This window comes from Marinomonas sp. ABL3_031 (assembly GCF_056161265.1).
The window spans coordinates 115344-173014 of the sequence record NZ_JBSWYU010000009.1 but is presented as its reverse complement, the minus strand read 5'-3'; the positions used below and the strand labels follow the sequence as shown (position 1 = coordinate 173014).

Here is a 57671-nt window from a genome sequence, read left to right as displayed (position 1 = left end):
ACAGGCAAAGAATTGGTTGCCAAAGCTCTGCATAACCTTAGCCAAAGACACAAGCATGCTATCATCAGCGTGAACTGCGCCGCCATTCCAGAAAACCTAATAGAATCAGAACTTTTTGGCCATGAGAAAGGCGCATTTACTGGTGCCACAGCAGCTCACGACGGTCTCATTTTTGCAGCTGACAAGGGCACCTTATTCCTCGACGAAATTGGCGAATTACCCCTTGAAGCCCAAGCTCGACTGCTTAGAGTATTACAAGAAGGCGAGATACGCAGAGTAGGGGCAACACAATCCACTAAAGTGGACATTCGCCTCATTACAGCAACCCACAGAAACCTCTTTGAAATGGTCAAAAACGGACAATTTCGTGAAGACCTATATTACCGACTTTATGTGATGGAATTACTCTTGCCACCTTTACGAGAAAGAGACAATGACATTTCAATTCTAGCCGAAGCCTTATTGGAAAAAACTTGCCAAAAGCACAATCGCCCAGCATTACCTTATAGTCGCAGTTTTGATAAAGCCATTCGCGCGCACAATTGGCCTGGCAATGTTAGAGAGCTGGAAAACGCCATTGAACGAGCCGTTATTTTAAGCCCACTAGACAGAGTAGAAGCCGCTAATTTGAAACTGGCAAGCCAACAAAGCTCAACTGACGCTGACAACAAGAATACAAAGGAGGAAACCTCCGCGTCCTTACCACAAGGCACCACATTAGACGATTACTTCAAACACTTTGTTTTAACGCACCAGCACAAAATGACAGAAACACAGCTTGCACACTCTTTGGGCATCTCACGAAAAAGCTTATGGGAAAGAAGACAAAAACTGGCAATCCCCAAAAAAGTAACAACCGAAAAGTAACAAGTGTTACCTAAATACTCAATAAAACAGATTAAAATTGTAAAAAAAGTGTACAGAAATTTACCAAAAACCATTAAAATCAGCACCTTAGCATTTCTGGCATAACTAATGCCTTATATATGGCACAACGATAATAAGATTGACCAAAAATAAAAATAAGTTAATCGTCGTATGTAATGTTCTTAACAATAAAAATAACAACTAAGAACACCGTGGCCTCTTAAAATAAAAATAAAATCTGAGGCCATGGATGGAAAATCGCTTTGGATAATTGATTTTTTTTGATATATAAGCCTTAGGGCGATGAAAACATTGCAAAAATAAAAATAAGACCAAGTAGAACTGCAAAAGCAGCGCGGACATTGTTTTCGGAACTAGTATCTTCATGTATCCAAAGCGATTATTTTATTTCTAATTGCCTTTCCTTTTCTCAAAACTCCAACAAAATCCTCTAATCAGCATGATAAATCGTGTAACTTTTCACCATCGCGTGTAAAATGCCACAATCGTTAACTTTAAAAATTGTCATCTAATGCTCACAGGACTTAAATCTCTGGTACGTAAAGCTACTTCTGCACTTCTCCCATCACAAGAGCAGACTTATCCAATTATCATACCTCGCGATAAACATAATCTCTCTCGACAAGACTTAAGCGCAAATGCAGTAAAGGTATTGTACCGTCTTAACAAAGCCGGCTATGAAGCCTACCTAGTTGGCGGCTGCATTCGGGATCATTTAATTGGCATTGAACCAAAAGACTTTGACGTGGTAACCAAGGCCACCCCTGAAGAAGTACACGCGCTATTTTCTAACTCACGCCTAATTGGTCGCCGTTTCCGCTTGGTACACGTCACTTTTGGCCGAGAAATCATTGAAGTATCCACCTTCCGTGCTAATACGTCACAAGAAAAAGCACCAGAAATAGAGCAAAAATCCCTAAAAGGCAAAGACTCTGCTCGCTCCAGTCACGGCATCATTCTACGAGACAATGTTTACGGTAACATTGAAGAAGACGCCGAGCGACGTGATTTCACCTTTAATGCGCTCTATTACAATGTAGAAGACTTCAGTATTCACGATTATTGCGGCGGCCTAGCAGACATTAAGAACAAACAAATTCGCATTATCGGTGACCCTCGTCAGCGCTATCAGGAAGACCCTGTGCGAATGCTCAGAGCCATTCGTTTTGCCGGCAAACTGGGCTTTGATATTGAAGCCAACACAGCGGCTCCTATCAAGGAAATGGCCCATCTACTGGATCACATTCCACCAGCTCGTCTATTTGAAGAGGTACTCAAACTATTAGGCAGTGGCAACGGCATCAAGACCTTCGAGCTATTGCGCGAATATGGTTTATTCCGCTACCTATTCCCTGATACGGATGCACTTTTGCAAAGCGGCTGGAAACGTCAGGACATTGATCCTGAAGCCTTTATTTTACGTGGTCTAAAAAACACCGATGAGCGCATCCAAGGCGGCAAAAGTACAGCACCTTATTTTCTTTATGCCATTTTATTGTGGCCGAGCGTGGCTTTGCGTCATGAAGAATTTATGGCTCAAGGCATGCCGGTAACACCAGCACTTCACCAAGCCGCTAATATGGTACTGGACAATCAAGTAGCTTCAACCGCTATTCCGCGTCGTTTCTCTACGCCGATGAGAGAAATTTGGGACATGCAATTACGTTTGCCTAAACGCTATGGTAAACGCGCTTTCCAGCTTTTAGAGCACCCAAGGTTTCGCGCTGGTTTCGACTTTTTGTTAATCCGTGAACACAGCGGCACTGAGCTGAACGGATTAGGAGAGTGGTGGGAAGCCTTCCAATTTGGCAACGAAAGCCAGCAACGTGAGCTAATTAAACAAATTGATAAGCACACCAACAACAAAGAAGCGCCCAAAAAGCGCCGCCCTCGACGCCGCCGCAAAAGCAATGGGCCACAGCTCGAAAACAAACCAGATTAAGCGTAAGGTAATAGCATGACAACCGCCTACATTGGCCTTGGCAGCAATCTAGAAAAACCTCTTGAGCAAATTCGTCGTGCCATTAAGGCACTTTCTAAACACCCCAGTTTGCACAATATAAGTGTGTCGAATATTTATGGCAGTAAACCAGTTGGGCCTCAAGATCAACCAGACTATGTTAATGCTGTTGCACGCTTTGATACTGCACTTTCTAGCATGGCTTTGCTTGATCTTCTACAGAGCATTGAACAGGATCATCAAAGAGTTCGCGAACGCCATTGGGGACCGCGCACCTTAGACCTAGATCTGTTATTGTATGGCAACGAGCAAATTGATTTACCAAGACTAACTGTGCCACACCCTTTTATGCTTGAACGCGGCTTTGTTATCCAGCCGCTTCATGATCTTGCTCCTGATATGCTCTTGGCAAATGGCACAACCGTTACCGAGCAGTTACACCAACTTGATACCAGCGATTTGGTTATTATCACAGAAGAATAAAATATGTACTCAGACAACTCTCAGAAAAAGCTGACAAAGCCAGTTACCCTCTCTACCTTGAAACAAATGAAGGCAGACAAAGAAAAAATTACCTGCTTAACCTCCTATGATGCGTCCTTTACCCATGTTATGAATGTGGCTGGTGTGGAAATCATTTTAGTAGGCGACTCATTAGGCATGGTCATTCAAGGACAAGACAGCACCTTACCCGTGACCATTGAAGACATGTGCTACCACACTGCAGCGGTAAAACGCGGCAACAGCCATGCGTTCATTTTAACGGATATGTCTTTTATGAGTTACAGCACACCAGAGCAAGCATTAGACAATGCCGCCAAACTCATGCAAGCTGGCGCCAATATGGTAAAACTAGAAGGTGGAAGTTGGCTTGCTGATACCATTAAACTACTGAGCCAACGTGGTATTCCTGTTTGCGCGCATTTAGGATTAACTCCCCAATCAGTACATAAGCTAGGCGGCTACAAGGTACAAGGTAAAAGCCATGATGCCGCAGAGCTTTTATTGGAAGAGTCATTACATCTAGTGGAAGCAGGCGCGGATATTTTATTGTACGAATGCATTCCAACTGAACTGGGTAAAATGCTGACTGAGTCCGTCCCCGTGCCAACGATCGGTATTGGTGCCGGTCATCACACTGACGGACAAGTTCTGGTGCTACACGACATGCTAGGCATCAATCTTGGCCACACGCCACGCTTTGTGAAAAACTTTTTAACCGACGGCCGCAATGTCACACAAGCCTTTGAAGCTTATGTCAAAGAAGTAAAAGACACGAGTTTCCCAGGACCAGAGCACGGATTTAAATCATAATGCAGACGTTTCATACCATTGTCGAATTACGCGCAGCACTGAAAACCCTACGCTTACAAGACAAAAGCATCGCTTTTGTGCCCACTATGGGGAATTTACACGACGGCCACATGTCACTCATTCGTCGCGCAGCGCATGAAGGCGATATCGTGGTTTCTTCCGTGTTTGTGAATCCAATGCAATTCTCTGCTAATGAAGATCTTGAGCGTTACCCAAAAACCTTAGAGGAAGACAAAAAAGTACTGGAAGCCAATGGCTGCCATTACTTGTTTGCCCCAGACGCTCTGGAAATGTACCCAGATGGTAAACGTAGCCAGACCCAGATCGAAGTCATGGGTTTATCTGATATTTTATGTGGGGCCTCTCGACCAGGCCACTTTGTCGGCGTAGCCACTGTGGTCACCAAATTATTCAACATAGTGCAGCCAGATTGCGCTATTTTTGGTAATAAAGATTTTCAACAATTGAAAGTCATCGAAGACATGACACGCGACCTTAGCTCAAATGTTCGTATCATAGGTGTCGACACGGCACGAAATGACAATGGTTTGGCAATGAGTTCACGTAATGGCTATTTAACAGAACAAGAACGAGACATTGCACCAACAATGTACAAAACCTTGCTATGGGCAAAAGAACAGCTTATAGCAAACCGCGCGAGTCACGAGGAAATCCGCGAACAAGCTCAACAGAAGCTTGAAGCGGCAGGCTTCCGTCGTGATTATTTTGAAATCCGCGCACAAGATAATTTACAAACACCAACCGAGGAAGAGAAAAGCCTAGTCATTTTGGCTGCGGCACATCTAGGCAGCGCTCGTTTAATTGATAACTTGCGCGTTGAGCTTGGCTAAGTTTTGAATCTAAGCATTCAAGACACCAACACCTAATTCACTTTCACTATACGAGGGAGATTGTAATGCGTTCACCCACTGAATTCTCTGCTTGGAAAAAACTCGCAGAACATCAACAGCAAATGGCATCTGTTGATATGACATCTATGTTTGCTGCTGACCCTAAACGTGCAGAAACATACCAAGCCTCCGCTGCTGGCTGGACATTAGATTACGCAAAGAACCGCGCCAACGATACAACACTTTCGCTACTTACAGAATTAGCACAAGAAGCTGGCATGGAACAAGCCATTGAAAACATGTTCAGTGGCGCGCACATCAACAATACGGAAGATCGTTCGGTTTTACATGTTGCATTACGCGCTAGCCAAGCACAACAAACCTTAATGGTTGATGGTGTGAACGTGTTAGCGGAAGTTCGTTCAACCCTTAAACAAATGGAAAAATTTGTTTGGCAATTACAAAGCGGACAATGGCGTGGCTACTCCAACCATCGCATCACCGATGTCGTTTCCATTGGTATTGGAGGTTCTTATCTAGGCCCCAAAGTGGTTGCTGAAGCTCTCACACCTTACACTCAACAGCAAATCAAGGTTCACTTTGTTGCCAATATTGACGGCTCTGACATCACCGAAAAACTAAAAAAGCTAAACCCTGAAACCACGGTATTTGTTATTTCTTCTAAGTCTTTTGGCACCTTAGAAACCCTCTACAATGCCAACGCAGCTCGGGATTGGTTCTTGCGCAATGGCGGTCCAGAAAACTTGATTCATAAGCATTTTGCGGCGGTCAGCTCGAATGTGAAGAAAGCCGTTGCCTTCGGTATTGCTGAAGCGAACATCTTCCCAATGTGGGACTGGGTTGGTGGACGTTACTCTTTATGGTCAGCAATTGGCTTACCGATTGCCATCGCCGTTGGTATGGAAAACTTCTATGCACTCTTAGACGGTGCACACCAAATGGATGAACACTTCCGTACTGCGCCATTAGAAGAAAACCTACCCGTACTCATGGGCACCTTGGGCGTTTGGTACATTAACTTCCACAACGCACAGACCCATGCTTTGATTCCTTACGATCACTATTTACGCGCTTTACCAGCACACATCCAACAACTGGATATGGAAAGTAACGGTAAAGCCAACCTAGTGAATGGCGACGGTGTAACAACCGATACTGGCCCGATCATTTGGGGTGGTGCCGGCACGAATGGTCAACACGCTTACCATCAACTGCTGCACCAAGGCACTCGTTTTGTCCCTGTCGACTTTATTGCGCCACTAACAACGCACAACCCTGTTGCGGATCATCACGCTCAGCTGTTCGCTAATTGCTTAAGTCAATCACAAGCTTTAATGGTGGGTAAGAACCTAGAACAAGCACAAAAAGAACTACGTGATGCAGGCGCGGACGAAGAGCAAGTCGTCGCCATTGCACCGCACAAAGTGATTCCAGGCAATCGACCGAGTAACACCTTACTAACGGACAAGATGACACCAGCCAGCGTTGGCGCTCTGATTGCTCTGTATGAACACCGTACTTTTGTACAAGGTACCATTTGGGGGATTAACTCCTTCGATCAATGGGGCGTTGAACTGGGTAAAGTTCTGGGTACAGACATCTACAACCGCCTTGTAAGTGACAGTGACAACAGCGAGCTGGACGCTTCCACACAAGCGTTAATTACCGCGTTTAAGAAAGCTCAGTCATAACACAGACACAAGCCTTTCTAAAAACACCAGCCTCGGCTGGTGTTTTTGTTTCCAACGTCCGATTCCATTATTAACAGCACATAACAAATAATTTACACAATCACATAACAAGCGAACCAAATAAAGTGGTTGTTCATAGTCTAAACTTTTATATTGACACTGAAATAGAAGCTCTCTCATAACGAGCCTTATGCTTGCGTAAAATGGCAGCAAAGGAGCTCGAAAATAGTCGCAGCACATTTCTATTCAATCACTTGTGTCATGTTTCAATTGATCATTCTGAGCGAGGCTTGAATGACTTTAATCAAAAAAAATATCTGGGCGGCCTTCTATCTTACTGCCGTCATTTGGCTGATTTTTTTCACTGCGGCCAGTTTCGTTAGTTATCAAACTGTCTATGAAGAGTACACATCCGAACAAAAAAAGTTAATGTCGTTAACGGCCAACTCCATGCAGTCTATTTTACGCCAGTACGAAGTCTTGCTCGATCTGGTGGCCAAAGAGGTTATTTACTATGGAGAATTAGCTGACAAGGACACCATTCAAAAGGTGATGGACTCTGTCGTGGAGGTGGATAATTCCATGTTGGGAGTTGGTTTATTTTTACCTCATGGCGATGTGTATGTTGCTTCCTCCGGCGTGAAACTCCCTGCAAATTTTAATTTACTCGCACAACCAGAAAATCGCGAAAGCTTCCAACAAACACTAGCATCAAACAAGATGGTGATGGGGCGTACTTACCAGAGCGAAGTGCTGAAAACCATCGCCTTCCCTTTACGCAAATCTGTTGTCGACCTTGACGGTAATGTTTTATTCGTACTGTCCACCGTAATCGATATTTCGAAAGGTTTTAAATTTTTCTTCGAGGGCGAAAGCAATCAAAACAACGACGACCTCTATCTTTATCGCGGCAGTGATAATTACTTGCAAATAGTCTTGCCTCATAATCAGTTTGATCCTGAGATTTACAACTATCAAATCCCTCAAGCCAACATTAATCAAGCCTTTCGGGCATTAGAGCAAAATAAAGGTCTAAGCATTGAAGACATTAAAACGAATGAACTGGAAGTGATTACCACCAGTGTGCTACCGGGTCCAACTAGCAAAGCTGTAAGCCGTTATTTAGCTGAATACGATTTGTGGGCCGAACTTAAGTTAGATGACAACTACGTAATGAGTCTCTTCTTCAAAGAGTTACAAGTGCTTATTGGCATTTTTGCCAGTTCATTGCTGCTAATTTATTTGTTATTCAGAGGCATTGCCAGCAATGAAAAACGCATAAAAGATGCCTTAGAACATCAAGCCAATCATGATTATCTAACCAAACTCAACAATCGGTTTTATTTGGATCAACAGCTTATCTCAATGGAAAAAGACAAACTGTATTATCTTATTTTCATTGATTTAGACAATTTCAAAGCCATCAACGATGGTTATGGTCATGAAATCGGTGATAAGGTACTTTGCCTTGTGGCAGAAAGACTGCAATCCTTAGTCAGTCCATTGGATGTTTTGGTACGCTATAGCGGCGACGAATTCATCATCATTATGTTTAGCAAAAATGAAAAAAACATCCATTTCTTCTGTAAAGCCATCCAAGATAATTTGGCTTTACCGACTACGATTGGCGATTTTCGCTTTGTATTAAGTGCCAGCATTGGGGTCGCTGCTTTTCCTGAAGATGGACACAATCTGGATGAGCTGAAACGCTTTGCTGATCTAGCCATGTATGAAGCGAAAAAAACACGCAATACCATCACCTTCTTCCGCGAAGATTTCAAACAAGCTTACCATTATCGCTCGCAACTAGAACAAGAACTCAAAAAAGCCTTATTGCAGAATGAAATGTACATGATGTATCAGCCGCAAATCAGTATTGATGGCAACTCTTTTGGCGTAGAAGCTCTGGTACGTTGGGAAAACAAATTACTAGGATATGTGCCGCCAGATAAATTCATTCCTGTTGCAGAAGCTTGTGGTCTCATGTTGCCAATTGGCGAATTTATCATCGACCAAACCTTTACTGACATGATAGAGATTCAAAAAGAAACAGGCTTATCTGTGAGTGTCTCCATCAATATTTCAGTTCGCCAATTCCAGCATAATGAGTTCTTCGATAGGTTGATAGATTTGATAGAAAAACACTCCTTTATCTATGTCGAGCTTGTTCTGGAAGTCACTGAGAACCTCTTTATTGATGATGTGATTGGCATTAAACAACTCATGACCAAAATACGTAAGAAGGGGATCCGCATTTCTTTAGACGACTTCGGCACTGGCTATTCGTCATTGAGCTTACTAAATCAATTACCCATTGATGAACTCAAAATAGACAAGAGTTTTGTCGATGATATCACCACTAACAGCAATACTCTGGCCATGGTAGAAGGCATCATTGCGATCGCAAGAAGATTGAATATCATCACAGTGGTGGAAGGGGTAGAAACGGACGAACAGAGACAAATTCTGGCCGATTTACATTGTGATATCTTCCAAGGCTATCACTTCTCAAAACCATTAAAAATAAATGATCTTAAGAAGTACATCTCTTCAAATACGAACTTGTTAGGTGTCACCAATTAAAAAGCATAAAAGACACTTTTAGTACAGGCTATGATTCTACAACAGTAGCGCTTTTAATTTTACGGCTCCCCTTTTCCATATAAGCACAAAAAAAACCACCCAGTATTCACTGAGTGGTTTTATTATCCAATACCTTAATACAACTTAAATGTATTCGACTTTTTCGATCTCGTAGACAGCTTCGCCACTTGGAATTTTCACCGACACTTCATCGCCTTCTAGTTTACCAATAATGGCCTTGGCGATCGGAGAAGCATAAGAGATTTTCTTTTCCTTCACATCAGCTTCATCATCACCTACGATCTGATAAGTCACTGTGCCTTCTGTGTCAACATTATATAAAGTCACTGTCGTGCCAAATACAACCTTGCCAGTAGCCGTCATTGACTTCACATCAATTACTTGAGAATCAGCCAGCTTACCTTCAATCTCTTTAATGCGACCTTCAGTGAAGCCCTGCTCTTCACGAGCAGCATGATATTCTGCGTTTTCTTTCAAGTCACCGTGCTCACGAGCTTCTGCAATATCCGCTATCACACGTGGACGCACTACACTTTTCAGATGGTTCAACTCTTCTCTTAAACGAGCTTCCCCTTCAACTGTCATTGGAACTTTATTCATTATTTCCCCAAGTGCAAATCTTGTAATCTTCTGACTTTGGTTTCACCAGTTAAACCAATTGCCAAACTTGTCGCCTCAGCGCCAGCCAATGTTGTAGTGTAACAAACCTTGCGCTGTAATGCTGTACGACGTATCAAAGAAGAATCTGTGATCGCTTGAGTACCAGAAGTGGTGTTAATAATGTAATCGATCTCGCCATTTTTCATCATATCAACGATATGCGGACGACCCTCATTCACCTTATTCACCTTACGTACATCAACACCTTGTTCAGTAAGATATTTTGCCGTACCTTCCGTACCCACTAAATCAAATCCTTGCTCTGCTAAGCGACGAGCCACAGCAACCGCACCTTCTTTGTCCATATCACGAACACTGATAAAAGCGCGTCCAGATGTTGGCAATACTGTACCACCACCTAGTACGGCTTTACCAAAGGCTTCAGGGAAGCTATCACCAACGCCCATGACTTCACCTGTGGATTTCATTTCTGGCCCAAGAATTGGGTCAACACCTTGGAACTTGTTGAATGGGAATACCGCTTCTTTCACACTGTAATAAGCAGGAATAATTTCTTCGGTGAACCCTAGCTCAGCAAGGGTTTTACCTGCCATCACTAAGGCTGCTACCTGTGCCAAAGAACGACCAATACACTTAGATACGAATGGTACAGTACGTGAAGCTCGAGGATTCACCTCAATAACGTAGATTTCACCATCTTGCACAGCCAACTGAGTGTTCATCAAGCCCACTACGCCCAATTCCAGCGCCATCTTCTTAATCATGCTGCGGATTTGATCTTGAATGTCGACAGACAAAGAGTAAGGAGGCAAAGAACACGCCGAGTCACCAGAGTGAACTCCGGCTTGCTCAATGTGTTGCATGATACCGCCAATCACCACTTGCTCACCGTCAGACACACAGTCGATGTCGATCTCGATAGCGGCATTCAGGAAATGATCAAGCAACACTGGGCTGTCATTAGACACTTTAACGGCGGTCGTCATATAACGCGTCAATTCTTTCTCGTTATAAACGATTTCCATAGCACGGCCCCCCAATACATAAGAAGGGCGAACCACTAACGGATAACCGATTTCAGCCGCTTTAACGATGGCTTGTTCGGTTGAACGTACTGTCGCGTTTTTCGGTTGCTTGTAACCAAGACGCTGGATCATGCTTTGGAAACGCTCACGGTCTTCCGCACGGTCAATGGCTTCTGGCGACGTACCAATGATTGGCACACCTTCGTTTTGTAGCGCACGAGCAATTTTTAGAGGTGTTTGACCACCGAATTGCACAATCACGCCTTTTGGCTGCTCGGTACGTACGATTTCTAATACGTCTTCCAAGGTAACTGGCTCAAAGTACAAACGATCAGACGTATCGTAGTCAGTAGATACGGTTTCTGGGTTACAGTTCACCATGATGGTTTCGTAACCGTCATCACGCAAACCTAATGCCGCGTGCACACAGCAATAGTCAAACTCAATACCTTGACCGATACGGTTTGGACCACCGCCTAGGATAATAACCTTGTCTTTATCACTCGGTGCGGCTTCACATTCGTCTTCGTAGGAAGAGTACATGTAAGCGGTATTGGTCGCGAATTCTGCCGCACAGGTATCCACACGCTTGTAAACTGGGTGAACCTGCAATAAGTAACGACGTTCACGAAGAGATTTTTCCGTCACTTGTAACAAAGATGCTAGGCGCGCATCGGAGAAACCTTTACGCTTTAGACGACGCATTACATCATAAGTCATGTGCGCTAGACCTTTATCTGCCAACGCCATCTCTTCTTTGATGATGTCTTCGATCTGCACCAAGAACCAAGGATCAACACCGGTTACCGCGTAAAGCTCATCAACCGTCATACCGGCACGGAAAGCATCACCTATGTACCAAATACGATCGGCACCAGGAGATTGCAGTTCGTGAGACAGTTTCTCTTTGCTGTTTTCTTCCGCCAGATCCAACTGAGGATTGAAACCGTCAGAACCAGTCTCCAAACCACGCAAGGCTTTTTGCATAGACTCTTGGAAGTTACGGCCAATCGCCATGACTTCACCGACAGATTTCATTTGTGTGGTCAAACGGTCATTCGCGGTTGGGAATTTCTCAAAAGTAAAACGAGGAATTTTCGTTACCACGTAGTCAATTGCAGGCTCGAAACTTGCTGGCGTTTGACCGCCAGTGATGTCGTTCTGCAACTCATCTAGGGTGTAACCAATCGCCAATTTAGCGGCAATTTTCGCAATCGGGAAACCGGTCGCTTTCGATGCCAAAGCCGAAGAACGTGATACACGAGGGTTCATCTCGATGACCACCAAACGGCCGGTTTTTGGGTCCATACCGAACTGAACGTTAGAACCACCGGTTTCGACACCGATTTCACGCAATACTGCCAAAGAGGCATTACGCATGATTTGGTATTCTTTGTCTGTGAGAGTTTGCGCCGGTGCAACGGTAATAGAGTCACCCGTATGAACCCCCATGGCATCAAAGTTTTCAATGGCACAAACGATGATACAGTTATCATTTTTGTCTCGTACCACTTCCATTTCGTACTCTTTCCAACCGATCAATGATTCATCGATTAGCAATTCATTGGTAGGAGATAAATCCAAACCACGAGTACAAATTTCTTCAAACTCTTCCATGTTGTAAGCGATACCGCCACCAGTACCCCCCATGGTGAAAGAAGGACGAATAATACAAGGGAAGCCAACTTCAGCTTGAACCTTCAAGGCTTCTTCCATGTTGTGAGCGATACCCGCACGAGGACATTCTAGGCCGATCGACTTCATCGCTTCATCAAAACGATGACGATCTTCTGCCTTATCAATGGCATCTGCAGTCGCACCAATCATCTCAACCTTGTACTTTTCCAGTACACCATGACGCTCTAAATCCAGTGCACAGTTCAGCGCTGTTTGCCCACCCATGGTTGGCAATACTGCGTCTGGACGCTCTTTCTCAATGATTTTTTCAAGGGTTTTCCATTCAATCGGCTCGATGTAAGTCGCATCGGCCATCACAGGATCCGTCATGATGGTGGCTGGGTTAGAGTTTACCAGAATAACGCGGAAGCCTTCTTCTCGCAGGGCTTTACAAGCTTGCGCGCCAGAGTAGTCAAACTCACAAGCTTGACCGATTACAATTGGGCCGGCACCTAAAATTAAGACGCTTTTTATGTCAGTACGTTTTGGCATAATCTTTCGTTCCGCTCCTTTTAGGCTTTTGAGGCTTTGATGTTGTCAATAAATTGGTCGAACAAAGGCGCAACGTCATGTGGCCCTGGGCTCGCTTCTGGGTGACCTTGGAAGCTGAACGCTTGCTTATCGGTTCGACTAATTCCCTGCAAAGAGCCATCAAACAGAGACTTGTGAGTCATTTCCAAGTTGGCTGGCAAGCTGTCTTCGTCTACCGCAAAACCGTGGTTTTGGCTGGTGATCATCACAGTGCCTTGTTTGATGTCTTGAACTGGGTGGTTGGCACCGTGGTGACCAAACTTCATTTTCTTGGTCTTAGCGCCGCTGGCCAACGCCAACAACTGGTGACCAAGACAAATACCGAATACTGGAATCTCGGTTTCTAGAATTGCTTTAATCGCCGCAATCGCGTAGTCACATGGCTCTGGGTCACCAGGGCCGTTTGATAGGAAGACGCCATCTGGGTTCAAAGCCAACACATCACTTGCTGGCGTTTGGGCTGGCACGACGGTTAAGCGGCAACCACGCTCAACAAGCATACGTAGAATGTTTCGTTTCACACCGAAATCATAGGCAACAACATGAAATTCGGCGTTTTCTGGTGTCGTGTGACCTTTCACCAGATCCCAAGTAGACTCAGTCCACTGATAAGAATCTTGCACTGTCACTTCTTTGGCCAAATCCATGCCTTTTAGACCAGGGAACGCACGTGCCGCGGCAATGGCTTCTTCTTCATTGATATTTTCACCGGCCATGATACAACCCGCTTGAGCACCTTTTTCGCGGAGAATACGGGTAAGTTTTCGCGTATCAATATCGGCAATGCCGACCACACCTTTACGCTCTAGGTAAGCGGATAAAGTTTCTTCTTTACGCCAACTGCTGGCCAGTAAAGGAAGGTCTCGAATGATTAAGCCCGAGCACCACACTTGATCGGATTCTTCATCTTCAGAGTTGACACCTGTATTACCGATATGTGGATATGTCAGAGTGACCATTTGTCGAGCGTAGGAAGGATCTGTAAGAATTTCTTGATAACCTGTCATTGAGGTGTTGAATACCACCTCCGCGGTTGAGGAGCCATTCGCTCCGATCGACACGCCTTTGAATATTGTGCCGTCTTCCAGAGCTAGAATCGCTGATGTTGCCAAAGGAACCTCCCATTTAGAGCCTATCAGGTTGCAAAAAAGCGAGATAAGCCGGCGGCCCATCTCGCTTTTTCGTAATTGCGTTTTTGCCGTCTATTCATCTCTTCTGCCAAGATGAATCTCGCGTTCAAAAAATCTGCCTAATTTTACTCTTATCTACTCAGATCGTCCACCTAAGATTGGAATGGAAAAGGCTAAAAATCGCCTATTTTCGTGCTTTTTGATTAACCTTTTGGTCAAGAATATTTTCTTAGCAAAGTAAAGCGTCGGCGACTTTTTGCGCTACCTCATAACCTTTCAAATTGGCTAACAAGGTAAGAGCAAATACCATGGAAACGGCTGGCCCTTTTGCCGTTAACACATTACCATCCATGACCACAGGTTCATTAGCGAGCAATTCCGCTCCCGTTAAACCTAACTCGAACCCAGGATAACAAGTCGCTTGTTTATCCACTACAAAACCATGTGTACCGAATACAACCGCAGGCGAAGCACATATTGCAGCCAACAAAGCATCCTGAATATCGTGCTTTTCCAACATATCAATCAAAATTCGGCAATCGCGTAAATGCTCTGCTCCTGGCATACCTCCTGGTAGGGCGATAGCGTCAAACATGTGTTCAGATTGCTCACTAATCAAGCAATCGGCAATCAAACGACAACCATTGGACAAGGTCACTTGCACATCATCATGCACACTGGCTACCGTCACCGTTACGCCACCACGTCGCAATACATCAATAATGGTGATGGTTTCAATGTCTTCGCTACCATTCGCAACGGGAACCAATACTGTCGCCATGTTTTTTCCTCAAGATTATTTGGCTCTGTTTAAAGTGTATAAACAAGCAGCCTCTCTACCTGCAACCGTCTTGTAATAATTATGACGGCGTCCAACCAGTTCAAAACCCAAGCTCTCATACAAACGAATCGCTTCCATATTGGATTCGCGTACTTCCAATAAGAACTCTTTCACCCCTTTGTTTGTCAATTCTTGCAACCAATTTAATGTCATGGCTTTGGCTAAGCCCTGACGACGCACACGCTGATCTACCAAAATCAATTCTAGTTCTGATTGATCAACCGCACGCGAAGCCGTAAGCCAAGCAGCAATGGTTTGCGGATTTTGTACCTCACATACCACCCAATTTAAACGTACAGCTAAAGCATCTGAAATCAATGTTTTCCCCCACGGATGAGGGTTGGATTGTGTGTCCAAACGCTCTAAACCTAATACATCGGATTCAACAGTGGGACGAATCAAGTAGGTTGAATTCATAAGGGTAACGCCACATTTTATTATTGGATTAACGGGACGAAAAGAAGCTCGTTTGCATCGTCTGCCAAGCTTCCTTCCGCAATTCTGGGATTCGATGTAACTCTGACAAACTGACGATCCGCGCGGTCGGATACGATTTTAAAGGACTGTCGGCTGGTAAATCATCAATTAATTGCGCGATATTAGCGCCCGCCACGACCAACCAAACATCCGATGAAAAGGATTGAGTCCAACGTTTAATAGAGGACTCTAATAACCCCAAAAGCCAATCCGTTCGCATAATAAAATGAGGGTTTTTCAATTCTCCTGGCCAACTTAAATGGTAACTTTGCCAATGATCTGTTGGATCCTTGAGCAAAGCTTGAGCCATTTTTAAAGCCAAATGTTCAATCTCTCCTTGTTGTGTAAATAAAACGGGGACATCTGAAATGATTAATAATTTTTCTGCCAATGCAAAAGCGTAGACATTTAACTGAGTCACTTGAGTAACACCAGTCTCAGGTTGAGGTTCGATATCCACCGCTCGTTCTTCAATGGGCTGCAAATCTTCTACTATGATTTCAGGTGCGGCATTAAGTTGTTGACGCAGATAAGAAACCGACTCCTGCTTTTCTTGCGGCGGCAATTTTACAACAGGCGATTCTACACCTTCGGCAAAACCAGCACTCAGATCAGACATGTTAGCCTGTACAGCTGATGTAGACGGGGAATTAACACTCATCTCACCATGAGCTTGCCAAGGTTGTGCATCAAAATACACCCTTCCCATAATACTTTGCGAACCTGACAACCAAGTCACCACACCCATTTGAGCTAAGCAATGGATTTGAAACGCTTGTTGTGTATTAAGTTCGCGAATACTGTTACTCATAAATTCATGACAGGATAAGGAAGCCGATATTGACGAATAAGTTTACAAGAATATACGCTTTTCCATGCTTAGATGCTAGGGAAGGTGGCAATAATCGAGAGTCGCGTGCTAACTCCCACATGAAGATGGAAAGTAAGAACAACGCAGAAACCATTGCCGTAGCCAATGGCCTTACCAGAGAAATGGATTACCATAGTGACGATTATGGCAAATGTGTATAATCACTCTCTTATTTTAATGAGATGATGCCATCTCAATCACTTCTCTTAATAAGGTATTCATCATGCTTTCATTGCTGTCGCGTATGACTTTGGCTGTCAGCCTACTTGTTGCTAGCTTGACGCAAGCGGCTTCTTTACCCGATTTACAAGGTCGCACCATTCTAGCGGTTACCGAAAATGCCTACACACCATTGAACTTTGTTGACTCTGAAACGGGCAAAGGCATTGGCTGGGAATACGATGCAATGAATGAAATTGGTCAACGCTTGAACGCCAAGATTGAATGGCATCTAAGCAGCTGGGACGCCATGATCCAAGCTGTTAAGCAAGGCCAATATGATATCGGTATGGATGGCATCACCATCAACGCTGAACGGGCCGAGCAAATCGATTTTTCCATTCCTTATATGACATCCCAGCAATTCATGCTAGTGCGCGCTGATGAAGACAGATTCAACGACGCAAAAAGTTTTGCTGCCAACGAGGATTTATTATTTGGTGCTCAAGCCGGTACCACCAACTTTTACGTTGCCGTTTATGACGTATTAGATGGTAACGAAGACAACCCTCGTATTACCTTATTAGAGACTTTCGGCGCATCGGTACAAGCGCTTAAATCAGGTGATGTTGACAGCGTTTTAATGGACGCCACTTCTGCTCGCGGCTACATTGGCGCTAACCCTGGCGCCTTCAAAATCGTTGGTGGCCCATTAGGTACAGAAGATTTTGGTTTTATTTTTACCCCCGGTTCTGATTTGGTAGAACCCGTAAACGCCGCACTACGCAGCATGAAAGCCGACGGCACATTAGATGTGTTAAACAAAAAATGGTTTTTTGATTACAATCAATAAAACGTTCTGCAACCCATTCGTATAAAGCGAAACCGATAACGGCTCAGCAATTATCGGTTTCTTCATTCACCACCCAGGTAGATCGCACAACCCCATTATACTATGCCCTTAAAAAAGACCCTAGATCGCACACCATGGTGGCTCATAGCCACACTCATTATTGGCACCGTGCTCATGTGGAACATGGTGGCAAATCAAAGCTACCAAAAAATTGCTGGGGCATTGAGCAATGGCTTACTGACAACCATAGGTGTGACCTTAGTGGCTTTCCTGTTAGCCAGTTTAATCGGTCTTTTAGTGGCGCTGGCAGGATTTTCTCGATGGCGCTTATTGCGTGAAATAGCACGTTTTTATGTGGAAATTTTTCGTGGCATTCCAGTTTTAGTATTATTGTTTTACATTGCTTTTTTTGGCGCTGGAGAGCTCATAAATTTCTATAACTGGGCGCTACAATGTCCGATTGAAGCCGGCTGGGTCGATAAGGCACGCACCCGTGATTTCAGTATGCTGTGGCGTGCTATTTTAGCTTTATCCATCAGTTACAGTGCTTTTATTGCAGAAGTGTTTCGCGCTGGTATCCAAGAAGTCAGTAAGGGGCAAATTGAAGCTGCGCAATCTCTCGGTTTATCCAGTTGGATGCGATTTCGTCTGATTATTTTGCCGCAAGCCATGCGTAAAATTCTACCACCACTAGGCAATGACTTCGTTGCTATGATTAAGGATTCCGCCTTGGTTTCCGTACTAGGCGTGCAAGATATTACCCAACTTGCCAAAGTCTATAGCTCATCCACATTCCAGTTTTTCGAAACCTATAATGTAGTGGCTTTTTTGTACCTTACTCTGACCCTCAGCTTGTCGTTACTTATTCGAGCTTTTGAAGCACATTTACGGCGCAATGATCATCACTAATAAATTAAGTATAAAAGAGATAAAACATTGAAATTATTATCAAAAATCATTTAGTAAGGTTTGGATAAATCTAACAAAATTTCATTCTAATCCTTCACTTACTTTCTACTTCGCCGTACGTTTGATAACTCTCTTCTTTCACCCGCAATAATCCTATTATTCAACGATCCTAAAATTGCTCCACCGTTCATGATTAGCCTTCTATACAAGATCCAAAATGGAAAATTATTCATAGGAGGCTATCGTGCCTAAAAGAAACATTATGCCGTCTGTTTATGAAGCACTTATAAAAGAGTATCTAAAAAAGGTAATACTCGATCCAAAAATGGATAAAGAAGAAATTAATCTATCGACCATAAAGCCAACCTGCAATCTATATCCAGAGACTCAGAAAGAAAACACATTCTTTTGGCGATGTGATCACCGTCCTCCAGAAGAACTCAAAAAATCAAATTTGTCCGCTAGAGAGACGTCTGGCGTCACATGGCAGATGGGTGGCGAAATAGATAACCTAGATGGTCGCACTTGCGTTTGTCTTTCAAAAACCATTGCAGGTGCCATTTTCTTTCCTTGTGAATTCGAGCACCCAAGCAATACGATTACATATATTTATGCCATTAAACTAGATCGACCTTACTGTGACTTAGATACCATGCAAAGAATAGTTCATCGCATCATCAACCCTAATGATGAAGGTGTAGGCAATAGTTACTATCCTTATGACCCATTAGAAGAAGGGCGGCATGGATGGATTAGCCCAAGGTATTTATATGGAGAAGTCTTTACTGATGAAATTAGCTGGGATGAAGTTGTCGGATGCTGGCGTTTAGAACGTGAACTGCTTATCGAAAATAGCCACAATACAAAGCCTGGGGTCACCCTTGTCGAAAAACAAAAGGCAGGTAAGAAAACCATTAAAGCCTGGTCCGAAGAAGCATCATTTCAACTAGATCGTTGGTTCAAACAACTAGGATTAAATGAATACTATTCTTATGGTGGGGTCATCAAGTTAAAACCATCTACTCCTCGACCTCGTTCTGAAACAGAAGCCGAAGCGTATTATTATGAAAACGCGGCCTTTGCCAAAGATGCCAATCAAGAAACCTGTCAATTAAAACCAAAACTAGAACTAGTAACACGAGCCCCTTTTTCTGATGACTTTGAAGTCAAAAAATAATCAAGCCAATTTACTATATTCTGCTTTAAGGAACATACGGTTAAGTCGGCAACATGAAATATTCTTGCCGACTTAAGTATGCTAGTTCAAACCTTTATATACTCCGTTTATGGGCATTTAATATCTATTTAAGATCATGATTAATGGTTTTTCGGGCGATTTCACGATATAAGCTCAATATGAGACAAATTTCCTTTTGAGCATTAGCTATATCCTGAGCCTCAATAAACGTCATTACATTTTGATAACCATTAAGCAACTTGCCTTTCAAATCACCAATATTAAATACGTGAAGCGGAAAGAATGTTTGAGACAAACCATGCTCAATTGACTCCTCAATAAAGCTATTATGTGAAGCGGTTCCTAGAGCCAATGTAAATTGAGATATGGAAGATTTAAAGCCTGCACTGGTGTCACTATTACACATCACATCCAAAGCGGCTTTCATACGCTTAAATTCAGGTAATGCTAAACGCCCGCAAGCCAGCTTAGCCGCGGTCATTTCATTGGCCTCGCGGAACTCTAAAACTCGCATAAAGTTAGAAGGGTTAAGCATTAAGCGTTTGTAAGCTAGGTCATCCAAAATAATTTGCTCGGCAACAAATGCACCGCCATGGGCGCCGCGACGGGTCGATATGTAGCCTTCTGCTTCTAATACTCGTAGAGCTTCTCTAAGCGTAACACGCGATAGTCCTACTTCTTCAGCCAGTTTTCGTTCTGCTGGTAAACGCTCACCCGGCTCAATAAAGCCCATGTGAATTTGACGTTTAATACGCTCGACAGCTAATCCATAAGCTGCCTGCTGTTGAACAGGTCTTAATCCCCAAAGCATCGTTATATAGCCGTAAAAGTGTTATCGACAAAAATTTCAGCACCATTGATAAAGCTGGAATCTTCAGACGCTAAAAACAACGCAACGTTCGCGACTTCTTCGGGTTCACTTATTCGGCCTTGCATAACATTTAAGTCATTTTCCGAAGCGAACACACCATAGCGTCTTAATTGTTGAATTTCATCTTCGCCGTGGTGCGTTCTAATAAAGCTCGGACAAATGGTGTTCGCACGAATACCTTGATCTCGATATTCCACCGCAATGGCTCGAGTAAGTTGATGCATGGCAGCTTTCGAAGCGCAATAGACAGATTCTAGATGTGTTACCGCTTTTACTCCTGTGGTCGAGGTACTGACGATGACACCATGTCCTTGTTCAAGCATCATTGGTAAAACTTTTCGTGTGACTAGAAAGACACTTTTAGCATTGTTATCAAATTGCTCATCCCACTCCTCAATGGAAATATCTAAAAATGGCTTAACCAACATAATACCTGCGTGGTTGAATAAAATATCTACTCGATCATAACGCTCTTTAATGTGTTCAATAGACACTTGCACCTGATCAAGCTGTGACACATCAGTGGCAATAAATTCTACTGTGTAGCCATTATTTTTGAGTTCCGTTTCTAATGCCCTACCCGCTTCTACATCACGATCCAGAAAAACAACCGATGCTCCAGCCTCACAAAACAAACGGCAACTGGCAGCACCAACACCATTGGCCCCACCAGAAATAAGGGCTATTTTTCCATTAAGTGAATGCTTCTCGCTCATAGAGATTATGATCCTAAAGAACAATTAAAAAATATTAAGGCGTTAAAGTGATCACCAATGTGCCACAAGTCAGATTGAATTACGAGCTAGACATCTAGATAGTAGTTAGACTATCTAGGTGTCAACACCAGCTAGCACGCGGATAAAGTCCTCCAACTCAACTTGCCCAATGGCATGACCATTTTCAGTGACTATAAATGACTTGTTATGCTCATTCAGCACAGATGTAAGGTTGTTTGCCGCATCTTTGCCTGCTTTGAGAGTACTTAAAGTATGATAATTTACAACCATAGGAGCAACACTAGACACAGTAGCATTGGCATCCAGTCGCACCCCCCCAGACACGTTTTCGACAATGGGTTTCATCATATGTTTTAAGCGGGTCACCTTAGACAGAGGGACTTTACTCACAAAACGTTTAACATATTCGTTGGCAGGATGAGCAACCAGTTGTTCCGGCGTGCCAATTTGTACGATTCGACCATTTTCCATAATGGCGATTCGATCAGCGATTTTAATCGCTTCATCCAAATCATGGGTGATAAACACTACCGTCTTTTTAAGTGTTTCCTGAAGGCGTAGTACCTCATCTTGTAGATCATTGCGAATCAACGGATCCAGAGCCGAAAAAGGCTCATCCATTACCCAAACTTTAGGGTCATTCGCCAAAGAACGCGCAATGCCTACTCGTTGTTGCTGCCCACCTGACAATTCATTTGGAAAGTGGTCCTCACGACCTTTTAATCCTACTGTTGCAATCAAGTCTTCGACTTTCTCTTCATATTCGTGCTTTGTAACCCCTTGAATCTCTAAAGGAAAAGAGATGTTCTCACGTACAGTTCGGTTGGGTAATAAAGCAAAATGTTGAAAGACCATGCCAAGTGATTTGCGCCGCAGTCCTTGTAGCATTTTATTCGTTGCTTTGGTCACATCTTGACCCGCGATCACCAATTGACCACGAGTCGGTTCATTGAGTCGGGTCATACTGCGAATCAGCGTCGACTTACCGGAACCTGAGAGCCCCATAATAACGAAGATTTCGCCTTCTATAATGTCGAACGACACATCCTTTACCGCCGCAGTCCAACCACGACCAGCAATTTGCTCATCCGATAAAGCATGACCATTTTCCGCCTCAAACTCGTGCTCCGTGGCACCAAACACTTTCCATAGCCCCCTCACTGATAAGATGGGGGATTGAGATTCAAGTGTAGACTGATTATTCATAATATGTTCCTTTTGCTGAGTTGCCATTAGCCCCCCATTTTGTTCTGTTTATTCTTGGCCCAAGCCTTTAATAGCCCATCTGCAATTAATGCAATCGCCGCAATACCAAAGCCCGTTACTAATCCTGTGCCAACATCTGCTCTGGTGAGCGCAATGTAGACCTCTTGACCTAAATCTCGAGTGCCAACAAGTGCGGCAATGACGAGCATAGAAAGCGCCATCATAATAGTCTGATTTAACCCTAAAATAAGTGTCGGGAACGCCGCTGGAAAACGCACGTGACGAAGCGTCTGCCACCCGTTACAGCCCACCATTGTCGCGGCCTCAATACGGCCCGATGGCACGCTTCTGAAACCATGTATGGTGTAACGAATCGCGGGTGCTATGGCATAAGATGTAATCGCAATCAAAGCGGAGAAATCACCATTTCGAAACAGCATGACAGCAGGTAATAGATAAACAAAAGTGGGCAGTGTTTGCAGTGTGTCGAGCACTAAATTGGCTGGTTTATGCAATAAGGGTGTCGATGCGATCCAAAGCCCAACAGGGAAACCTATGAGAATCGCCAATACCACGGAGCAGGTGGTTAGATAAACTGAAATCATTGCCGCTTGCCAGAAACCCGTGAGCGCAACAAAGGTTGCCAAACACAATACGGTAACCATCAAGCGCCATCCTGCTAGCAGCCAAGCTATCAATGACAAGCCTAGTGTCACCATAGGAATGGGTAATCCCACCAAAAAATCACGGAATGGCGTCATCACATTAAGCAAAGCGAACGTCCGAATTGCTTCCATTTGCTCAAAGAAATGCTGATTAATGAAGGTAATTGCTTGATCCCAAAATGGCGCGGTTGTCAATGTCCATGCTTTCGGCCATTGGTTAAGGGCCGGCAGCATTAGACTTACCAAGGTTGGCAGCAAAATCAGGACAACATAGATACACCATCGAGGTGCCCGAACATTATGATCAAGGCCGGAGGATTGCTTAGTGGCCAATGCCTGAGTGATACGATCCAGCATAACAGCCAACACCACAATACCAAGCCCTGCCTCTAACCCGCCACCAATATCCAATCGACGCAGCGCCCTTAAAACATCGTAACCTAAGCCTCCTGCTCCGATCATAGAGGCAATAATCACCATATTTAATGACATCATCACCACTTGGTTTAAACCTACCGTCAACATAGGCAATGCGGTTGGGATTTCTACTTTCCAGAGTAACTGTCGTTTAGTAGAGCCGGCCATCAAACCATATTCGCGAATTTCATCTGGCACCGATTTCAACGCTAAAATTGTTGCGTGTACCATAGGTGGAAGCGCATAAAGAACCGTTGCCAATAATGCGGCACTCGGTCCATAACCAAACAATAACAAGGTGGGTAATAGGTATGCGAAAATAGGCACCGTCTGCATGACGTTCATGATCGCTTGCACCCACTTTTCAATATTTTCTGAGCGATAGGACACAATACCGATAAACAACCCCAGACCAAGGGCTACCACTACACACATGATGACACTGGCGAGTGTCGTCATGGCATTTGGCCACAGTCCAAAGAAAACCAAATATCCACAACATAACGCGCACATTAACGCGAGTCTTTTATCGCCAATGTGTCGCGCTAACAAGCACAACGCCAACGCAAGACCCAGCCACGATAATGGTGGAACGATTTGAGATTTATTGAACCCAGCACCAGTTACAACACCTTCCGCCAGAAGCATATTAAGAAAAGACATAGGCCAGTTTACCCATTCAGCAATGCCCCGGGTGAAACCTTGTACTGAGAAAGGGCCTATCGCCGCCTCTCGTGCAAACCAATTAACATACTCTCCCAGCCATGCTGATAGAGGTAACTGTAAATCGCTGTTGATGACATGATTTATATTGCCCAAACCCGTCATAGCAAAACTCATGACAACAAAGGTAAGGGTTATAAGCCAAATATACACAGCGGGTATTTGTGGCTGTTTTGATAGTGCTTTAGCCATGAAAGATCCTTAGAGAGAGCTTTATAGAATAAAGAGTGCTCCTACACGCATATTGTCATGTAGGAGCAACCCCATTAAGACTCAGCAGCGCACGAGGCCCAACCACGCCATGTTGCTTCGTTTTCTTTTGCCCATTCCATTGCTACGTCCTCAACACTTTCTCCGTCGACATCCACTTTGTATACCAACTCACTGATGGTTGCGTTATCGATGGTGTAGTTACGCACCATTTCATAAGCGCATGGCCATTTTTTCTCGCCACCAGCCCAACCCATTTTCTTAATCCAGCCTTCAGGTTTACCACAGTCAAAGGTGGACTCTTTGTTCGGTCCCCAAGATGCGTCGGTCGTACAACTCTCTTCATACTTAGGAAACTCAACAAACTCCCCTTCGAAAGCATTTGACACCCAATTTGGCTCGTACACCCAAAGAACAATCGGTGCTTTACGCTCGTATGCGGAACGCAACTCTGCCGTCAGACCTGCATTTGTTCCAGCATGGACCACCTCAAACGGTAAATCTAGAGCTACAATGCGTTCTTCATCATTTCCACCCCAGCTTACAGGGCCACCCAAATAACGTCCTTTGGGTGCCGTATCAGCCGTTGCAAAGACATCCGCACAGCTTTGTAATGCTTTCCAGTCTGGTAATCCAGGGCAACGCTCTTTCATGTACAAGGGGTACCACCAATCTTCCTTAGCAAGCATGCCCGTCTCACCAAGATCCAATACTTTACCTGTAGCGAGTGAGGCTGCTAGCGCTTTTTCCTGAGTGGTTTGCCACGTTTCCATAGCAATATGTAAATCACCATATTCAAAACCTGGGTAACGTGCTGAATCATCCGCAATCACCTTCTCGACGTTATAACCATAAGTCGATAAGACAATATTCATGATTTCAGTGTTAATAAGCATGGACGTCCAGTCAGCTACCATGAGCTTAATTGGCTCTTTTGATTCTGGTTGAAACGCATGTGCTGGTTGCAAAGCGACCAAAGATAATGATCCAACGACTAATGTTGATGCAATTGATTTCATTTGTTTGTCCTTTTGTGTTGTGATTAAGAGATGACTAATTTTTAATTATTTTTTCAGTCATAGATTGAGCTGGTTAGCCTTTCGCATACCAACCATTATCAACGTACAGAGCCGTTCCATTTACGAAACTGGCACTGTCCGATAACAAATACATTGCTGCGGATGCCACTTCATCCGATTCACAAATTCGTACCTGAGCGCCCTTTAATTCTGAGTCGTCCCAGTTTTGCCCAAGGCCATCCAACTCATCGATTTCACGCAACCCATGTGCGGTTTTAACAAAACCCGGACACACGGCGTTACAACGAATTCCTTGCTCTCGGTACTCAATAGCAATCGTACGAGCAAGCTGTAAAACGGCCCCTTTTGACATGCAGTAGATGGATTCCAATGCAAATCCTTTCTCGCCACCAATTGAAGAGGTAATGACTATCGAACCACCCCCATTTTCGACCATGTGTGGCACCACTTTGCGACAGACTAGAAATGCAGATTTGGCATTGATATTCATCAGGCGATCGTAATCTTCCTCTGTCGAATCATGTAGAGGTTTTACAATGATGGTGCCTGCATGATTGAACAAAGCATCAATTTTTCCCCAATTTGAAATCACCTCGTCGATGGCTCTTTCAACTGAGTCAGATAGCGATACGTCGCAGGGAACAAATATTGCCTCACCGCCACCTGCCTTAATCGCTTCCACCACCTTATTGCCGGCTTCTTCCTGTATATCCAACACCGCAACACGGGCGCCTTGCTTAGAAAATTGCACAGCGGCGGCTGCGCCAATACCACTGGCACCACCGGTGATTAACGCTGTTTTGCCCTCCAGACAACCCGCTGTAGATAATTGATTAGGCTTCATTGGCTATTCCTTTTATTGAGAGAATGATCATTGGTCTATTGGTATAGACTTTATACCAATATATCCAAAACAGATTAATGTCAACTTCTTTACACTTTTGAAGTGTGATTAGAAAACAACGTAAATCAGAGCAAAGTTGCCAGAATTGCTCTTACTATCCTTAGCTAATAAAGAAAGCATGGCAATTCTCGTTTTATGTATGATCGCAACCTAGGTATTCAGCTTGAATGTTATTAAGCTGTTTACAAGTTGACCAAGACAGTGCAAAAATGCACTAAAACTGTTCTCATCTAGTCTTCTTTCTCTGATAAGACTGCAAGCTATCAAAAGCTAATCCCCTCATTTCATTTTGCACTAAAGCCAATTACTGGTTACCAAACTGGCCATGAGGCAAACATTATTTTTCTAACTAAGTCGCTGTTTAAAAAGTAATAAATTAGATTTATCTCTGTTTTTATATAAATTTGTTGGGCCCTCTTTCCTTTATCTAAGAGGCGCAAAATCAAGCCTGTTTAAAAATTGGCCTATTTATTGCTGACCAAAAAGACAAGTTCATCACCTGTTTAGCAAGCAGGGGTTTATAGGAGATACGCATGCAAAACTTGCGCATTAACGAACAGCGCTTATGGGACACCTTAATGACCATGGGGGAAATAGGCGCCACGGCAAAAGGCGGTTGCAATCGTTTAGCGGCAAGTGATTTAGACAAACAAGCGAGAGATTTATTTGTCGCTTGGTGCAAAGCATGCGACTGCAGCGTTGACATTGACAAAATTGGTAACATATTCGCTCGCCGAGCAGGACAAAATAACGACCTACCCGCCGTTGGTACAGGCAGTCATTTAGATACACAACCAACCGGCGGTAAATTCGATGGTGTGTTTGGCGTGCTAGCAGGGGTAGAAGTATTGCGCACCCTGCATGAAAACCAAATACAAACGCCAACCGCGATGGAGTTCTCGGTCTGGACCAATGAAGAAGGTTCACGTTTTCAGCCTGCTATGCAAGGCTCAGGAACCTATGTTGGCCGTTTTGACTTAGCGACCGAACTGAATAAAACCGACACCAATGGCATTCGTCTTGGTGATGAGCTAGAACGCATAGGCTATTTAGGCGACATGGAATTAGGCAGTCGTCATATGGGGGCTTTCTTTGAAGCCCACATTGAGCAAGGCCCTATTCTTGAAGATGAACAAAAAGCCATTGGCATTGTTCGTCTAGGGCAAGGTATACGCTGGTACAACATAGCAGTGATTGGCCGTCCATCCCATTCTGGCACGACACCCATGCACCTTCGCCAAGACGCCATGCTAGCCGCCGCCAGTATAGTAAAAGAAATTAATGACCTAACCCAACGCCATGACAATGCGTTAGGCACGGTCGGTTATATGGATGTGTGGCCTAATTCACGTAACACCATTCCTGGCAAAGTGAATTTCAGTGCTGACTTACGTAACCCTGATGCCAAGGTACTTAAAATCATGCACCAAGAGCTAGAATCGATTTGCCAAAGGATTGCAAAAGAGCAAGGCATCAAGGTCGTTTGCGACCACATTTGGTATTTTGAACCAGTGGAATTCAGTGCGTCAGATGACGTCAAAGCCGCCACCGAAAAGCTTGGCTATAGCCACATGGACATTTATGCAGGCGCTGGACACGATGCCTGCTATATGGCGGATTTGGTGCCCACAGGCATGATTTTTACGCCCTGTCTAAATGGCATAAGCCATAACGAGGCAGAATACAGTTCACCACAAGAATGCGCAGCGGGTGCCAATGTACTCCTACATACTATGCTGGCTGCCAGTGAACGCATCGCACAGCAACACAAGACTGAACATCTGTCCTCATTGGCAGACAAAACAAAGGCTGACAAAGTATCAGCCGGAACCTTGAATGAAGTATTAAAATAATGATCAACCTAACATAGAAGAGGTGGCAAAAATGACCAGCAAGTCTGTTAAGCAAGGTGAGTTTTATGAGTTAGAGGTCGGGGACGACCTAATGGAAAGCAGCGCTTATAACAACGACATTGCACCGACTAAAATCATAGAAAGAACTTGGAGTAAATGGAATATCGCTGCCCTTTGGGTGGGCATGTCCATCTGTGTTCCGACCTATACTCTAGGTGGTGTATTGACCGCCTACTTCGGTCTCTCCGTAACCGAAGCCTTATTTACCATTTTGATCGCCAATGTGATCTTGCTGGTTCCACTGACTCTCAACGCCTACCCTGGCACCAAGTTTGGCATTCCTTTCCCAGTGTTATTACGCTCTTCCTTTGGCATGATAGGGTCAAATATTCCAAGCCTGATTCGAGCCCTAGTGGCTTGTGGCTGGTTTGGCATCCAAACCATGTTTGGTGGCTTAGCTATTCATCTTTTCTTATCCGCTATTTCAGATGGTTGGGCAAGTTTAGGCAGTGTTGGGGAAGTAATCGGCTTCTTTATTTTTTGGGCTTTAAACATGTACGTGGTCATCAAGGGTGCTGAGTCCATTAAATGGTTAGAAACCTTAGCGGCACCATTGTTGTTAATCGTTGGTATCGGCTTAATGATTTGGGCTGGCGGCAAGGTGTCTTTTACAGAAATCTTGGCAACACCTGCAAACCGTCCTGAAGATGCTGGTTTTATGAGCTACTTCTTGGGCGGTCTAACCGCCATGGTGGGCTTCTGGGCAACCTTGTCTTTGAACATCCCAGATTTCAGTCGTTATGCAAAAACGCAAAAAGATCAGGTACTTGGTCAAATCATTGGTCTACCAGTGACCATGTTCTTCTTTGCCGCTTTGGGTGTCGTGCTTACCGCAGCATCGGCCACTTTGGTGGGTGAAACCATTTCGGATCCTATCTCTTTGATTGGTCGAATCGATAGCCCATTCTGGGTTGCCATTGCTATGGTGCTCATTGTAATCGCCACCTTGTCAACAAACACCGCTGCCAATGTCGTCTCACCAACCAATGATTTCCAAAACATTGCCCCAAAAATCATTAACCACACTCGCGGTGCTTTGCTAACGGGTCTGGTTGGCATCCTACTAATGGGCTGGGAATTGCTGAAGAAAATGGGCTGGTTGGAATCGGATGTCAGTGTCGAAAGTATGTATTCTAACTGGTTGCTTGGTTACTCCAGTCTGCTCGGCCCTATTGCTGGCATCATGATTGTGGATTACTTCCTTATCAAACGTCAGCATTTGGACTTAGTCGCTCTGTATACCCCATCCAGCTTATACCCAGCTTTCAATACTTCGGGTCTAATCGCTTTTGCTGTGCCTGTGGTCATTACTTTGGTCGCTTTAAACGTATCTGCAATAGGTTGGTTCTATAACTATGGCTGGTTTACTGGTGCCTTCACAGGGGCGCTTGTCTACTTTATTTTAGCCAGTATGCAAACCTCGCAAGCCGGTCAAACGGATGCAGTAGCGTCTTAATGAACAAGCTAGCGGCCTAAGTTTTGTTCGCAAAAAAGCTCAGCAATGATGATTCACGCTGAGCTTTTTTATTAAATAGGAAACACTCACAAAGTAATTGGATTAAAAACGCTCAACCACAAAATGCACTATGGCTTGTAATACCACAAATGACATCAGACCTGCCAAAATATCGTCTAGCATGATACCCAAACCGCCATGTACTTTTTGATCAGCCCAAGAAATTGGCCAGGGTTTTAAAATATCGAATAAGCGGAACAACACAAAGCCTAACACAATATAGAGCCAGCCTGCCGGCGCCATCCACATGGTAATCCAAAAACCGACGAATTCATCCCAAACAATACCAGCATGATCATGTACTCCCATGTCTTTGGAGGTTTTACCGCAAAGGTAAATTCCCAATAAAGAAGTCACTACCAGTACAGCTAGGTATTCAAGATGGGATAGGTCTTGCAGGAACCAAATAAACAAAGGCACAGCCGCCAAGGTACCAAAAGTGCCCGGGGCTTTCGGAGCGGCGCCCGACCCCAAACCAAAGGCCAGAAAATGAATCGGATTTCGCCATACTGAGGCAGGGGCAGAATTTGCCATAATGCTTTAAACCTTACTAATTAATCATGTTTTGTCGTAATTATGAACTAGAAGTGTTGCCAACCCGTAACCTTTCCATCGTAGCCTTGAATACTAAAATCCGCAGCGGTTATTTGTCCTACTTTACAACAGGGTAACCCCAGCGTCTGAGTGATTAAGGCAATTTCTGCTGCTTGCGATGTCGGAGCAGTAAAGCAGAGTTCATAATCATCGCCACCGGTAAGCGCCAGCTCTAACGCTTCGTCTGGTCGCCATTGACGTAACTCTGCAGAAATAGGAATCTGCTCCGCATGTAATACCGCACCGACTTTAGAAGCTGACAAGATGTGCTGAATATCTTGCGCTAAGCCATCAGAAATATCCATCATGGCATGCACAACACGCTTTAGCGCCATACCGGCAATCAAGCGCGGAGCAGGGCGCCAAAAGCGCTCATAAAAATAGTCAAAACGCTGGCTAGACACTTGTGCTTCACCATTGATGATGTCCAAAGCGGCACTGGCGTCGCCCAAACAGCCGGTGACATAAATATCATCCCCCACTTGAGCATTGGCTCGCAAAGGCGTCTGCTTCGCTTCCACATAACCATGTACTTGTAAGCTAATAGTAAGGGGGCCTTTGGTGGTATCCCCACCAACCAAGATCAACCCCATTGGCTCAGCCAACTCTGCCATGCCTTCTGCTAACCCAGCCAACCATTGTGGATCAGAATGCGGCAAGGTCAATGCCAAGGTAAAGAAAGCAGGTTTCGCTCCCATGGCAGCAAGGTCACTCACACAGCTTGCTACCGCACGATAACCAATGTCGACAGGGTCAGCATCATAAGGAAAATGGCGACCTTCAACTAGGGTGTCCATAGAAAACACCAAACTCTGACCTGATGGCACCTGTACCTGTGCACAATCGTCACCAATACCTAACAAAATATCCTTTCGCCCTTGGATGCTGGCCATCACAGAGGTTTGAAAAATATTTTCAATCAATTCAAATTCCTGCAACACCATCTCCTCTTAGTTTGCAATTTTTTCATTTCATGAAAAATTGCAAAGAAAACTGTTTATGAGCAGAGAGGATACCGCATTGTCGGTAGGATGTCAGAAGCAAAGCGACATAGATTGAATTCATCTATCTGATCAAAACCGACTCATTATTTTGCTGTTAATACCAAGCCTCATGGATGAGTATCTGTTGCTTCTCGCTCGGCTTCAGCGTGTTCAACCGCCCACTCACCAGCCGCTTCTACAGCAACAACAGAGGAGGTTGGTACAACCCCAAGATAACTTTCCGTTTCCTCTGCGGGAACAGCCGAGTCTTTCTGTGCCATGCAATGAATAGCATAAATTGATATGACGGCGAAAATAGCACTGAGCACCAGCCAAAATGCGAATGGCCCCATAACCTGCATGGCCCAACCTGTTGCCAAAGGTCCAGTAATCGCACCTAATCCAAAGGTAAACACCAAACCGCCAGAGGCTGCTGGCATTTCACTGGTCGATAAAGAATCATTGGTATACGCCAAAAACAAGGCATACAGAGGGGTGGTAACGCCACCAGCCAAAAACGCAGCGGCGAGCAAATACCCGATACCATCATTTGCGACCCAGCCAATAACACAAGACAAACCACCAACAAAGGCCGCACAAAAAATCAATTTGCGCCGATCCATTCGATCAGAAAGCCAACCTATCGGATACTGTAACACCAGTGCACCAGCAAAGAGTGACGCCACAAATAAAGCAATACTATTCGCCGATAAACCAATTTGGCTACCAAATACCGCACTCATACCAGACTGTGTGGCATAGGCACTGCCCAAAAAGAAAATGCCAATTGTGCCAAGAGGAGAACGTTTAAATAATTGACTTAACGCCATAGGGCGCGCCACATCAACAGCCGGTACGGAGGACACGGACAGCAAAATGGGAGCAAATGAAATAGAAACGAGTATCGATGCACAAATAAACAACACTGAAGTAGCGGCATCCCCTAAGGTTAATAACCCTTGCGCGCCAATAATTCCTAGGGTTTGTGCGATCATATAGGCTGATAGGACTTTGCCTCGAGTCTCATTGGTAGCGGAATCATTTAACCAACTCTCTGCGACCACATAAATTCCAGACATACAAAAACCAATGAGCAGTCTCAATATGGTCCACACCCAAGGCTCTGTCACCAATGGATAGGCAATTAGACCCGCTGAAATAAAGCTGCCCAATGCCGCAAAAACTCGCACGTGACCTACACGACGAATTAAGCGTGGCGTCAGTCGCGCACCAGAAAGGAAACCGACAAAATAGCCAGATGTGATGACGGCCAATTCAGCGGAAGAAAACCCTTCTATACCACCACGCAAACCAATGAGTGTGAAATGCATACCATTGCCTAACATGATAAGCACAATACCAAGCAGCAATGCCCAAACCCTTAATAGTACATTGAGCATAAAATTCCCTCCTAATAAAGGATTAAGCCACTATGTGTCGCATCAAATTCGTTTACAACAAGCAATACCCGTTATTTCATGGCAGCTTTTCCATACCATAAACTCGCAAATGTATAGTGATACACCTCAGGATTCACTACTTCCTACGCCACATTTATGACCACAAACGGCATACGAAAATACAACAAGAAAAAGGGTGAGAGAAATTGCTAGTCAAGGAAGATAAAAGAGGTCCATTAGAACCCTAATAAGGTTCAGATGACTATGCAAGCCAAAGCTAATTTGATACGGGCACAAAAAAGCCCCTAACATGAAGCATGTTAGGGGCTTTTTTCAAATCAATAATGGCAACGCTTAGCTATTACGACGAGCAGCAATCTCTTCACGGCGAACGCGTTGTGCCAATTTGTCTAAAATACCGTTAACGTATTTGTGACTTTCAGTGGCACCAAAGCCTTTAGCCAATTCAACACCTTCGTTGATTGCAACACGATAAGGCACATCAAGACGCTCGGACAATTCGAAAGCACCGATGCGCAATACCGCCAATTCAATTGGGTCCAATTCCGCAAAAGGACGATCTAATAACGCTTCGTACAAGGCATCTAGCTTCTTCGCGCTGACCGTCACCCCTTGCAATAATTCACGGAAGTAAGTTTTATCACAAGACCCCATGTCTTGATCCATCACAAATTGGGTCTCTATCTCACTCACCGCAGTATGATTCATTTGCCATTGGTAAACGGCCTGTAATGCCAAACGACGTGAAGCACTGCGCATTTGTGAACGTGAAGGCTTTTTTGCCTTACGCTGCGGTGCTGGGTTTTGCTCGTTTGTAGTATCCACTTCGCTCATTTTTTGCCTCAGTTATCCAGACTTCGCCACCTTATGAGTGCACGCTTGCAGCCTGATTGATTACGCCCTTCTTCAGAATAGTTAAAGAGCGCAAGAATAGTATTCATCTTGGGCGGCGATTATAACAAGATTTATCCTAGGTTTCTCGGCAAACTTAGCGAAAACTTGCTGAGAAATTAAGGTTTTTAATAGCTCAATAAAAAAGCCTGTAAAAGCAATGAGTCAGAGAACGGGCCCAATGGCAAATCAAGCATCTGCCTCATCTTCCTCTAAGGCTTCTTCAAGATAAAGCGGCTGATAGATCAAACGCAGATCGTCGCCCACTTGTCGCACCGATTGCAGTTTTAAATCAACGGCTTCCGCCATTTCCTCTAAGGGCAATTGAAACAGTGGTCGAGCTGCTGAGCCGAGCAACTTGGGTGCCATATAGAGAATAATTTCATCCACTAAACCGGCTTGCAAAAAACCACCCGCCAGTTCGGCACCGGTTTCTAGCAAGACTTCATTAATGCCAGCATCCGCTATTTGCTCCATCGCGTCTACCAGATCCAAACGACCATCCTCGCCACGCTGAGCAAATTTCACCGTCACGCCTTTTTGCGTTAATGCCTCAAGGTGCTCCGCTTCGATTTCGTCTTCAATAGCGAATAAGCAGGCTTTTGAGCTGGGGTACAAAATTTTCGCTTCAGGCACGATGGAAAGGGCGGTATCCATAACCACACGCAACGGCTGACGTACATTTTTAGCGTCTGTTGCTTGATCATCATTATCAATGCGCACCGTCATACTCGGATTGTCTGCCAACACAGAGCCAATCCCAGTTACAATCGCATCACTTTGGGCGCGCCACTTTTGCACATCAAGACGCGCATCTGCGCCAGTAATCCACTGACTTTCACCCGACTCCATGGCCGTGCGACCATCCACACTCATGGCCAATTTGACACGAACATAAGGTAAACCTTCGCGCATGCGCTTGTTAAAACCAGGATTCAGAGCCTCACAATCGGCTTGTAAGACTGGGCCAATTACCTCAACACCTGCCGCTTTAAGTTTTGCTAGGCCATTCCCCGCCACTTGTGGATTTGGGTCTTGCATGCCGAACACGACTCGCGCGACGCCAGCATTAATCAGTGCGTCAGCACAGGGTGGGGTTTTACCCTGATGGCTACAGGGTTCTAAAGTGACGTAAGCAGTTGAGCCTTGAATCTTATCCGCGGCATTTTGCTGGGCATCTGCCAAGGCGTTCACCTCTGCGTGACCTTCACCCGCTTTTTGATGGAAACCTTTACCAATTAGTTGTTCTTGATGAACCAAGACACAACCTACTCTTGGATTTGGGTGTGTGGTGTACAAACCTTGCTTAGCAAGCTGCACCGCTTGCGCCATCCAGTATTCATGATTATTCATTGTCGGTCTTATCTTCTTTTTGTGACGCATCGCGGTCGGTATGATTTTCCAAACGGTCGATGGCTTCGCGAAATTCGCTGATGTCTTTAAAGCTTCGATAAACGGAAGCGAAGCGCACATAAGCAACTTGATCCAAACGCTGCAGTTCATCCATTACCGCTTCCCCCGTCCAACGGGATGGCAACTCACGCTCCCCAGTTGCCTGCATTTTTTCTTTAATACGAGTAATGGCGATTTCTACTTCTTCCATGCTAACAGGACGTTTTTCTATGGCTTTGAGTATGCCATTACGCAACTTGTCATCATCGAAAGATTCTCGACTACCGTCACTTTTGATCAATTTTGGCATCTGCAATTCCGCCACTTCAAAAGTGGTAAAACGCTCTTGGCACTTAATACAAGTACGACGACGTCGAACCTGCGCGCCTTCTGACACCAGTCTAGAATCGACTACTTTCGTATCTTGAGTTCCACAAAATGGGCATCGCATAGCGCTTCCAATATCACAGTTTTGGTGTAAAAATATTTGTTCATTAGGGCGGAAATCATACCAACCCCATTCTGATATAGCCACCAAGCGGCGTTATTTGCCCCGCCAGACTAGAACAATAAGGACAGTTATGCCGTTCGCGGAACTATCAGGACTCGTTGCCGCCCTATGTTGGACCCTTTCCAGCTTAATGGCACCAAGGCTGATTATGCGTTTTGGCACCATGCGCTTTAATACCTTTCGCATTGTCATCGCCAGCAGCCTCTTGTTGGTCATTTGCTGGCTCACGCAAGGCTTTAACACCACACTTTGGCAATACGCTGATGTGATTATGCTCTCTGGGCTGGTGGGGATTTTTCTGGGCGACACCATGTTATTTACTGCCGTTCACAGACTTGGGCCAAGACGCGCTGGCGTACTCTTCGCGATGAATGCGCCCATGTCCATTTTATTAGCTTGGTTGTTTCTCAACGAGCACTTATCATGGTGGCAACTCTTTGCGTGCGCTCTGGTGTTAATCGGTGTGATCATCGCCATTTTATTTGGCAAACGAGAAAACGCTCACGCTTGGGAGCAAACCAAAGGGCATTTGGGGTTTGGCATTTTAATGGCATTAGGTGGCGCACTAGGGCAAGCCAGTGGTGCTTTATTAACGAAACCAGCCTTGCTCAGCGGTGCAGATCCTATTGCTGTATCCGCCTTACGCGTCACCACCGGCGCCATCGCACTAATCTTGGCATACAGTCTCTATTATCGTCACCGTCAACCAAAAACAGCGCTCTCTTTACAACAACTGAGCGGAAAAGACTTGCTTGGCATTGCGACGCTGGCGACCATTGGCATGGTCATCGGCATGAGCGTATTAGTCTGGGGAGTTGGAAATGCTAACGTTGGCATAGTAACGACCTTGTCAGCCACCGTTCCCGTACTGATCCTTCCCGGCTTATGGATAACTACGGGGCAACGTCCTGCCATTGGGGCTTGGATCGGAGCCATTCTAGTGGTACTTGGTGCTGCTTTGATTATTCAGCTTTAGCGCCCAATTTAAGTTATTTTTCTGCGAGCCAATCTACGATTCTTATCGCCTGTTGTGTTTTTCCATTGCCACCCCATGTGCTATTCTTACGGCACTTTTTACAGTGCGCCATCCACTTGCAGATTCCATTTAAAAGCAGTTGCGCGGCGCGTGTCTCAACCATAGTAATAAGTTGGTTTAATTATGGCTCAGTTTGTATACAGCATGAATCGCGTTGGAAAAGTCGTTCCACCTAAACGCGAAATCCTTAAAGACATTTCTTTGTCTTTCTTTCCTGGCGCAAAAATTGGTGTGTTGGGTCTTAACGGTTCAGGTAAATCGTCTTTATTACGCATCATGGCCGGTGTAGACACCGAATATAACGGTGAAGCTCGCCCTATGCCCGGCATCAAAATTGGTTACTTGCCTCAGGAGCCAGAGCTGGATCCAAGTAAAGACGTGCGCGGTATCGTTGAAGAAGCCGTGGCTGATGTGAAAGAAGCCCTAACGCGCCTTGATGAAGTTTACGCCGCTTACGCTGACCCAGACGCAGACTTTGATGCCCTAGCAAAAGAACAGGCAGAGTTGGAAAACCTGATATCAGCGAAAGACGGTCACAACTTAGAACGTGCCCTAGAAGTCGCCGCCGATGCTCTACGTTTACCGCCTTGGGAAGCCAGTGTAGAACACTTATCTGGTGGTGAGCGTCGTCGTGTGGCCTTATGTCGTTTGTTACTTGATAAGCCAGACATGATTCTACTGGACGAGCCGACCAACCACTTGGACGCGGAATCCGTTGCTTGGTTAGAGCGTTTCTTGAAAGACTACCCAGGTACTGTTGTGGCCATTACCCACGACCGTTACTTCCTCGATAACGCAGCCGGTTGGATTTTGGAACTTGACCGCGGTAACGGTATTCCATACGAAGGCAACTACTCTTCTTGGTTGGAGCAGAAAAACGCACGTTTGGAACAAGAAGCCAAACAACAAGCGTCGCACCAAAAAGCCATTAAATCTGAGTTGGAATGGGTTCGCCAGAACGCCAAAGGTCGTCAGTCTAAATCCAAAGCACGTCTAGCGCGCTTTGAAGAAATGAGTTCGAAAGAATTCCAAGAACGTAACGAAACCAACGAATTGTACATTCCACCTGGCCCTCGTCTTGGTTCAAAAGTGATTGAAATCGAAGGCGTAAGCAAAAGCTTCGAGCACAAAATGCTGCTGGAAGACTTCAACATGGTGGTGCCACCTGGCGCAATTGTCGGCGTGGTCGGTGGTAACGGTGCCGGTAAATCCACCCTGTTCAAAATGATCGCGGGCATCGAGCAACCTGACACAGGCACAGTAACACTGGGTGAAACCGTGCAATTGGCGTATGTGGATCAGATGCGTGAACTGGATGGTGACAAAACCGTATGGGAAGAAATTTCCGACGGTCAGGACATGATCACAGTGCACAACTACAAGGTGCCTTCTCGTGCTTACATTGGCCGCTTCAACTTCAAGGGGGCGGATCAGCAAAAATTTGTGAAGCACCTGTCTGGTGGTGAGCGTAACCGTTTGCACCTTGCAAAACTGCTAAAAGAAGGCGGTAACGTCTTACTGTTGGACGAACCCACCAACGACCTTGATGTAGAAACCTTGCGCTCATTGGAAGACGCTTTATTGGCCTTCCCAGGCGCGGCTATCGTGATTTCCCACGACCGTTGGTTCCTTGACCGTATCGCAACGCACATCTTGGCCTACGAAGGCGATTCCAAAGCTGTCTTCTTTGAAGGTAACTACCAAGAATACGAAGCGGACTACAAGCAACGTACTGGTAACGACGCGACACCAACGCGTATTAAGTACAAAAAAATCGATGCTTAACTAAGAGACGGCGCGAATAAGTTTTTAGCTTAAAAAAATAAAAAAAACGCTTATCGAAAGTTAAGCGTTTTTTTGTTGGAGCATAGTCCTCATATATAGAAATAACTCACTTTCTTGCCTTGGGTAATAAGGCTTCTAATGCCATGGTCAGTGCTGGCAAAGAAACAGAGCCATGATTCATAAATGGTAAGACACGTAGTTCACTTTCTATTCCTTGTTGCAGAAACCAATCCTGTGCGAGTTTGGCATCATAAAGCATAAAATCCTTCTCTTCCCTTCCGACAATCATCATCACGGCTTTTCTCTTTCTGTCATCTGAGGGCTGGTTTTCCAATCGTTTTTTGAGATATCCATCATTCCACCACAAGGATGGACTGACGACTCCGTAAGCGGAAAAAGCGTTAGACCTTGTATTCAGTGTATAAAGTGCAAACAAGCCTCCTAACGAATGGCCAAATAACAGCTGCTGATCTTCATTGATTGGATATTGTTTTGACAACCATGGACGCAATTGGTCAATTAAAAACCTTTGTAATAATGCTGCACCGCCATACTGAATATCGCTAAATTTCTCCATGTGTTGCTGTGGTACTTTTGGAGGCTGTGTTGTTGGAGGAGTCAGATCATACCAGCGACGCTTTACATCATACAAACCTTCTATCGGATAGCCCACTCCAACAATGATGGCTGGTTGTTTGCCGCCCGATCGTTCATGCGTTAACGATTTACTCACCATGACGCCAGTAGAAAAGAAGGCATTTCCATCCAATAAATACACCACTGGAAAGCCATCCTTTGGCGCATCTACTTCAGGGACAGACACAAAAATTCGCAACGGTAGGTTCTGCTCTTTCAGCTGCCAATCCACGTAATAGCTATTCGGCAAAATAAAGGTGACAGAATGAGCGGGTGAAATTGTCTGTGCGATAACTTGCGTCATGTAACTTCCAAAGAAACAATAAAAACAATTTAATAACAGGCGAAGTGAAGATCGATACATTTTTTGCCTCAATAGTTAATGACGGGTCAGTAACCTATTCAAGGAATACTGGTGAATTTCATTCGGAGAAACACCAAACTGACGCTTGAACGCGGCACTAAAGTTATTCGCATGGTTATAGCCCGCCATAATGGCTGCTTCAGTAATGCTAACCTGTTCTCTGTACAACGCTTTACAAGCTTGATTTAAACGCTGTTTTCGTAAGTACTGAGTAAGACTCATCCCCAAATGGTCTCGGGAGTAACGTTGTAACGTAGCGGCACTCATGCCCAACTCATGACCAATTTGATCTAACGACATTAACCAACTTTCCTCTTGCGCTAACAACTGACAAAAGCGCAACCCTTGTCGTGAGTCATAGCCCATTTGCTTCGCGCGTTTTTCTTCTAAAGAAATCAACCATGCTGTCAATAATGACAAGGCAAAAGCTTCACGTGCTAATTTCCCAATCGGACTGATCTCAGGAAAATCCAATAATTTTCGCGCCTGTAACCATAAGTATCTTGGTAAAGACCAGTCCGTAACTGATAAATGTTCTGCCAAGCGTTTATTCAAAACCACACTACTCAGTTTATGTCTGGTAAACCAATCAGGAGAAACTGAAACATACAAACCACATCGACGGTCACCTTTATTTATACTCATATGACAAGGTGCTGTGTCACTTACTGTGATCACCTTTGCACATTGACTGTCCTTGGTAAAAACAACCGAACGAGTACCATATCGAAAGCGATTCTCTCCTTCAAAAAACAGCAAAATCCGCACGCAAGGTTCTATTTGGGTATCCACTATAATGTCCTGCATAGCAACCGCATTTGTCATATGAATTACCACATCCGATTCACTCCTTTCTGTCAAAATCGCCCCTTTTAGCACCGGATGGGAAGCTGTATGAACAGGTGCTTCACCGGCTTTTTTACACTGCTTAGAAACAGATAATTGGTATTGATTGACGTTTGTTGCATGCGATCTCAACTCAGTTTCGAGCACAACTTGATCTTTTAATCGGGTGACCTGCGACATGACTTCTCCTAAGAACTATCCTAACCAACTCAAAAGATGAGAACAGTTACCTTCTTAAGAGTTGATTTTCTTGCATAGCAATGTGCGTGATTCGCATAGGCGATGGACAACAAGGCTGTGAAATAATGAGAGCATTAAAACACAAATGCAAATCATTATCTTTTAGGAAACATATCTCTTGGGGATATTCTATGAAACCAATCGCTTTAATTAGCATGACATTATTGCTACCGCCTCCTATGACAGCTATTGCCGAAAGCATCGTCAATGCAAACCGAATACCGACCTTAACGGTCGAAGGAAATGCTTTATATGATATGGAGGCTTCTGAAAGTACCGAGGGCTATAGTGTTGATTCGGCCACAATTGGAACAAAAGCACCTGCCGCGTTACGAGACATTCCACAGTCTATCACTGTCTTAACCAACGACTACATAGAAGATCGCGACCTGACTCATCTCGATGACATCGCCAAATTAACCCCCGGACTGCGCACTCTTTCAAACGACAGTGGACGTTCGTCAATCTATTCTCGTGGCTATGAATACGATGAATATAATGTAGACGGTCTTCCTGCCCCAATGGCTTCTATCAACGGCACTTTACCTTCTTTATCTGCTTTTGACCGTGTCGAAGTAATGCGAGGGCCATCAGGCTTATTCAATAGCACCAGCGAAATGGGCGGCATCATTAATCTGGTTCGCAAACGTGCAACCTATGATAAACAAGCTTCTATCTCTGCTGGATTGGGAAGCTGGAATCGCTATCAACTCAATACCGATGTATCTGGCGTTATCAACGAAAACGAATCCATACGGGGTCGATTGGTGCTTTCAGAAGAAAGCATGCCTAATGAAATTGATGGCAATGAAAATAAAGACCAAAGCATCTATGCCACACTGGATATGGACTTGTCTGACACCACAGAACTTTCAGTGGCCGTACTTCACCAGAAAAAAGACATCACGCCTGCAAACGGTTACCCAACTTATTCTGACGGTTCACTCGCAAATTGGGATAGGTCTACTTTCTTAGGAGCGGATTGGAATGACTTCAACAATGAAATGACAGATATCTTTGTGGATCTAGTACATGAGTTTGACAATGGCGGTTACGGTCGAATTGCCGTACGCACATCAGATAGAGCAACAGACTATTACTACGCCTTTACTGGATCATCACTTGCCGATGATGGAACAACCTCTCTTAACACCTCACAGCGCGACCTAGAGCAGCAAACCATTGCTCTTGATGCCAGTTACAGCCAACCATTTGAGACTTTAGGCAGTGTCAGCGAATTTGTACTTGGTGTAGACTACAAAAACTACGATACAGACTATTTAAATGGTACGACACGAAATTTCGTTAGCAGCATTAACGTCAATAACTTTGATTCCTCTTCAATAGCCTACACAGATCCGACTTACAGCTCACGCATCGAATCCAGCGAAAAAGAAATGGGCACTTATTCCAAGATGACTTTTCGTCCAATTGACAGCCTAGCCTTAATTGGTGGTGGCCGCTTCAGCTGGTACGATTTGGAAAGCGACACCACCACACTATCGTCAGGAGATGTAACTTCTAGCAGTTACCATGACAACGCTCGATTCACCCCCTACGGTGGACTGGTCTATGACATCAACCCATTACACTCCTTTTACGCAAGTTACTCTGAAGTATATAAACCACAAACGGACGTGGGGGAGGATGGCGAAATGATTGACCCTCGCGTTGGTTATCAGCTAGAACTTGGTATTAAAGGCAGCTACCAAAATGGCAAGCTCAACAGTCGCTTTACCCTATTCCGACTCACTGATGACAATCGTGCAACCAATGTCGACGGCGAAAGCTACTCCGAAGCAACTGGTAAAACACGTGTGACCGGCGTTGAATTAGAATTAAGTGGTCACTATGATCAATGGGAAATGATCGCTGGTTACACTTACATGGATACCGAAAATTTAGAAGGTGATGAAAACACTTTATTCATGCTAATGCCAAAACATACACTTAATATTTGGGGCACCTATACACTAATAAACAACTCTATTCTAAACGAAACCGAATTAGGATTAGGCATTACCAGTATGAGCGAATTTTCATTAACCCGCGGCGCTACAACGATTGCAGCTCCAAGTTACACAACAATTGATGCCAATATCAGTAAAGATATCACCGAAAACTTAACCCTATCCTTAAACGTAAACAATTTGTTCGATAAAAAATACTACTCACGTGTCGGCAGCGCGGCTACGTTTAATTTCTATGGCCCATCCCGCAACTTTATGGCCAGAGCAAATTATCGCTTCTGATGCGTCGTCCTAAAATAGGTTGACAGTTTTTAGGTCAGCTCCTGTAGCTGGCCTTTTTCTTAACTTTATAAGCCCTTGCAATAAATGCTTCACAGCAATGCAAACCTTACATCCTTGCCATTTCAATATTCGTTAAGAGAATGGCCTTACAACCGATTGCCTTCAACTGATCCAATATATGGTGGGCCTCTTCTTTTTTGACCATGGATTTCACAGAACACCAAGCATTGTTTTTAAGCTGACTGACTGTTGGCGACTCAATGCCTGGGGTTAGTTCACAGGCTTTGTCCAATAGGTTGGTTGGCACATCGTACTCAACCATCTGATATTCCAACGCAATTAAGCGACCATTCACCCTATCAACAAAGCGCTTAACGCCTTCTTTGTCTTTCGATTCCAATGCGGAAAATAACGCCGCATTGGATGTAAATATCGGCTCCCCCACGACTTTTAAACCTGCAGATTTAAGTGTCGCACCGGTTTCAACAATATCAACCACACAGTCTGCCAAACCTAAACTGATGGATATCTCTACTGCCCCGTCTAACTCAACCAGATCTAACTCAGTAGAATGAAAGTGCTGCTTCACTAAATTAGGGAATGAGGTAGCAATTCTTAATGACTTAACTTGATTTGAATCGTCAAGCCTTGTGCTTTCCATTGCGGCAATACAGAGTTTAGAATGGCCAAAGGGTAAATCCAGCATTTTACTGGCTTGGCTTTGCTTCTCATGGTGGAAATCTTCCCCTGTGATACCTAAATCAATAATCCCTTTATTTAGGTACATTGGAATATCACTCGCTCTTAAAAAGTAGAACTCAACCTGATTTTTAGTATCTTCAAAGTAAAGCCCCTTGGTTGGTTTTTTGACTTTATAACCACAAGAGGTCAATAACTCGATACAAGGCCCATACAAAGCCCCTTTATTTGGTAACGCCACTCTGATCATCTGAAACTTCCTGTTAGAAAACTTAGCAATTCGCGCCTTGGCAAGCTTAAAAAATTCTTCAAGAATCTTAGCAGCAACTCACCCTAGCTTACACCATTAATATTTGTGAACCGCAAGATTTGAAATCCAAATTTTTCTTAACGAGAGTTCAATTTTCATGCATAAAAAAGCCCTTTTTACCTAGGTAAAGAGGGCTCTATGACTCGTATGATTAAGCGTTTTTTAGCTCAATGCTTTTTCAATATACCACTGGCCAGCAGCACGCCTGTGGCTACCAGACCTAAGCCCACGATGGAGTAGGCTTCTAGGGTTTCGCCTAAGATAGGAATGGCGATAATAGAGGCTAAAACTGGGGTAAAGGCACCAATGGCCGCCATGTTTTCAGCGCCAAGCTTTTGTACCGCATAGCCATAAGTGAAGCCCGTCATTAATCCAACCAACAAACTTTGTACCACCAACTGTACCGCAATCATGTCCCAAGACGCCTGCGAAAGTCCGCTGGATACCAAACCGGTTGACCAAAGCACCAGCAAAATGGCAAATGACACAAAGCCCATCAGCGAGGTAGAAAGCAATGGGGGTAAGCCAGCTATGCGTAAACTTACGGTATAAATCGCCCAAAACATGCTAGCCGCCAAGAGTAATAAATCCCCTTTCCAAGTCCCTTGTGCAGCGGTCAGCATGGACAGACTCAGCAACACAATCACCCCAGTGCAGACTAAGCTCAAACCTATCTTGCGCGCCCGAGTCACTTTTTCCTGATAAAAAATCACCGCCAACAAAGTCACAAAGAATGGGTAAGCACCTAGAATCAATAACCCGGCGTGGGACGCTGGAGCATACTTTAAGCCTGTGGCACTTAGAAAGAAGAAGGGAACGCCAGCACCACACACAATGCCAAGCAATAGCATAGGGGAAACCGATTTGATCTTTTCTCGACCACGCCAAAGAATGGGCAAGAGCAGAAGAGCTGGCGGCGTAAAACGTAACAGCCCCAAATCAAAAGGCGTGAGTGTATTGGTCACACCTGCACGCATACTGACCAACCAAGAGGCCCAAATCAGAATACTGACAAAAGCCGCCAACAATCCCAGTTTAAAGCCCCAACCCGTTGCGTATACCTTATAGTCAGGTTGCGGATTGGAAGCAGGTTCGGAATAGTCTTGTGTTGCAGAATGAGCCATACGCACCTCGCCAGATAATATTAATTTGTATTATCTATGCAATTCAGCGAGCATGTCCTTGCTATTTCACCCAGTTATCCTCTATTTTTTAGCACATATACTCACCTTAAGACTAAATAGTTATGAAAGATGCCAACATAGACAAAACAGATCTGGAGATACTCGCTCATTTACAAGAAGACGGACGCCTCACTAATGTGGCGTTAGCGGAAGAAATTCACCTCTCACCTTCACCCTGCTTAAGGCGCGTAAAACAATTGGAAGCCCAAGGTGTGATTCAAGGTTATCATGCCAGGATTGATCGTTTAAAAGCCGGATTTTCCATGACAGTCTTTGTCGAGGTGAAACTCAGAAATCATGCGGATGACTATCATCTTGATTTTGAAAAAGCGATTTTAGCAATGGAAGACGTGATCAGCGCACATTTGGTGTCTGGCTTAGCCGATTATAAATTAGAAGTGGTAGCAACCGATTTACAAGACTATGAAAGCATCTTAAAACGCATCCAGTCTTTACCTCATGTGAAAGATTTGCAAAGTTACTTTGCCATTCGTTCGGTAAAAACCAGCGCTCCGTTGCCACTTAAAAAACCAAGGTAATTTATTTACCAATATAAAAAAACCGCTTTAGCCAATGCTGGCTAAAGCGGTTTTTAACATCCCAAATTGCTTAAACCTTAAAGCTGCTCACCTGCTTATCCAAAGCTTTGTATAACTCAGAGATATCTTGTGATTGTTTCTTAATATTATCAGAAACAGACTGCACAGAATCCGTTTGCTCTTTCAGCGACATCATGTTTTGGTTGATATCACTTGTCATCGAAGATTGCTCTTGAGTCGCTTGAGCAGTCTGCGAGGCCATGGATTGAACTTTCGTAAAAGACTCTTGCAGATCATGGAAAGCTTTTGTCACATCACCAAAGTTGTTCACGGTAAAGTCCGCATTGTTGCGACTGTTTTGAATGGCTTTTGAGGATTCCGCTACATTCACTTTCAGCTGTTCAATCATGGTTTCTATTTCATTGGTACTGTCTTGCGTACGGGTAGCAAGCGTTCGTACTTCATCAGCAACGACAGCAAAACCACGACCTTGTTCACCAGCGCGTGCCGCTTCAATCGCTGCGTTGAGTGCCAACAGATTGGTTTGCTCAGCAATATTTCGAATCACTTCCAGTACAGAGGCAATACTTTCGGAACTCTTTTGTAACTCATCAGAACGACCCAAAGCCAATTCAATATCGGTTACTAATTCCGTTACCGCAGAATGAGACTTGTTCACTGCGGTAATACCGTTTTGCGTCAGACTGCTCGAATTATCCGCTTCTTCTGCTGCTTCACGAGCCACATTGGCCAGTTGTTGGTTAGACATATCCATTTGATGGCCTGCACTCACAATAGAAGCAGAGGCACCTGCCAACGAACCAGTAATCTTTGAAGTTTGTGAGGCGGCATTGTTCAGCTGCCCAGTCACCTGACCAAGCGCACTGGCCTGTTGATGAATATTCGCAATAATGCCTCGTAAGTTCTCAACAAAACCGTTAAATTCTGCGGCCAAATCGCCCAACTCATCTTGAGTTTTAAATTCAATACGCTGCGTTAAATCACCATCACCTTGCGATATTTCGCGAATACGTTGACCTAAGTAACGTACTTGATCGGTAAGGGTTTTCGGTGTTTTGTAGCTGAACCAAACGGCGATCAAGACACCAATAAGAACCAAGATAGTTGCAAGTCGAACGGATGTCGCCAGTTTGCTTTCCAACGTCAGCTTTTCTTGTGCTGAGTGCTCATTAATGGCCTCGCCAGCGACATCCAAGATGTCCCGCATCGCACCAAAGGTGTCATTTGATAAGGTTTCAGCCTCAGCATAATTTGCCATGCTCACATCCAGCGCCACTACCGCATTAGAAGCAGCCACCCATGCATTGAAAGCTTGATCAAAATCCCCCAGTTTAGCGACCACTTCTGGCGCAACTGACATATACCCAAGATACAAGTCAAAGCGATCTCTAACTTGTTGAATATTTTCGGTACGGTCCGTTTCTTCACTTTCTGCGTCACCAAGACCCGTCACAATGCGCTGCTCAGCCAATTTAGCTTGATAAGCGTCACGGTCGGCATTCAAAATAACTGAAATGGCCTTTTCATAATGATTAGTATGCTCATTTAAAGACGCTTTCAACTGGTTAATAATGGATCCTAACGCTATTAGCGCTAGTATGAATGTCACGGACATCACAACAACAGGTAAAGAACTTTTTACCCTCACGGAATTTAAACGCATACCCAACCTCCCAGACTAACGCGTCTAACGATGTCGGCAATACTAGGTCTTTGGCATTGCACACTTCAATGAGGATTAACAAATGCACACACGAATACTGTAGGACTTTACCTACAACACCAAAAAGGTTGCGTTATCACCCTATAATATTGCAATGAAAATAACTTTATAAAGAACAATGATATAAGAACATGCATAAGGAAAAATAGGAAAAGCCTATAAGCAACCAAAGCATCAATAAAAATGGACACTATGACACCTTTTCAGGCGTCGCTCCTTCTATTTCAGCCTTTGCCAGCGAGTTCGCGTAGAAGGATGTTCAGAAGGCGTATCCTTATCTTTCCTAGGGAAGATAAGGATACTTCCTTTATAATGCTTTTATCATGAGACAAGATTGGGTATGACCTTGCTACCACAGGATGAAAAGCTGGCGCTAGCCGCTTACTTAGAAAGCCATTCAGAATTTACGCTGCCTGCATCTGCCAGCAATCTAGATCAAGCCTTACAAGCACTTGATCAGGACCATCTCAACCAGAACGCCACAACAACACACTATTCGGAGCAATACGCTCGCCTAAAAAATTACTTCCGCAGCAGTATTTTGGTTTTGATGATGGTTAGTTTTGTGATCGGGCTTTTGGTCACCCCCAGCAGTTTTCTCGTCAATGAACAAAAGCACATCAACATTTATTGGCTATTGCTCACCCTACTGGGATTGCATTGTCTTAATCTTTTGTTATGGATAGCGAGTATGGTTTGGTTAAGTATAAGAGCCAACTCTAGTAAGAGCTCCTTATTACTCAGCGCAGTATCATTCTTACACCATAAAATGAGTCAGTGGCTTGCCATTGATGTACAAGTTAGTAAAGCATTTTGGCATTGGCAAAGCCCACCACAAAATAAAACTTGGCTGGCAAGCTGCTTATCTCAGGGGGTTTGGCTAGGTTATCTGAGCGCTGGGCTATTGATAACATTACTGCTTTTACTTACCAACCAGGTGAGTTTTATTTGGGAAACCACACTACTTAGCGACAGTCGTTTTTTATCGTTAACCCAATGGCTAAGTAAGCCATTAGATTGGTTAGGATTGGATTTACCAACTCAAGCCGACATACTTTCAAGCCGAATTGATCAAACACTGCAAGACCAAGCTACACGACAACGTTGGGCCAATTTCTTGCTCGCCAGTTTGTTCGTATATGGTCTGCTACCACGACTTTTCTTGTTAATCTTGTGCATGGCTGTGTATCGTTTCAAATTGATAAATCGCAAACCCAGTATTCAAGAAAAGATCATCATGAATCGTTATGCGCAACAAGAGGCGCATAAAAAGCGCATCACTGATCCAGACCACCTTCAGCGACCGCAAAACACTTCCAATGAAAGGCAGTCCTTACCCGTTTGTCGCATCAACAAAAACAGCTTATGGGGCCTATATGAATGGAGTGATGACATTCCTGATACTCTCAAAGAAGTCACTACCCAGCTGATAAATGACCAAACGCAACAACACGCTTTTTTGCCACTCACTCATGGTCAAGCCACCTACCTTTTGGTTAACAATGCTCACAGCCCAGACCGTGGCACGTTGCGTTTTCTAAGCAATTTGGCCGCGCAACAAGCAGATTTCCAGATGGTACTATCAAAAACCAAGACAAGTCATTTTGATACTGCTTGGATTGACCTAGCCAAACAGTTGCAACTCACCGAACCCAAATACTTACCAGAGGAATAGACAGTGTCGATTAAACTCTTAGTGGTGGGTCACGCAAACACAGGCAAAACCTCTTTGATTCGCACTTTGTTGCGTCGTCATGACTTTGGAGAGGTGAAAGATCAAGCGGGTACCACCCGTCATATTGAAACAGTGACCATTAGATTAGCTGATCAGGAAATCATGCAATTAACCGATACACCTGGTTTCGAGGATTCCATTGGATTGTGGCAAATCAGGCAACAGGAAGCTTTTCAAGCGCTCAAAGGAAGCGACTGGCTTAACCACTTTTGCCAAAGCCAGTATGCTCAACAAGAGTTTGAGCAAGAAGCCAAAATTCTTGCCCAGCTAACACAAACCGACATTATCTTGTATGTCATCGATGTGCGCCAAGCACCGCTTGGTAAATATCTAAATGAATTAGATATTTTGGCCTGCGCTAACAAGCCCATAGTGCCGATTTTGAATTTCAGCGCCAGCCCAACACCTCATATCAACAAATGGCAACAGGTGTTAGCAGAGCGTCACCTGCATACTTTAGTAAAATACGATTCCGTGGCATTTTATTTTGAAGATGAAAAACGCTTATATCAGAGTATTCAAAGTCTCATGCCCAAAGACTATGAGCGACTAGAGCACTTTATCCAACGTCGTCATCAAGCAGCTCAATTGCGTTTTAAATCCGCCACTCACCAACTTGCTCAACTGCTTATCAATGCCGCCAGCTATCGACTCTTGGTGAATCAATATCCGCCTAATACCCTACAACAAGACGCTTTTGAACAAGCCATCAATCAACAAGAGCAAGGTTTGATCCAAAGCCTTTTAGCACTTTATGAATTTCGCTCAGAGGATGTGTATTTAGATCGTCTTGCTATTCAAAATACTGTCTGGCAACAAGATCTTTTTGCCAAAAGCACGCTTAAAGAATGGGGGCTTGAAACCAGCAGTGGCGTTTTAACTGGGGCTGCCATTGGTGCTGGCATAGACGTCATGTCGGCTGGTCTTAGCTTGGGTACGGCTACAGGGATTGGCGCTTTATTAGGGGCAGGGTGGCAAACCGGTAAGCACTACAAAGACACCATAAAAAGTAAACTGACCAAGCGCCATTACCTTTGTCTTGATGATGTCACGTTGGGACTATTGGCATTGCGCGGGATACAAGCCATTATTCATTTACATCGACGCGGTCACGCCGCTCAGCAAAGCGTAAAAGTAAATGGCGATAAGACAAGCAATATGGACACTATCAAGCCTCTGTTAAGCTATTTCCAACAAGCCAGACAGCACCCGCAATGGTATAAGGAAGACAGTCCAATACAAAGCGATGTGGAAATCTGTTTACAGCAGATTGCAGATACTATTGATTAATTACTTAACAGCCAATTCTGTATCCAAACGCTGCTGAGTTTGATGCATCTGCTCTTCACATTGTTTCATCAGTTTTACCACATCGGTTTCATGAAGACCTTCTGTAGAAATAGGATCCAGCATTTCCACTATGACCTTACCATTATTCCAGCGATTGAGTTTGACTTGATCATGCGTGCTGCTACAAACGACAGGAATAATAGGGACTCCAACTTGCACCGCCGCATGAAAAGCGCCACGTTTAAAGGGTAACCAACCACGACCACGACTTCGCGTACCTTCTGGAAACATCCAAATAGACAAACCGGTACGTTTCATACTGTGAACCACCTGTTCTATGGTAGCGATGGCTTTTTTACGATTGTTTCGATTAATCAAAATATTGCCACTAAACCAATACAAAAGTCCAAAAAATGGAATCCAACGCAAACTGGTTTTACCTACCGTCACCACCCCTTTCGGTACCACAACAGCCAAGGTAAAGAGATCAAAATTATTTTGATGATTCGCCACATAGACTGCTTGCGGCACCAATTGCGCTTTTTCTGACACTCGCCCAGATATTGACAGCCCAAATAAAGGGCCCACTTTAGCGAACACTCTCCCAAGGTGATAAACGCGATTCTTTGAGCTCAAGGTCAGTAAACAAAACACAATACCTAACAAGGTTACCAGTACTACCAACACCAATAGCAATGCCATCCGAATCAACAGCAACAACATAGTTTATTCCACCTTAGCAATTAAACAGATCTATTTGACTTATCATTAAACGCTGTTCGCCAATCATAAAATTCTATAGATTTTAATGGCTTAGAATAAAAATACCCTTGTATTTTATCACACTGAAATTGCCTTAACAGTTCCACACTGGCTTGGTTTTCAGCGCCCTCTGCGGTGACCACAAAACCTAGGCTGTGGGACAAGTTAATACTGCTCTTCGCAATAGCAGCATCATCTTCGTTGGTATCAATATGCTGAATAAAGGCACGGTCTATTTTCACCTCATTTACTGGCAAATCACGTAAATATGCCAACGAAGACTGACCCGTACCAAAATCATCAATCGCCAAATGAATGCCCATTTTTTGTAACGCATGCAACACACTGATCACTTTGTTTCTGTCCGTCATCACGGCACTTTCCGTCACCTCTAGGGCCAAAGCATCAACTGGTAACCGATTGGCTTCTAGAGCAAGTGACACCATCAGAGGCAGTTCCTCGTCTACCAAATCGTGCGCTGATAGATTGATGGCCACGCGTATCTTTTGACCTTGCTGCCACCATTCACTGAGTTGTGCCAATACTGTATTCAAAACCCATTTTGTTAAAGCTTGAATACCGCCTGCATGTTCCAATAACGCAATCAGTTCATCCGGTGGAATAAAACCTAATTCAGGATGAATCCAACGAATTAAAGCTTCTGCTTCTTGGCAATCCTGCGTTTCTACAGAGACCTTAGGCTGATAAACCACAAACAATTGATTGGTTTCCAAAGCGTGAGGTAAATCTCGAATGATGGTCAATTGACGCTGGTGACTTTCGTCTTCACCTTGTTGATAAAATGCATAGGCATCGCTCTCTGACTTGGCTTTTTCCGCCACTATGTCTAAACGACGAATCGCAGTGTTTACGCTTTTAGTGGCCAGTTCCAATGGTAAAACACCAATACTGACATCAATACGAATTTCAGAGCCATGCTCAATTTCGAACTCATCACTCATGACTTCCTTCAGGTCAGAGCAATCCTGAGCCGTAATATTTTGAGAAAAAATAAGCAAAAACTTATCATCTCCCAAACGCGCAATCATATCGGCCTGACGGTCCCACGCTTGTAATCGATTGGCCACCTTGCCGAGCAAAATATTTCCCAGATCAAATCCCAACATATTATTAATGTCACGAAAGCGACGAATGTTCAGCAGCAATAATCCGCCGTCCTTTGCAGGCAAGGCATCTTGCAAATACAACTCAACGGCACTTTGATTGTTTAAGCCTGTCAACATGTCATGGGAAGCTCGATAAGTCAGTTCTTCTTCTCGCATTAAAATGGAATGCTGCATGGTTTTCATGGTGTTCGATAGCACCCCAAACTCACCCGTCATTTTTGGCACAGTCAACTCGGCCTTTTGTACGCTCTTACCAATACTGGTCGCAAATTCCACCAGATGACCAATAGGGCGTGTCATATTTCGCGCCAGAGCGACCCCCAACAAAAGGGCGAGAGCCAACGCGCCAGCAAAAATGCCCAATAATTGATTGCGCGTAAAGTTATAACTTTCTTTCCAAGGGTCATAAGGTAGGTGAATCATACCCCATTGATTTTCAATCCCAAGATCAACGGCGAGCGTCAAATATTTTTCATCATTAGAAAAAGCGGGAGTTTGTAATATTTCGACTGGATGCTGAATTTCACTCAGTAATTTTTGCCCTTCATTGGAAGTAAGGGTTGTGCCACCGAACATCAAAGAACCGCCTTCTTTGCCGTAAACAAAACTAATGTCTTGACCCGTAACGCCTTTGATTTCCTCCGCCAAGGACTGATCCAATAAAAACGCCATGCCAACCCAAGCCACAATGTTAGGAGAGCGAACGGGGACCAAGACCAATTGATAAGCCAAATCCCCAAAAGCGATTGTAGTGCTGATTGACGAACCACCCGAGCGTCGCGCCGCAGACACTAAATCGGAAATGGTATTGTCAGCAATTAACCCCTCTCGTGTCATGGTAATAACTTGACCATTTGGTGATACCAACAAAGAGACATCCGCATTAATACGTGCACCATGATTTTCCAAGACAGAACGTATGGTCGCGGTTTCTTTCGTGGCAACAGCCTGTTTAAAACCAAAATCAGAAGTGAGAATTTCCACGCCTTTGGTTAATTGCTCGGCGCGTGCTTCCAAGAGGAGATCAAAGACATTGCGGGACACATCAATAGACTGGACGCCTTGACGATAATTGTCTGCTTTTAATGACGACAACACGGCTAAAGCCGTACCCAACTGTGCAAGCGCCAATAACAACAAAACAAATAAAATCAGTCGCGCCTGAAAGCTCCTGAACACAGTAAAAGTCCCCTAACATCTGTAAATTGACGTGATCTTGAATAATAGGGTGAATACAAGATTAATGCCATAGTCGATAAAAGGCTTGCTTCAGAATTGCACATAACATAAGTTATACCTATAAACATTTGTTAAAAAATCATTATGAAGAAGCAAACACAACGAGTTTATAACGCAATAAAAGCGGATCCTTTAGCCTCACAAAAATCCCTAGCTGAGCGCCTCAATATGACTCGTGAATCCGTCGCCAGTCATATTATGCAACTGACTCGACAAGGTTACATCTTAGGTAAGGGCTATTTGCTAGCTCAACAAAATGCTTATGTGGTTATAGGTGGCGCTAACGTCGACATCAATGGCCATAGTGCTGGCACTTGGTTAGCACATGATTCTAACCCTGGCTTTATCAACCAAAGTCCTGGCGGCGTTGGGCGCAACATTGCTGAAAACTTAGCGCGTTTAGGCGAAAAAGTGCACTTAATTGCACCAGTAGGATTAGATCAACGGGGGGATTGGTTAATCGAACAAACACAGGCAAGTGGTGTCGACATACATCATATGTTGCGACATAACCATTTACCGACAGGAACCTACCTTGCTATCAGTAATGAGCAAGGCCAGTTACAAGCGGCCATTGCTGATATGCGTATCGTGGACACACTAGAAGCACAGCGCTTAGCGTCTACATCCTCACTATTACAAAGTGCGCAAAGCATTGTTGTAGACGCGAACCTGTCTGTAGCTTGTCTTGATTGGCTATCACAACAGTCTTTAACAGGACAGTTAATTGCGGATGCTGTCTCGGCGACTAAAGCGCCCAAGCTCTTACCACTGCTAAATCAATTAACCTTATTAAAAGTCAATCAAGACGAAGCGCGTGCCTTATTGCAATGCCAACAAACAGACCCACAAGCATTAGCACAAGGATTACTCGCACAAGGAGTAAAATCGGTATTACTCAGCCTAGGCAGTCAAGGACTATTATTCGCTGATGCTTCTGGTTGTTATCAACAAAGCTGTCATCCGACATCACCAGTCAGCGACACAGGTGCAGGCGATGCATTATTAGCAGGCTATTTAACCGCCTGTAACCAATTTGAAGATACTAATAAGAGACTTTCTTTTGCTTTGGCTTGCGCTGCCATAACACTAGAAAGCCCACATGCTAATCATCCTGAACTCAGTGTTCAGCAAGTCACTCAATGGATACAATCACTATGAATCAATATCTAGATATTCACCCAGAAGTCGCCGAGGCCATCGCTTCAGGCAAACCTGTTGTTGCTCTAGAAAGCACCATTATTTCCCATGGCATGCCTTGGCCTCAGAACGCGGAAACCGCCAAACAGGTAGAACAAATCATTCGCGACCATGGCGCCGTACCTGCCACTATCGCCATCATTGATGGTCGCTTGAAAGCCGGTCTAAGTAGTGAAGAAATTGATACTTTGGCGAAAGCCGGTTTGTCTGTCACCAAATGCTCACGTCGTGACCTGCCTTTTGTGGTGGCCCAAAAACAACATGGTGCAACCACAGTTGCTGCTACCATGATCATTGCAGCCATGGCAGGCATACGCGTATTTGCCACCGGTGGCATTGGCGGTGTTCACCGTGGCGCGCAACAAAGTTTCGACATTTCAGCAGACTTACAAGAACTGGCTAAAACCAATGTGGCGGTTGTTTGCGCTGGGGCCAAATCTATTTTGGATTTGGCCTTAACACGCGAATACCTAGAAACCCAAGGCGTTCCTGTTCTGGGTTACCAGACAAGTACCCTGCCAGCTTTTTATACTCGTGAGAGCGATCAAAGCGTCGATTACAACATGGCATCCGCAAAAGAGATTGCACAATTCATCAATGCCAAATGGGATATGCAATTACAAGGGGGAACGGTTATCGCTAATCCGATTCCTGAAGAGTTTGCTATGCATAAAGACGCCATCGACACAGCAATTACTCAAGCTTTAAGAGAAATGGAAGAGCAAGGGGTTGGCGGCAAAGAATCCACACCTTTCCTGTTAGCTCGCGTTGCTGAGCTAACAGGAGGCAACAGCCTAGCCAGTAATATTCAATTGGTATTTAATAACGCACGTTTGGCGGCTCAAATTGCAACTGAGCTCTAAGGGTTAATAACACTAGAGGATGCTTGTCGCCTTAGCGAAAATGAGGCGACAATGACCATCAAGGCCCTTTGCTAAAAAACATTGGCAGTTTAATGCTGCCAATAATAATCTCGCCAATAATCTATTTGATCCTCGCCAAGAAAACTCCATGCGATAAATCGGCTAATTTTCTGCCCTTGTGCCATTTCAACTACTTTCACTTGCTTTGCGCCAATCTTTCGCAGTTCTTGTTTCAGTAGATCCAAATTGCTGTGTCGTGCAACCAAAGAAGTAAACCAGAAGCACTGATCCGCCAAAGCTTGGCTTTCTTTAATCATACGACTAATAAAACCTACTTCACCGCCTTCACACCAAAGTTCGGCCGCCATACCACCAAAGTTCAGACCCTTATTGTGTGCGACATTGCCCGAGGATTTCCCCCCTTTCAACCCTCGCCATTTACGTTGCGACTCTTGTTGCATAGCCGATTCGCTGGTATGAAAAGGAGGGTTACACATGGTCACATCAAAACGTTCACTGGTTTGCCAGACTCCGTCAAATATGTGTTCTTGATTCGCTTGTTGACGAATGCTGATCGCCTCTTTCAGGCAAGAATTGGATTTCACTATGGTTGAAGCAGTAGCAACCGCAGTCGGATTCACATCCGAGCCAACAAACTGCCAACCATATTCTTGATGCCCGACTATGGGATAAACACAATTTGCGCCCACCCCCACATCCAAAACCTTAACCCCTTTACCACGAGGAATCACCCCCTTGTTACTGTCCGCTAATAAATCCGCTAGATAGTGAATATAATCGGCTCTGCCTGGGATCGGCGGACATAAAAAGCCCGCAGGAATATCCCAAAACGCCACGCCATAAAAGTGATTGAGTAGAGCACGATTAAGGGTTTTTACCGCTAAAGGATCAGCAAAATCCAATGACTCGTTACCATACTTATTTAATCTGATGTAATGAGATAACTCAGGACAAGAATCTGCCAGCAAAGCAAAGTCATAACGCGCTCGATGCGGATTACGAGAATGCAATTCCAATTTTTTATTGCGTTTGCCTTTGCTTAAATGCGGTTTTTGAGTCACAAATTTGCCATTATTCAGAGAGGAGTAGGGTTAAGTATAACCGAAAGCAATTATCGCAAGTAAGGAAGGATATCCAAAAAGAGTGAAGGTAAACATCAGGTCAAACTTGCTCAAATCATAAAAGGCAAGATGGACAGGCTCAGAATGAAGCCAATGGCAAACAGCGTAAACAAGGCTTCGATGGGGTTTTGTCGAGCCTGTTGCAATCCCCCTTTTAGGTAATCCAACGTGCTTGGTATATGCATGTCACGACTACGCTCAATTTGATCTTCACGAATCAGTTGTTGCGCTCGCCATGCCTGCTCTTTATCTTTTACCCAAATACCCGCCATGGAAATTTGCCAACGCCCTGCACTGGTTTCATAAAAATGAATTTGGTGTTCCGACAACAACTGACGAATGTCATTTGCCTCTTCGTCGGGAACGTTTTTTAATCGAAACACCAAGGTGGCCATATTAGGTACTCTATGAAGACTAATGACTGCCAAGGGTAAGAGATGGCAACAGAGAACACAATGCTATTTTTACTCTTGCTCTTTACGCAACCAGTCCAACACTTGATCCGCAGGTAAAGGTCGGCAAAAATAGTAACCTTGTACTCTTTCTACACCCAACTCTCGTACGGCTTCCAGTTGATCTTCTCGCTCCACCCCTTCCGCAACGACTTCCATTTTTAATTCTTTGGCTAATCGGGTTACCGAGGTGAGTACTTGCCGAGTAAATTGGTCATCTTTCAGGCTGGCAATGAAGATTTGATCCAATTTCAAAGTGTCATATGGAAAACGACGTAAGAAGTCCAATCCAGCATAACCGGTACCGAAGTCGTCTACTGACAAACGAATATCCAAGGCTTTAATGTGCTCGAAACGACTAACCATTAAAGGCAGTTCAATAGAATTTAACGCTGTGGTTTCCGTCACTTCTAACCCTAAACGTCCTTTTAGCTCAGGCCATTCTGTCATAATGTCAGCCAACTTAGACGCAAAATCCTCATGAATTAAACTATGTCGATCCACATTGACCGAGATACGAATGTCTTTCAGCAACTCTGGATTATCACGATAAAAATGCCCAACCTTACGAATCACCATCCAGGTTAGATCATCAATCAGACCCAAGCGTT

The 57671-nt window shown here is 44.4% G+C and carries 49 protein-coding genes (2 of these 49 cut by a window edge); 21 read left to right on the top strand and 28 right to left on the bottom strand.

From position 1 onward, the window contains the following. The 7 genes from ACXAH2_RS11695 to ACXAH2_RS11665 form a co-directional block, all read left to right on the top strand. A protein-coding gene (locus ACXAH2_RS11695; RefSeq protein ID WP_475078679.1) for a sigma-54-dependent transcriptional regulator crosses the window boundary here: on the top strand, window positions 1-867 show its 3' portion. Its footprint begins 555 nt before the window's first position; 867 of the gene's 1422 nt are visible here — the last part of the coding sequence; its start codon lies beyond the left edge, outside the window; it ends in the stop codon at window positions 865-867. A 532-nt stretch (window positions 868-1399) separates the two neighbouring features. After that, window positions 1400-2830 carry a polynucleotide adenylyltransferase PcnB gene (pcnB, locus tag ACXAH2_RS11690; RefSeq protein WP_475078677.1) on the top strand — a complete coding sequence of 477 codons (1431 nt, stop codon included), beginning with the start codon at window positions 1400-1402 and terminating at the stop codon, window positions 2828-2830. A gap of 15 nt (window positions 2831-2845) precedes the next feature. Beyond that, window positions 2846-3331, top strand: a complete 486-nt coding sequence (gene folK, locus ACXAH2_RS11685; protein WP_475078675.1) for a 2-amino-4-hydroxy-6-hydroxymethyldihydropteridine diphosphokinase — start codon at window positions 2846-2848, stop codon at window positions 3329-3331. Window positions 3332-3334: 3 nt separating this feature from the next. Continuing rightward, the gene (gene panB / locus ACXAH2_RS11680; protein WP_475078673.1) at window positions 3335-4162 is read left to right on the top strand and encodes a 3-methyl-2-oxobutanoate hydroxymethyltransferase; all 828 of its coding nucleotides are present in this window, start codon (window positions 3335-3337) and stop codon (window positions 4160-4162) included. After that, window positions 4162-5013, top strand: a complete 852-nt coding sequence (panC, locus tag ACXAH2_RS11675) for a pantoate--beta-alanine ligase (RefSeq protein ID WP_475078671.1) — start codon at window positions 4162-4164, stop codon at window positions 5011-5013. The genes panB and panC overlap by 1 nt, the downstream gene beginning before the upstream one ends. A gap of 65 nt (window positions 5014-5078) precedes the next feature. Next, entirely contained in the window at window positions 5079-6725 is a 1647-nt protein-coding gene (gene pgi, locus ACXAH2_RS11670; RefSeq protein ID WP_475078670.1) for a glucose-6-phosphate isomerase, read from the top strand. A gap of 294 nt (window positions 6726-7019) precedes the next feature. Beyond that, a complete protein-coding gene (locus ACXAH2_RS11665) occupies window positions 7020-9308 on the top strand; it encodes a bifunctional diguanylate cyclase/phosphodiesterase (protein WP_475078668.1) in 2289 nt (762 codons plus the stop codon). A gap of 144 nt (window positions 9309-9452) precedes the next feature. Here ACXAH2_RS11665 and greA read toward each other — a convergent pair whose 3' ends face one another. From greA to ACXAH2_RS11635, 6 genes are all read right to left on the bottom strand, one after another. After that, entirely contained in the window at window positions 9453-9929 is a 477-nt protein-coding gene (greA, locus tag ACXAH2_RS11660) for a transcription elongation factor GreA (RefSeq protein ID WP_475078667.1), read from the bottom strand. Further along, window positions 9929-13144 carry a carbamoyl-phosphate synthase large subunit gene (gene carB, locus ACXAH2_RS11655; RefSeq protein WP_475078666.1) on the bottom strand — a complete coding sequence of 1072 codons (3216 nt, stop codon included), beginning with the start codon at window positions 13142-13144 and terminating at the stop codon, window positions 9929-9931. The genes greA and carB overlap by 1 nt, the downstream gene beginning before the upstream one ends. A gap of 20 nt (window positions 13145-13164) precedes the next feature. Next, window positions 13165-14295, bottom strand: coding sequence for a glutamine-hydrolyzing carbamoyl-phosphate synthase small subunit (gene carA / locus ACXAH2_RS11650; RefSeq protein WP_475078665.1), 1131 nt, complete (start codon window positions 14293-14295; stop codon window positions 13165-13167). A gap of 247 nt (window positions 14296-14542) precedes the next feature. Continuing rightward, a complete protein-coding gene (locus tag ACXAH2_RS11645; RefSeq protein WP_475078663.1) occupies window positions 14543-15094 on the bottom strand; it encodes a DJ-1 family glyoxalase III in 552 nt (183 codons plus the stop codon). Between the two features lie 15 nt (window positions 15095-15109). Then, entirely contained in the window at window positions 15110-15571 is a 462-nt protein-coding gene (locus tag ACXAH2_RS11640; protein WP_475078661.1) for a GNAT family N-acetyltransferase, read from the bottom strand. 28 nt (window positions 15572-15599) lie between these two features. Then, window positions 15600-16442 carry a hypothetical protein gene (locus ACXAH2_RS11635; RefSeq protein WP_475078659.1) on the bottom strand — a complete coding sequence of 281 codons (843 nt, stop codon included), beginning with the start codon at window positions 16440-16442 and terminating at the stop codon, window positions 15600-15602. A 29-nt stretch (window positions 16443-16471) separates the two neighbouring features. Here ACXAH2_RS11635 and ACXAH2_RS11630 point away from each other — a divergent pair, with 29 nt between their 5' ends. From ACXAH2_RS11630 to ACXAH2_RS11615, 4 genes are all read left to right on the top strand, one after another. Continuing rightward, window positions 16472-16663, top strand: coding sequence for a hypothetical protein (locus tag ACXAH2_RS11630; RefSeq protein WP_475078658.1), 192 nt, complete (start codon window positions 16472-16474; stop codon window positions 16661-16663). Window positions 16664-16725: 62 nt separating this feature from the next. Next, the gene (locus ACXAH2_RS11625; RefSeq protein WP_475078656.1) at window positions 16726-17514 is read left to right on the top strand and encodes a transporter substrate-binding domain-containing protein; all 789 of its coding nucleotides are present in this window, start codon (window positions 16726-16728) and stop codon (window positions 17512-17514) included. Between the two features lie 174 nt (window positions 17515-17688). Continuing rightward, on the top strand, window positions 17689-18423 hold the full coding sequence (locus ACXAH2_RS11620) for an amino acid ABC transporter permease (protein ID WP_475078654.1): 735 nt from the start codon (window positions 17689-17691) through the stop codon (window positions 18421-18423). A gap of 244 nt (window positions 18424-18667) precedes the next feature. After that, window positions 18668-19600 carry a hypothetical protein gene (locus ACXAH2_RS11615; protein ID WP_475078653.1) on the top strand — a complete coding sequence of 311 codons (933 nt, stop codon included), beginning with the start codon at window positions 18668-18670 and terminating at the stop codon, window positions 19598-19600. Between the two features lie 124 nt (window positions 19601-19724). On the opposite strand, the gene ACXAH2_RS11610 is transcribed toward ACXAH2_RS11615, so the two are convergent. From ACXAH2_RS11610 to ACXAH2_RS11585, 6 genes are all read right to left on the bottom strand, one after another. Beyond that, a complete protein-coding gene (locus tag ACXAH2_RS11610; protein ID WP_475078652.1) occupies window positions 19725-20432 on the bottom strand; it encodes a FadR/GntR family transcriptional regulator in 708 nt (235 codons plus the stop codon). A gap of 2 nt (window positions 20433-20434) precedes the next feature. Next, the gene (locus tag ACXAH2_RS11605) at window positions 20435-21208 is read right to left on the bottom strand and encodes an SDR family NAD(P)-dependent oxidoreductase (RefSeq protein ID WP_475078650.1); all 774 of its coding nucleotides are present in this window, start codon (window positions 21206-21208) and stop codon (window positions 20435-20437) included. 114 nt (window positions 21209-21322) lie between these two features. Next, the gene (locus ACXAH2_RS11600; protein WP_475078649.1) at window positions 21323-22435 is read right to left on the bottom strand and encodes a quaternary amine ABC transporter ATP-binding protein; all 1113 of its coding nucleotides are present in this window, start codon (window positions 22433-22435) and stop codon (window positions 21323-21325) included. Window positions 22436-22461: 26 nt separating this feature from the next. Beyond that, complete coding sequence (locus ACXAH2_RS11595; RefSeq protein ID WP_475078647.1) at window positions 22462-24432, bottom strand: ABC transporter permease; 1971 nt, start codon at window positions 24430-24432, stop codon at window positions 22462-22464. A gap of 74 nt (window positions 24433-24506) precedes the next feature. Beyond that, window positions 24507-25469, bottom strand: a complete 963-nt coding sequence (locus ACXAH2_RS11590; protein WP_475078645.1) for an ABC transporter substrate-binding protein — start codon at window positions 25467-25469, stop codon at window positions 24507-24509. Between the two features lie 73 nt (window positions 25470-25542). Next, entirely contained in the window at window positions 25543-26334 is a 792-nt protein-coding gene (locus tag ACXAH2_RS11585) for an SDR family NAD(P)-dependent oxidoreductase (RefSeq protein ID WP_475078643.1), read from the bottom strand. 593 nt (window positions 26335-26927) lie between these two features. On the opposite strand from ACXAH2_RS11585, the gene ACXAH2_RS11580 reads away from it, so the two are divergent. Beyond that, a complete protein-coding gene (locus ACXAH2_RS11580; RefSeq protein WP_475078642.1) occupies window positions 26928-28247 on the top strand; it encodes an allantoate amidohydrolase in 1320 nt (439 codons plus the stop codon). A 31-nt stretch (window positions 28248-28278) separates the two neighbouring features. Then, window positions 28279-29763: an NCS1 family nucleobase:cation symporter-1 gene (locus tag ACXAH2_RS11575; protein WP_475078640.1), complete on the top strand. Its 1485-nt coding sequence runs from the start codon at window positions 28279-28281 to the stop codon at window positions 29761-29763. Between the two features lie 102 nt (window positions 29764-29865). On the opposite strand, the gene ACXAH2_RS11570 is transcribed toward ACXAH2_RS11575, so the two are convergent. The 6 genes from ACXAH2_RS11570 to nrdR all read right to left on the bottom strand — a co-directional run bounded on the left by ACXAH2_RS11570 (window position 29866) and on the right by nrdR (window position 35555). Further along, on the bottom strand, window positions 29866-30357 hold the full coding sequence (locus tag ACXAH2_RS11570; RefSeq protein ID WP_475078638.1) for a phosphatidylglycerophosphatase A family protein: 492 nt from the start codon (window positions 30355-30357) through the stop codon (window positions 29866-29868). A 47-nt stretch (window positions 30358-30404) separates the two neighbouring features. Further along, window positions 30405-31361 (bottom strand): thiamine-phosphate kinase, encoded by a 957-nt coding sequence (gene thiL, locus ACXAH2_RS11565; RefSeq protein WP_475078636.1) that lies wholly within the window; start codon window positions 31359-31361, stop codon window positions 30405-30407. A gap of 167 nt (window positions 31362-31528) precedes the next feature. Then, entirely contained in the window at window positions 31529-32800 is a 1272-nt protein-coding gene (locus tag ACXAH2_RS11560; protein WP_475078635.1) for an MFS transporter, read from the bottom strand. Window positions 32801-33154: 354 nt separating this feature from the next. After that, on the bottom strand, window positions 33155-33655 hold the full coding sequence (gene nusB, locus ACXAH2_RS11555) for a transcription antitermination factor NusB (RefSeq protein ID WP_475078634.1): 501 nt from the start codon (window positions 33653-33655) through the stop codon (window positions 33155-33157). A gap of 246 nt (window positions 33656-33901) precedes the next feature. Continuing rightward, window positions 33902-35065, bottom strand: a complete 1164-nt coding sequence (ribD, locus tag ACXAH2_RS11550; RefSeq protein ID WP_475078632.1) for a bifunctional diaminohydroxyphosphoribosylaminopyrimidine deaminase/5-amino-6-(5-phosphoribosylamino)uracil reductase RibD — start codon at window positions 35063-35065, stop codon at window positions 33902-33904. Continuing rightward, window positions 35058-35555 (bottom strand): transcriptional regulator NrdR, encoded by a 498-nt coding sequence (nrdR, locus tag ACXAH2_RS11545; protein WP_475078630.1) that lies wholly within the window; start codon window positions 35553-35555, stop codon window positions 35058-35060. Before nrdR ends, ribD begins: the two co-directional genes overlap by 8 nt. A gap of 130 nt (window positions 35556-35685) precedes the next feature. Here nrdR and ACXAH2_RS11540 point away from each other — a divergent pair, with 130 nt between their 5' ends. Next, on the top strand, window positions 35686-36591 hold the full coding sequence (locus ACXAH2_RS11540; RefSeq protein ID WP_475078628.1) for a DMT family transporter: 906 nt from the start codon (window positions 35686-35688) through the stop codon (window positions 36589-36591). A gap of 183 nt (window positions 36592-36774) precedes the next feature. Further along, window positions 36775-38436, top strand: coding sequence for an energy-dependent translational throttle protein EttA (ettA, locus tag ACXAH2_RS11535; RefSeq protein WP_475078626.1), 1662 nt, complete (start codon window positions 36775-36777; stop codon window positions 38434-38436). Window positions 38437-38542: 106 nt separating this feature from the next. Here the strand turns inward: ettA and ACXAH2_RS11530 are convergent, their stop codons facing one another. Continuing rightward, complete coding sequence (locus ACXAH2_RS11530; RefSeq protein ID WP_475078625.1) at window positions 38543-39376, bottom strand: alpha/beta hydrolase; 834 nt, start codon at window positions 39374-39376, stop codon at window positions 38543-38545. Window positions 39377-39451: 75 nt separating this feature from the next. Beyond that, window positions 39452-40462 (bottom strand): helix-turn-helix transcriptional regulator, encoded by a 1011-nt coding sequence (locus ACXAH2_RS11525; protein ID WP_475078624.1) that lies wholly within the window; start codon window positions 40460-40462, stop codon window positions 39452-39454. 191 nt (window positions 40463-40653) lie between these two features. Here ACXAH2_RS11525 and ACXAH2_RS11520 point away from each other — a divergent pair, with 191 nt between their 5' ends. Continuing rightward, window positions 40654-42774 (top strand): TonB-dependent siderophore receptor, encoded by a 2121-nt coding sequence (locus ACXAH2_RS11520; RefSeq protein ID WP_475078622.1) that lies wholly within the window; start codon window positions 40654-40656, stop codon window positions 42772-42774. Window positions 42775-42880: 106 nt separating this feature from the next. Here the strand turns inward: ACXAH2_RS11520 and hisG are convergent, their stop codons facing one another. Both hisG and ACXAH2_RS11510 read right to left on the bottom strand, forming a co-directional pair. Further along, on the bottom strand, window positions 42881-43723 hold the full coding sequence (gene hisG / locus ACXAH2_RS11515) for an ATP phosphoribosyltransferase (RefSeq protein ID WP_475078621.1): 843 nt from the start codon (window positions 43721-43723) through the stop codon (window positions 42881-42883). A 227-nt stretch (window positions 43724-43950) separates the two neighbouring features. Beyond that, on the bottom strand, window positions 43951-44907 hold the full coding sequence (locus ACXAH2_RS11510) for a DMT family transporter (protein WP_475078620.1): 957 nt from the start codon (window positions 44905-44907) through the stop codon (window positions 43951-43953). A gap of 122 nt (window positions 44908-45029) precedes the next feature. Here ACXAH2_RS11510 and ACXAH2_RS11505 point away from each other — a divergent pair, with 122 nt between their 5' ends. Further along, window positions 45030-45506: an Lrp/AsnC family transcriptional regulator gene (locus tag ACXAH2_RS11505; protein WP_475078619.1), complete on the top strand. Its 477-nt coding sequence runs from the start codon at window positions 45030-45032 to the stop codon at window positions 45504-45506. Window positions 45507-45576: 70 nt separating this feature from the next. Here ACXAH2_RS11505 and ACXAH2_RS11500 read toward each other — a convergent pair whose 3' ends face one another. Further along, window positions 45577-47190: a methyl-accepting chemotaxis protein gene (locus ACXAH2_RS11500; RefSeq protein ID WP_475078617.1), complete on the bottom strand. Its 1614-nt coding sequence runs from the start codon at window positions 47188-47190 to the stop codon at window positions 45577-45579. Window positions 47191-47590: 400 nt separating this feature from the next. On the opposite strand from ACXAH2_RS11500, the gene ACXAH2_RS11495 reads away from it, so the two are divergent. Further along, on the top strand, window positions 47591-48925 hold the full coding sequence (locus ACXAH2_RS11495; protein WP_475078616.1) for a DUF2868 domain-containing protein: 1335 nt from the start codon (window positions 47591-47593) through the stop codon (window positions 48923-48925). Window positions 48926-48928: 3 nt separating this feature from the next. After that, window positions 48929-50275, top strand: coding sequence for a DUF3482 domain-containing protein (locus ACXAH2_RS11490; protein ID WP_475078615.1), 1347 nt, complete (start codon window positions 48929-48931; stop codon window positions 50273-50275). Here ACXAH2_RS11490 and ACXAH2_RS11485 read toward each other — a convergent pair whose 3' ends face one another. After that, complete coding sequence (locus ACXAH2_RS11485) at window positions 50276-50998, bottom strand: 1-acylglycerol-3-phosphate O-acyltransferase (RefSeq protein ID WP_475078613.1); 723 nt, start codon at window positions 50996-50998, stop codon at window positions 50276-50278. 20 nt (window positions 50999-51018) lie between these two features. Further along, entirely contained in the window at window positions 51019-53343 is a 2325-nt protein-coding gene (locus ACXAH2_RS11480) for a putative bifunctional diguanylate cyclase/phosphodiesterase (protein WP_475078611.1), read from the bottom strand. Window positions 53344-53487: 144 nt separating this feature from the next. Between ACXAH2_RS11480 and ACXAH2_RS11475 the strand changes: the two genes are divergently transcribed. Continuing rightward, on the top strand, window positions 53488-54564 hold the full coding sequence (locus ACXAH2_RS11475; protein ID WP_475078609.1) for a carbohydrate kinase: 1077 nt from the start codon (window positions 53488-53490) through the stop codon (window positions 54562-54564). Continuing rightward, the gene (locus ACXAH2_RS11470; protein WP_475078608.1) at window positions 54561-55466 is read left to right on the top strand and encodes a pseudouridine-5'-phosphate glycosidase; all 906 of its coding nucleotides are present in this window, start codon (window positions 54561-54563) and stop codon (window positions 55464-55466) included. The genes ACXAH2_RS11475 and ACXAH2_RS11470 overlap by 4 nt, the downstream gene beginning before the upstream one ends. Window positions 55467-55555: 89 nt before the next feature. Here the strand turns inward: ACXAH2_RS11470 and rlmF are convergent, their stop codons facing one another. From rlmF to ACXAH2_RS11455, 3 genes are all read right to left on the bottom strand, one after another. Then, window positions 55556-56548, bottom strand: a complete 993-nt coding sequence (gene rlmF / locus ACXAH2_RS11465; RefSeq protein ID WP_475078607.1) for a 23S rRNA (adenine(1618)-N(6))-methyltransferase RlmF — start codon at window positions 56546-56548, stop codon at window positions 55556-55558. A 110-nt stretch (window positions 56549-56658) separates the two neighbouring features. Then, window positions 56659-57003 (bottom strand): DUF6164 family protein, encoded by a 345-nt coding sequence (locus ACXAH2_RS11460; protein WP_475078606.1) that lies wholly within the window; start codon window positions 57001-57003, stop codon window positions 56659-56661. A 69-nt stretch (window positions 57004-57072) separates the two neighbouring features. After that, window positions 57073-57671: the 3' portion of an EAL domain-containing protein gene (locus ACXAH2_RS11455; RefSeq protein ID WP_475078605.1), read on the bottom strand. 952 nt of this gene lie beyond the right edge of the window; 599 of the gene's 1551 nt are visible here — the last part of the coding sequence; its start codon lies off the right edge, out of view; the stop codon is at window positions 57073-57075.

Excerpts from the sequence above, each read along its gene's own strand:
- ACXAH2_RS11620 (WP_475078654.1), top strand. The coding sequence starts at position 17,689 with ATGTGGAACATGGTGGCAAATCAAAGCTACCAAAAAATTGCTGGGGCA.
- nrdR (WP_475078630.1), bottom strand. The coding sequence starts at position 35,555 with ATGCGATGCCCATTTTGTGGAACTCAAGATACGAAAGTAGTCGATTCT.
- carB (WP_475078666.1), bottom strand. The coding sequence starts at position 13,144 with ATGCCAAAACGTACTGACATAAAAAGCGTCTTAATTTTAGGTGCCGGC.
- ACXAH2_RS11610 (WP_475078652.1), bottom strand. The coding sequence starts at position 20,432 with ATGCTTTGGGGATTAAGACCTGTTCAACAGCAGGCAGCTTATGGATTA.
- ACXAH2_RS11485 (WP_475078613.1), bottom strand. The coding sequence starts at position 50,998 with ATGTTGTTGCTGTTGATTCGGATGGCATTGCTATTGGTGTTGGTAGTA.
- ettA (WP_475078626.1), top strand. The coding sequence starts at position 36,775 with ATGGCTCAGTTTGTATACAGCATGAATCGCGTTGGAAAAGTCGTTCCA.
- greA (WP_475078667.1), bottom strand. The coding sequence starts at position 9,929 with ATGAATAAAGTTCCAATGACAGTTGAAGGGGAAGCTCGTTTAAGAGAA.
- pgi (WP_475078670.1), top strand. The coding sequence starts at position 5,079 with ATGCGTTCACCCACTGAATTCTCTGCTTGGAAAAAACTCGCAGAACAT.
- ACXAH2_RS11475 (WP_475078609.1), top strand. The coding sequence starts at position 53,488 with ATGAAGAAGCAAACACAACGAGTTTATAACGCAATAAAAGCGGATCCT.
- ACXAH2_RS11600 (WP_475078649.1), bottom strand. The coding sequence starts at position 22,435 with ATGAATAATCAGTCTACACTTGAATCTCAATCCCCCATCTTATCAGTG.
- ACXAH2_RS11530 (WP_475078625.1), bottom strand. The coding sequence starts at position 39,376 with ATGACGCAAGTTATCGCACAGACAATTTCACCCGCTCATTCTGTCACC.
- ACXAH2_RS11500 (WP_475078617.1), bottom strand. The coding sequence starts at position 47,190 with ATGCGTTTAAATTCCGTGAGGGTAAAAAGTTCTTTACCTGTTGTTGTG.
- thiL (WP_475078636.1), bottom strand. The coding sequence starts at position 31,361 with ATGGTGTTGCAGGAATTTGAATTGATTGAAAATATTTTTCAAACCTCT.
- ACXAH2_RS11510 (WP_475078620.1), bottom strand. The coding sequence starts at position 44,907 with ATGGCTCATTCTGCAACACAAGACTATTCCGAACCTGCTTCCAATCCG.
- ACXAH2_RS11520 (WP_475078622.1), top strand. The coding sequence starts at position 40,654 with ATGAAACCAATCGCTTTAATTAGCATGACATTATTGCTACCGCCTCCT.
- pcnB (WP_475078677.1), top strand. The coding sequence starts at position 1,400 with ATGCTCACAGGACTTAAATCTCTGGTACGTAAAGCTACTTCTGCACTT.
- ACXAH2_RS11525 (WP_475078624.1), bottom strand. The coding sequence starts at position 40,462 with ATGTCGCAGGTCACCCGATTAAAAGATCAAGTTGTGCTCGAAACTGAG.
- ACXAH2_RS11590 (WP_475078645.1), bottom strand. The coding sequence starts at position 25,469 with ATGAAATCAATTGCATCAACATTAGTCGTTGGATCATTATCTTTGGTC.
- ACXAH2_RS11665 (WP_475078668.1), top strand. The coding sequence starts at position 7,020 with ATGACTTTAATCAAAAAAAATATCTGGGCGGCCTTCTATCTTACTGCC.
- ACXAH2_RS11605 (WP_475078650.1), bottom strand. The coding sequence starts at position 21,208 with ATGAGCGAGAAGCATTCACTTAATGGAAAAATAGCCCTTATTTCTGGT.
- ACXAH2_RS11585 (WP_475078643.1), bottom strand. The coding sequence starts at position 26,334 with ATGAAGCCTAATCAATTATCTACAGCGGGTTGTCTGGAGGGCAAAACA.
- ACXAH2_RS11645 (WP_475078663.1), bottom strand. The coding sequence starts at position 15,094 with ATGGCGACAGTATTGGTTCCCGTTGCGAATGGTAGCGAAGACATTGAA.
- ACXAH2_RS11540 (WP_475078628.1), top strand. The coding sequence starts at position 35,686 with ATGCCGTTCGCGGAACTATCAGGACTCGTTGCCGCCCTATGTTGGACC.
- nusB (WP_475078634.1), bottom strand. The coding sequence starts at position 33,655 with ATGAGCGAAGTGGATACTACAAACGAGCAAAACCCAGCACCGCAGCGT.
- ACXAH2_RS11625 (WP_475078656.1), top strand. The coding sequence starts at position 16,726 with ATGCTTTCATTGCTGTCGCGTATGACTTTGGCTGTCAGCCTACTTGTT.
- hisG (WP_475078621.1), bottom strand. The coding sequence starts at position 43,723 with ATGATCAGAGTGGCGTTACCAAATAAAGGGGCTTTGTATGGGCCTTGT.
- ACXAH2_RS11460 (WP_475078606.1), bottom strand. The coding sequence starts at position 57,003 with ATGGCCACCTTGGTGTTTCGATTAAAAAACGTTCCCGACGAAGAGGCA.
- panB (WP_475078673.1), top strand. The coding sequence starts at position 3,335 with ATGTACTCAGACAACTCTCAGAAAAAGCTGACAAAGCCAGTTACCCTC.
- ACXAH2_RS11570 (WP_475078638.1), bottom strand. The coding sequence starts at position 30,357 with ATGGCAAATTCTGCCCCTGCCTCAGTATGGCGAAATCCGATTCATTTT.
- ACXAH2_RS11575 (WP_475078640.1), top strand. The coding sequence starts at position 28,279 with ATGACCAGCAAGTCTGTTAAGCAAGGTGAGTTTTATGAGTTAGAGGTC.
- ACXAH2_RS11580 (WP_475078642.1), top strand. The coding sequence starts at position 26,928 with ATGCAAAACTTGCGCATTAACGAACAGCGCTTATGGGACACCTTAATG.
- panC (WP_475078671.1), top strand. The coding sequence starts at position 4,162 with ATGCAGACGTTTCATACCATTGTCGAATTACGCGCAGCACTGAAAACC.
- folK (WP_475078675.1), top strand. The coding sequence starts at position 2,846 with ATGACAACCGCCTACATTGGCCTTGGCAGCAATCTAGAAAAACCTCTT.
- ACXAH2_RS11470 (WP_475078608.1), top strand. The coding sequence starts at position 54,561 with ATGAATCAATATCTAGATATTCACCCAGAAGTCGCCGAGGCCATCGCT.
- ACXAH2_RS11495 (WP_475078616.1), top strand. The coding sequence starts at position 47,591 with ATGACCTTGCTACCACAGGATGAAAAGCTGGCGCTAGCCGCTTACTTA.
- ACXAH2_RS11505 (WP_475078619.1), top strand. The coding sequence starts at position 45,030 with ATGAAAGATGCCAACATAGACAAAACAGATCTGGAGATACTCGCTCAT.
- ACXAH2_RS11560 (WP_475078635.1), bottom strand. The coding sequence starts at position 32,800 with ATGCTCAATGTACTATTAAGGGTTTGGGCATTGCTGCTTGGTATTGTG.
- ACXAH2_RS11595 (WP_475078647.1), bottom strand. The coding sequence starts at position 24,432 with ATGGCTAAAGCACTATCAAAACAGCCACAAATACCCGCTGTGTATATT.
- ACXAH2_RS11640 (WP_475078661.1), bottom strand. The coding sequence starts at position 15,571 with ATGAATTCAACCTACTTGATTCGTCCCACTGTTGAATCCGATGTATTA.
- ACXAH2_RS11635 (WP_475078659.1), bottom strand. The coding sequence starts at position 16,442 with ATGAGTAACAGTATTCGCGAACTTAATACACAACAAGCGTTTCAAATC.
- ribD (WP_475078632.1), bottom strand. The coding sequence starts at position 35,065 with ATGAATAATCATGAATACTGGATGGCGCAAGCGGTGCAGCTTGCTAAG.